Below are 57,671 nucleotides of genomic sequence, written 5' to 3'. Positions count from 1 at the left end.
AACAATATGGGGTCCTGACACAGTAATTCGTACAGCATCTCTCGCATTTAGATATGGAGGTATAATTGTTGCGGCAGGCGGACTAGCTACAGTCCTTTCTTCTATAAATTCTACCATGTACTCTGCATCTAGAGTTCTTTTAGCGATGTCTAGAGCAGGAGAGTTCCCAATAGTTTTTTCGGAAATACACAAGAAGTATAGAACTCCTAGCAATTCAATTCTTTTTACAATGGCAGTAATGATAATAATGAGTTTGATTTTGGATCTAACTCTATCGGCATTTATCGCAGGAGTTCTTTTTAATGTTTTATTTATCATCGTTAATTACACTGGCATAAAGTTAAGAGAATTTTATGGAGAAAAGTTGAAATACAAATTTCTCACTCCGTATTATCCTTTAATTCCTCTTACAGGATTGATTATAAAAGTTTTCCTCTTTTTTGCTGCCTTAATTATATATCCATCTGCAACACTATTTGCTCTCTTATTAATAGTTATTGGATATTTGATATATAGGTCTTACCTATTCAAATATGAAGTCGAACATGAATTTGTAACCTTAGAATCACAAGGAAGTTTGGTTAGAAGTGATTTTAGAATAATGGTATTACTACCTCCGGAAATAAGAACAAATTTGATTCAATTAGCTTCAGACATAGCCAAAGCTAAAAATGGAGAAATAAACCTCTTAAAAATAATTAAAACTCCATATCAGCTTTCTGTTAAAGATTATAGAAATGAAGCCGTAAAGAAAGATGTTAGATCGCTGAAGGATATCATAGATCACCTAAACGAAACTGGAATACATGCGAGATATTCGATAAAAGCAGCGCGCTCAAAAACCGAGGCTATTATCGCAAGTATAGATGAAGAAAGAATAGATTTGCTAATAATGAGCGCAGAAGATGCAATGAAGCTAAATAGTGTTATGAGGTTATCTACTTGTGATATTTTAATAGTAAATACCGAGTATCCATATATATCATACATGAAATCCAAAAAAATAATTGCGATACTGAGCGAAGACGAAAAGTATATAGTAGATGAAGTGAAGGAAATTTTTCCAGATAGAGAAATAGAAGAAATAATAATTGAAGAAGAGCCTAATACTAATAACATCTCAAAAACTTTAAATGAAGTACTTAGTAAAGAAAGCGACACTGCAATAATATTAATGAGCTTCAACATATGGGAAAAATTGACTAAATATAAATGGACGATGAAAAAGCTGATCTTTCCATATTTTGTTTTTAAGAGGGGAAGCTTTTCAATCGATGTTCTTAGACAAATATTCTTTGAAAGACGCAAAGAGGAGTAAAAAAGATGATAGCAGATAAAAAACTTTGATTTCATATCATAATAGAATAATTAGAAAATTTTTATTCATAACAGCTTAGTGCCTATGCGGACTTTTCTTGTTTCATAAAGGTTTATAAATATTGATGTCAATAAACTTAATGTATTGCTAGGATATTTTATTCTAAAAAAATTTAAAGGGATTAATTGTTGGTAAGTTGGTAAGGGTCACACAAGGAGGAATGAGCTCAATGATATTGAATATGGACTTCGTAGAAATGGAGCTCGAGAGCGCGCTATTATTCCATATGGCAAGAGACTGATATATAAGCGATATCAAGTCCTATGAAGCTCGAAACTTTCCGAATAGATGAAATGATATATTCACAAAAAGACACAGAGAACAATAAAACTGTTAAACAACCAGAGAGGAAAATCTGATAATATTTTTACAAAGTATAAACAAACATTTAATATGTGATGTGAGATGTCTTCAAGCAGTTGTAAAGAGAAGGAAATTGTAATAGAAGATGTTAGCAAATGTACAGAGCATCCGTTTACATTACTAATAGAAAAAATGGAGTGTGCAAATGAAAACGGTGAGATATTTGCAGTTACAGTTCCTTCAGGGACTGTTCCTTTTAATCTCCTACTCGATTATGCTAACAAATATAATGTTTTAATAGACGTAAAGCCTGAAAATGATAAGATAAAATATATAATAATACCAAAAAAAACGCTCTAATAAGTTTTAATACTAAAAATTTTGCAAATAAGATAATGCCAAAATTGCTTTATTAAGTAAATTCTTTAAGTTTATTGTTTTAATGAAAAGAAAATTATGCTAATATCTCTATACTAATAAAAAAGATCATTTAAACAATAGTTTTTAACTTATTCTATTGTTCATTTTCACAAGAATCTTTGAAGAAGTATACCTTTTCCTTTGTTTCTTCATCTAGTAATGATGAAATTTTCTCTTGCATAATACTCATTTCATCGCATATACCTATTGAAACTTTCAAATACTTATCTGAGAATTTTTCTATATATTTAACCACGTCGTTAGCAATCGACTGCATTGTTTCATAAGAGATCTTTGATGGAATAATATTTTGCCCCCAAGGATATGTTCCACTAAGCTCCTGTGGAATTAAACCAATTCCAGGCGCATAATATATATAGTGCTTGCCTTCCTCAAATTTTCTCTGGTTCTTGTATGTAGCATATAAGAAAACGACCTCTTTAAACTCGCTGGGTGGCATGTAATTTTGCATTATATATTTTCTAGCTCTCAATATTTTTGGATTAAACATAGAATCGTTGTCAAATAGATATATGGCTTTTTGCTCCCCTTTCACTCTTGGAGTATACTTTTCCATCCATTCTACATGCTTATTTTTAATATTATTGAAGGCAGAATATAAACTCGGATGCTTTCTCGAATAAGATTGCAAAAGCTCCCACAACCTTCCTTCATTTATTGCTTGCTTTACTTCATTTAAAATTTTTTTGATCATATATAGATTGTGCTCCGCCAGAAGTCTTGTTCTCTCATCTTTGTTCATGTTTTTTAGTTCTTTAGGAGTATATCTTGAACAAATTGGACAGCTACAGGGAAAATATTCTATATCTTCAAGTCTTAAAGTTCCACCTTCAATCATATATCTTCCGTCTCTTGCAAATAAAATATATGATGCTGAATCAAAGAGATCAACTCCCATTGCTACTGCAAAGGGTATTATCATAGGATGACCTGCGCCAAATAAATGCAGAGGAACATCAGCCCTTATGTTTTCCCTCACAATTCTTATCATATCTAGTACAACATCATAACGATATCTTTCCATAAACTTAGTAGGACTGCCTATCGCATAAATATCATATTCAAGCTGGGACGATTTCTTAGAGCTTTCTTCGAGAATACTTAAATGAATCCCTCCTTGAATCGGTAAAACCCACATTCTGTTATCTCTGTCTATAATTTTTTGTGCCTCAGAAGCCCTTCTTAGAGTTTCTTCTGCAGTCCATTTCGCATAATTTTGATCTAAAGAATCCCCCGTAGGAACGTCCAATATAACTGCTATGTCAGAATTAAGTCCTTTCTGTATTTTGATGATTTCTTCGTTGCTTACTTCAATATTGTTATATTGCATTAGTTGATATGCCCCTGAGTCTGTCATCACAACGAGCTCTCCATCTCCAATAAGTTCATGAATATCTCTGTTCCATCCTCTTTTATATGCTAAATACGCATTGGTAATAACTCCGTTAAAGCCCATAGATTTTATAGAAGATATTGGCACCTCCTGCCTAGTAGGATCTATAACTGGAAACAAATATGGAGTTTCAATAGTTTTTCCTTTAATTTTTATCCTTCCAATCCTGCCGGCAAGATCTTTATCCATTATGTCCATGTTAATCACACTTATATATGATAGTTTTTGGCACTAAGCTATAGATTGCTATTATTTTGTAACTAATAATAAACCTTGAAATTAGATGTTTTTCTTTTAATATTTAGGACGCTTTAAGCTTTTTAACATAATCCCGGATAAGTTATCGGCTCATCGCCATTACTTACCAAGAAGCATCGAGATTAAAAACAAATTAGAATTTTTATTTTATTAATAAGGATAATCAACAATTGTTTTTTCAAAGTTTATATGCTGGATTCGTATCTCATAACTTATAAAACAATTTTTTGTTAAATATGCTTCAAAAATGTTAGTCTCGTAGATACGAACAAAACTAATATTAGCGAAATAAGATGTTATATTAAATAATGAATAAGGTGTCAATTCATGGAAGAATTTAAAAAAACTGTAGAATACGAGGGAAAAGCAAAGGTTGGGGAGATGCTTGGCGGATTAGCAAATATACAACTCAAGCCAGAGGATTTTTCAAGCCCTATAGCTTTGCAAATGGCAATTTCAAGAATGTATGAGGGTATACTTAAAGCTTTCGAAGAAGGACCTAAGAAGAAATATATAGCAGAGGTTAGGTTTACTGATTCTTTAGGCAATCAGGTTTCGATTGGGATCGATTTAGGGGAGAATCCTCCACCATTTAGCAAACAAGAAGTTAAAGCTAGAATAATAATAGAGCTCTTTGAAGAAAATGAAGAGTAAAATATGAAACATACCTATTTTAAAATTTAAACTATCTACAAGCATTATTTCAAAACGAGGATGCCTAAATTGAGGTTTCCTAAGGGATATTTCGCCTATGATCCTTCTGTAAATGAATATAAAGATATAATTGAATGTCTAAAAAAGAAAAATATCAGCTATGATGAGGTTCTAATAACGTGTGAACCAATATATGGCTTATTTAATTTATATAAAAACGACAAAATTGTAGAAAGTGAAAAACTGATGGTTATTTCACAAGGCTCGATAATTGCTAGAAGCGATTATTGCGGATTAGGAGGATACGAATTGCTCAAAGATGCATGGGGAGAAGGAGTAGTTATAAATGCAGAAAAATTAAAGAGTGTAAATGCAGATAGCTTTTTAGATGCTTTCATAAAATCTTGCGTTGAAAAGGATGGTTAAAGTTGAGATGGCCTAAGAAAAGAGAATTTTTGACTTTTTATGCGCTTTATAAAAATTTTGGAAAAAAAGAGGTCTCTTTTCATGAAATGATATCATACGTTCATGATAACTTGGGCTATAATATTAAAACTTCAAAGCACATAATTAAAAGGCTTATTAATTTTGGCATGATAAGTATTGTGGGTAAAACATATGTTGTCAAAGATTTAGATGAGTATTTGGGTGAATTATACAGAAAGTACTACGAGAAGAGAAGGTCAACTAAAAAATTATAACGATAAAAATACTATATGAACACTGGGATTAGAAATGATTTATGACGTTAATTCTATCAGAGAAGATTTTCCTATATTAAAAAGAAAAATACATGGTAGGGAACTAGTTTACTTTGATAATGCGGCAACTACACAAAGACCTAAACAGGTTGTAGAAGCTATAGCTAAATTTTACTTATATTATAATGCAAATGTGCATAGAGGTTTTCATACCCTTTCACAAGAAGCTAGTCAGTTATTCGAAGAGTCTTATGAAGAAATAGCTAAATTCATAAATGGCAACATGGAAGAGACTATTTTAACCATTAACACTACTGATGCTATAAATATTGTAGCATATGGGTGGGGACTTAGAAATCTGAAAAAAGGCGACGAAATCGTTACGACGGTAATGGAGCACCACAGTAATATGTTGCCATGGCGTGAATTAGCTGAGCTTACTGGCGCTAAAATTAAATATGTAGATATAACTGAAGATGGAGAGCTTAATTACAAGGATCTGGAGAGCAAAATTACCGAAAGAACAAAAATTGTAGCTTTTACTTTAGCAAGCAATGTTGTTGGAACAATTAATGACTATAAAAAGATAGTTAATTTAGCACATTCGGTTGAAGCAATTGTTATTGCGGATGGAGCTCAATACGTACCTCATGTGGAAACGGATGTGAAAAAAATGGATGTTGATTTTCTCGCTTTTAGCGGTCATAAAATGCTTGGCCCTACTGGGATAGGTATACTTTGGGGAAAAAAGGAAATACTTGAAGAGATGAAGCCATTTAGAGTTGGAGGGGATACTATAAAAGACGTAACACTTGATAATGTAGTATGGCACGATCTTCCGTGGAGGTTCGATGCGGGAACGCCACATATTGCGGGTGTCATAGGCCTCGCTGAGGCAGTAAGATATTTAAAGAAAATCGGAATGGATGGAGTGAGAGCACATGATATCGAATTAGTAAAGCATACTATCAAGTTGATGAAAGAAATCGATGATATTGAAATACTAGGTCCATTAGACCCGGAGAAAAGAACTGGATTAGTTGCCTTCAATATAAAAGGATTGCACCATCATATTGTTGCAAAAGCTCTAGACATGTATGGAATTGCCGTAAGAAGTGGAGGACATTGCGCTCATCCTCTTCATTACAGGTTAAACTATCAAGGATCTGTGAGAGCTAGCTATTACATTTATAATACAAAGGAAGAGGTTGATTATTTCGTAGAAAAACTTCAAAAAATAATTTCTGTAAAAGAAAGACTTGCGACGGAACCAGTTGAAAATGTTTGTACAGGGACATAATTCATTATTTTTCCTATATATATATTAATGTTAAATTCTTTAGGTTAAGGATTTAGGTCTATTGGTTATATATTTAATGAAAAATTTATTTTTTTGTAGAATAAAAAGATCATAAATATTTTTACAAAATGGCACGGTAAAAATTTATGTATTTAGACCCATCATTAATCACAAATTACGTCGATATTCAGGATTTGATACAAATAAATATGATTATCTTACTGATTAAGTACACTTTTTATACTATATGGATTGTTCCTGCTTACAGGCTCGCTATGACTTTCAAGTCATGGAGGAAGAATTTTTCATTTTATAGCGTACAAGAATTAGCGGAAGAAATAAAAACAATTGAGGGAAAAATTTCTGTTTTGATACCCGCAAGAAATTCGGAAAATTACATAACATCATCAATACTCTCAGCTTTTAATCAATCTGTACCTCCAAAGAGCATTTATATTCTAAATGACAATTCCACAGATAATACGATTAAAAAAGTTATGAATTTTATATCTCAAAAAAATGGAAAGCTCAAACGTGTAATCTACAAAGACAAATATATTTTAATATCATATGATGTAAAAAGAAGCGATGGAATTCAAGTTGAAATTAACGTAGTTGACTTTAAAGAACATATGGGAAAGCCTTCGATGATAAATGAAGTATTGCCTTCCCTCAATGATAAAGTGGACTATGTATTAATTCTCGATTCTGACACTATAATTGAAAGAAGGTATATAGAAAAAATGCTAGTTTTTCTGAATAGGGATAGTAAACTAGCAGGAGTCAATGGTACAATACTTCTTTGGAAGCCTGAAAAAGAAGGAAGGTTTTCCTGGTTCTTCGCTAAAGCCTTTAGAAATTTAGCATCGTTGTACTATCTTTTAACCCTGCGATTTTCCGAGACTGTATTTAATAGCGTAAATAGCTTAAATGGTAGTTGTTCTATTTACAAATTAAAACCCCTTTTAGAAATCGGCGGAATTCCTACAGATACATATGTAGAGGATTCTTCTACTAGCTGGCATCTCCAACTTTTAGGATATTCCGTAGCTTATATCCCTACAGCTTATTCTTTTACAGTCGATCCATCATCACCGAAAAGATTCTTTTCAAAAGTTCTCAGAATTACTGTGGGTATACAAAAACTTTTCCTTACAAGGCTTCCAAAGCTTATTAAAAAGAAAAAATACAACTTACTTTTGACCTCTATTTATACTAGCTTTGGAAGCCTTCCCTTTATTTTAATGATAGCTAATACTATTAACTCAATTATATTAGCTAGCTTAGGAATATATAGTTCAAGCATATTAGAAAAAATGTATGAAATATTTCAGTTTACACCAATTTCTATTATATTGCTAGCTTTTCTAAAATATCCGATAATCTATTTAATACTAAGTTATGTTACTGGGGTTTTAGAAGTAGTTGCCGCTTATTACTTTCTAAGGATCATTTATAAGGACGAAAAAATTATTAGAAACGCTCTTGACAGATCAAAAAGCGGTCTGATACTTGTGCCTCTTATATTATGGGTTCAATCATTTATAGCTCTTATAGCCTTTCCTATAACAGTATTTCAGATATTAGCAAAAAAGAAATTAAGCAAGTGGTAAGAATGCTTCGAAAAGCTATTATTATAGCTGTGTTGATTGTTGCTATTTTGACTATCGTATATTTTTCATTTGAGAAAGCTGAAGCTGAATCTCAGAGCTCATACATAACATTTAAAGGAGTGCCAAAACTTTACGGCAACTATGACACTGCGGTGATTATAAGATTAGATGACTTTGTTGCAGATCCTTATTATATTTCTCATGGATTTCCCGTCATTCCTGGAAAATCAACAAAAGCTTACCAGGAGTACGAACTAGATCTTATAAATTATTTAATAAATAATCATCCCGAAGCAAGACTGGTTTTTGGTATAGTAACTTCGGATAATTCGGGAGAAAACAATACATATATATGGAATTTGTACAGAGAGGTAGTTGAAGAGTATGGATGGGAAGCAGCATCGCATACCAGGTATCATCAACCGCCACCTAGAAATATAACTGACATATTAGGTAGTTTGAAAGATATAGAGGGTAATATAAGCGGATATACTGTACATACATACATTCCTCCTTACGGCAAAGTAACTAAAAATGAACTGTCTATATTGAGAGAGAATGGCATAAAAATCGTGATGAGTGATAAACCATATGAAATTACTTTGCCTAAAAATTGGTACGATGTTCATATAAGCCTAAAAATGAGTGACAGATTGCCTTGGATTGATATACTTAGGCTAGAGCTGAGTCTCGCAAAATATACAAAGAACGGTTGCATTATTATTTATACACATCCTACTTCGTTTGACTGGAAAGACCCCGAACAAATGATAAAAGCTTTTAATGAAATGCTAAATATAGTTGAAAAAGGTAATAATTGGATAACGACTCCATACGAACTTTATAGATATAGCGAAGAGCAGAGCTCAGTTTCTATAAAGGCCATAAACTCTACCTCTTTCTACGTGTACTTTGATAGAAAATTGAACTTTTCTAGCCAAGATATCTTGCCCGTTACTTTAGTTTTCCAAGTTTCAGGAAAAGTTACTGATGTTACTGCAAATGGAATACAGCTGCAAAAGTTAAATAGCTTTGGATACGTTCCGAAAGAAGGATATTTGATTCGTGGTAATTTACTTTACATTAATATTGTACCGCCTAAATCAATTAATATCGTGATCGATAAGTAAAATTTAAAATTAGGTAGCCTGAATTGCATGAACACGAATATTGCATAATTGGTGCAGGAAATATAGGTATTCTTCTGTCATATTTTCTGAGAAATGAGGATGTAGCAATTATTAAGAAAAATAATTCAGAAATAACTTATGTTAGATTATTAAATGGTGAAAAAAGCTGGGAGCAAAGGTTTGTTTCGTTTGAAATAGAAAACAAATTTTTTTGCAGAAAAGCTTTAATAGCAACAAAAGCTTACAATGTAGAAGAAGTTGTAAGTAAAATAAAAGGAAAAGCGGAAAATGTTTTTTCGTTCCAAAATGGGTTGGGCATAATAGAAATTCTTGTTAATAATTTTGGTGTGAAAAATTCGTTTGGTTCCTCAATAACGTATGGAGTCTCGTCTTGTGGCAAATACTGTACCGAGATTAAAGGTCTGGGTGAAATAATTGTAGGCCAGCTAGGTAAAAAATATGATGAAAATGTTCTATCTGAGTTTTCATATGCTATAAAAAAAGGTGGTGGAAACATAGAAGTTGTTGATGACATTATGCCTTATTTGTGGCTAAAAGCAATAATTAATTCTGCGATAAATCCAATAACTGCACTGCTTGGTAGTAAAAACAAAGCTGTTATAGAAAATGATTTTGCTCAGAGTCTGGCTTTAAAAACAATAAAAGAAGGTGAAAAGGTTGCAAGTGCTTTAGGCATTAAGCTTCCTTCAGATCCTGAAAAAATGCTATTTGAAATTGCAACAAAAACAGGAGAAAATTATAGCAGTATGCTACAAGACATAAAAAACAAAAAAAGAACAGAAATAGATTATATAAACGGCTATATAGCTCTCCAAGGAGAAAAACTTTCGTTGAACGTGGAAACAAACAAAACTCTCTATCTAATGGTAAAAGCTCTAGAAAAAGAGCTCTTTATTACTTAAACTTATTTCTATATATCTCTCTAAAAAAGATATCTCTTGCCGTTTTATTGCAAAAATTAATGAATTTGTTGATTGTTTTAGAAAATTTTTAAGTTATAAATAAGGTAAGTAAAAATATTTTATTATCTCTCCATATAAATAAATATTCTTATTTATTTTAAAACTGAGATAATTTAGCAAATTAGTTCCAATTTTAGAGCGGGGTGCTCTTTTTGGACGAAAAAATAACCATGAGAAAGTTCATAAAGAAGAAAGAGCTTAAGGAAAAAATCGTTATGATAACAGCGTATGACACACCATTTGCTAGAATTGCTGACAAAGCGGGTGTGGACTCTATTTTAGTCGGAGATTCATTAGCTATGGTAGTTTTAGGGATGGAAAATACCATTAACGTCTCTCTAAGAACAATGATAGATCACGTAAAAGCGGTAGCTAGAGCGAAGCCAAGAGCACTTATTGTGGGAGACATGCCATTTATGAGCTACGAAGTGAGCTCAAAACAAGCTCTTAAAAATGCATCCCTAATGATAAAAGGAGGAGCAGAGGCAGTTAAGCTTGAAGGAGGAGAAGAAATAATTGAACAGGTAAAAAGTCTTGTAAGAGCGGGGATCCCTGTCATGGGACATATTGGTTTGACACCGCAAAGATTTCTGAGGCTCGGAGGTTATAGGATGATCGGGAAAAAGCCGTTTGAAGAAGAACAACTACTAAGAGACGCCGAAGCACTTCAGGAAGCCGGTGTTTTTTCAATAGTAGTAGAATACACACTATCTGAAGTTGCAAGAAAAATTACAGAAAAGCTCTCAATACCGACAATTTGTATAGGTTCTGGTCCATATTGCGATGGACAAGTTTTAGTTCTTCACGACTTATTAGGTCTAACCGAAAAACCGCCTTCTTTTGCAAAAAAGTACGCAGATTTATCAAAAATCGCAGAAGAAGCAATAAGTAAATATGCAAGTGAAGTTAGAAATGGCATTTTTCCGGGAAAAGAACATTATACTTAAAAATTTTTAAGGGTATATTTTTCTTGACTCTATGATAGTTCCTGGTTTAAGTACACTGCCACCATTGATTAAAGACCCTTTTCCTAAAATTACACCTCTTTTAATATAGAATTCCCCAAGCCTTTTTGCTTCATGTGGGTCATAATTCAAAGTAACTACAAATGGCTTGAATGTCGCATTTTCCCCTAATATACTGTCAGTAACTAGACAGTTTGATCCTATAGTTACTCTAGGGCCTATATAGCTTCTTTTAACCTCTACTCCTGAACCCAGTACAGAGCTTTCTTCCAATGAAACATAGTTTCTAACTAAGCTATGCGCACCGATAAATGACCTCTTACCTATGTATACAGGTCCTTTGATAACTGTATAATGATCTATTACGGCACCATCTTCAATTAATACAGGACCTTCTAATACAGCAGTTGGGCTAACTTTTGCTTCTTTACTGATAAACTGACCAGAAATTTTTTGAAGGAGCATTTTCATGGCATTGAGAATAGACCAGGGGCTTGCGAATGAGACGTATTCCCCTGTGTAAATATAGAAGGGCGGATTAGTTTCATTTATAAGCTTTAATAATGCCTGATTATAATCTTTAATGCTTAAATCTATTTTTCTAAGTAAGAACTCTTTTTCTGAAACAATTATTCCTGAGAATATGTAGAAGGAGGATGCGTTATTTTTGATAAGATATGCCTTCTTCACATTACCCTCGACAAACTCAACATCTACGCCGATCTTCCATACAAGATCTTCTAACTTCTGACTTCCAGGTACAAGTGCAATCAGCATAGAGCTTCCTTTTTCGTTCCATTTATAAAGTAACTCTCTTATAAAGCCTTCATTTAATAAAAAGCTACCTAAAACTAGTATTATCTCCTGAGAATTTGAATTCTCGACTGCATTTTTTAATGAATTCAAGAAATCCAGTTTGCCTGTTTCTTCCAATTTCACCCTCTTTCCTATGAGTTCATATACTTCACTAGATATATTTGAATAATAGACAGACATGTCATTTATTCCTTCATTTTCAAATGACTCTATCACTCTAACTCCAATCGGTTTTCCCAATAATTTTAAATTAGGAAGAGGTTCTCCGCTTTCAGTTATTGGATAAACAGACTCTATCTCATTATGTGACAAATATATTAAAGAGACCATATTTCATCACTCCACTGTTACAGTTTTTGCTAAATTCCTAGGTTTGTCAGGGTCTAAACCCCTCACAACTGCAGTATAGTAAGAAAGAAGCTGGATCGGAGGAATAAGAGAATACGGTTCTAGAAGCAAATCAACTTTTGGAACAGTAATTGTCAATCTTGGTTGCAAATTTTCAAGCTTTTCCTCTGATGCTAAAGCAATAGTGTAAGCATCTCTAGCATTCATTTCTGCAATGTTGCTAGCTATTTCTTCATATGTATCTTTAGTAACTACAAAGAAAACAGGAAAGTCCTTCTCGATTAATGCTATTGGACCATGTTTAGACTCGCCGGCAGGATAAGCTTCAGCATGTATGTAGGTTATTTCTTTCATTTTAAGAGCAGCTTCATAAGCTAAAGGAACGCCTAAACCCCTACCTAAAAAGTAAATGCTATTTTTACTTGAAAACCTCTCTGGCAACTTTTTCATTATACCTTCAGTCATACTAATTGAGCTCCCTACAATATTGGGTGAATAGCTAAGTGTATTTATCATTTGATTATATTCTGTTTCATTTATCTTTCCAATCGATTTTCCAAGGTTTACTGCTAGCATACTTCCAACTAAAACCTGTGTAAGAAAAGTCTTGGTAGCTGCCACTCCGATCTCTGGCCCAGCTCGCATAGGTACTACGTAATCAGCTTCTCTTCCTATCGTGCTTCCTATGACGTTTGTGATCGCAAAAATCACTCCGCCTCTATTTTTTGAAGATCTCATTGCCTTAATTGTATCTATAGTTTCACCACTTTGACTTATGACTATAATTGCAGTGTCGTTATCTACTAAGTATTCAATATTTTTATATTCGGAGGATATAAACGTATAGACTGCTCTTCCTGTTATTTTTTCAATAAAATATTTAGTAACAAGACCAGCATGATAACTCGTCCCTGCCGCAGCTATAAATATCTTATCTTTTTTGGAAATAAGATCTGCTGCTTCAATTATCGTTTCATCGCTAATAAGTCCTTCAAATGTGCTTTTTAGCGCCAAGGGTTGCTCATATATTTCCTTTATCATATAATGAGGATAGCCTCCTTTTTTCGCCATTTCGGGCTTCCAATCAACAAGGATTTTTCTTTTCCTTATTTCGACGATGCCAGCCTTCAAGTTTTCAATAAATACTTCTCTGGGGGATAACCAACCAATATCACCATCATTTAATGGCACGAATTCATTTGTGTATTCCAGCATTGCAGGTATATCGCTTGCTAAAAAATTAGAAGATTTTGAAAGGCCTATTATAAGCGGACTCTCTTTTTTAGCAAAGAATATTTTTTCTGGTTCATAAGTAGTGACGACCGCCAATGCAAAGCTACCCTCAAGCATAGAAATTGATTTTTTGAATCCTTCGTAAAAATTGCTAGATGTACTTGCTAATTCTTCTATAAGATGTGCTACAACTTCAGTATCTGTATCGCTTTTGAAAGTATGACCTGAGTTTAATAGCATCTTTTTTAGGCTTAGAAAATTCTTTATTATTCCGTTGTGGACTAACGCTATGTCACCCTTGCAATCAGTGTGGGGATGGGCATTTATATTTGTAGGAGCTCCATGTGTAGCCCATCTTGTATGACCTATACCTATGCATCCAGGAGTAAGCAAAAATGAGTATTCTTTAGAAACATCATCTAGCTTTCCTTTACCTTTTTTTACTATAATTTTTCTAGTATTTTTATCTATTAGTGCAATTCCAACGCTATCGTAACCTCTATATTCGAGGGACTTAAGTCCTTTTGTAATTATTTCAGCGGCCTTAAACTCTGAGCAGTTATTATTAACATCAATCGCTACTCCAATTATTCCGCACAATATGAACACCGCTAAAATTTCTAATGTTCTTAACAAGTTTTTAATAATATATTTCTATTTAATTTAAAAAGTTACCCTAAAAATTTTTTATCTCTAGCTATAGTTTTAAACTAATATTGTGCTTGAATTTAGTAATTGGCAAAATATTTATAAAAATTTATTTAAACTATTATAGTCATCTATAAAGAATTTTCACAAATTTAGGTGTTAAGAAATGGGAGAAGTTTTTGAAAACAGCGTAATAAAAGAAATTATTAATAGATATAAATTTATTTGGAGCATTGACTATGCAATGGGTCTTTTGGAATGGGACATGGAAACTTATATGCCAAAAGAGGGCATTATAGAAAGAAGTATTGCGAATAGACATCTCTCCGTCTTAGAGCATAGGCTTCTTCTAGATCCAGAGCTTGTATCATTAGTAGAAAAGGCAAAAAGCATCGAAACGCTAAACGATTATGAAAAAGGCGTAGTAAGAGTTCTCGACAGAGAAATTACAAAAGCCAAAAAGATACCAGAGTCTCTAATTGCGGAATTAAGAGAGGTAACTATAAGAGCACATGAAGCATGGGTTACTTCTAGAGAAAAGAATGATTTTAGTATATTTAAACCATATCTAGAGAAGATTGTTGAGCTTGAGAAAAGGATGGCAGATTATCTGGGATATGTTGAGCATCCATACGATGCCTTAATAGACTACTATGAAGAAGGCTGGACTACAAAAGATGTAGAAAGAATGTATGATTCCATTATTCCTGAACTGAAATCTATTCTAGAAAAAGTAATGAGCGATAGCAGATATCCAAAATGTCATTATCTAGAAAGCTACAAATATGATATTACAAAAGCTGTAGAAATCAATAACAGGTTACTCGATATACTAGGATTTCCAAGAACTAGAGCTAGAATTGATGTTTCTGAACATCCATTTACTATAAACTTTGGAATAAGAGATGCCAGAATAACTACTCGTTATGAAGGCTACGATATTAAGAGGACCATATATTCTGCAGTACATGAATTCGGACATGCAACTTATGAATTACAGATCGATGAATCTCTTTCCGGAACTCCACTTGCCAGAGGAGTAAGCATGGGAATTCATGAAAGTCAATCTAGATTTTGGGAAAATGTTGTAGGAAGAAATTTTGCATTCACAAAAATTGTTGGAAGTCTGATTAGAGAATACTTCCCAGAACTGAAAAACTTTAGCGATGAAGATATTTATTATTACATAAATACTGTTAAACCTAGCTTAATTAGAGTAGATGCTGACGAACTTACTTACAACTTCCACGTAGCTTTAAGATTTAGGATAGAAAAAATGCTAATAGGAAATGAGATAAAAGTTTCTGATGTTCCAGACATATGGAATAATACTATGGAAGAGTACCTTGGAATTAGACCTAAGGATTACAAAAGCGGTGTACTTCAGGATATACATTGGAGTCAGGGAAGCATAGGATATTTCCCGACGTACAGTTTAGGTACTATAATATCTGCTCAGGTCGGATACGCGATTGAGAAAGATCTAGGCAAAAAGCTTGGAGATATAATTGACAGCAGAAATTTTGCAGAAATTAAAGAATGGCTTAAAAGAAAAATCCATAGATTTGGCGCAACATATGCTCCTAAAGAGCTGATAAGACGCAATCTAAATGAAGATGTAAATCCTGAATACTATATAAGCTATCTCAAAAATAAATATCTTTAAAAAATTTATCTTTTTTTCTTTTTCTGATTTTTCTCGTAATGCAGTTCAATTGTTTTTATCATCTTTTTTGTGTATTGAAGTATTGATATAAAAAGAGGAAAAAGTATTAGTATAGAAACTACTAAACCTATAGGAAAGCCAAACCTATACAAAAATAACGAATATAGAGCTAAAGAAGAAAGCAACCATGCGATGTAAGCAACGAGGTTGAAAAATCTTAGCTGGGCTATTTTTTTGGGATGAGATTCAAGTTCATTTTGATAATAAGCAACTAGCAACAGTATTAAGCTAAAGAAACCAAACAGTGATTGATAAATCTTTATAGAATTTCCAAATATGTTTACAAATTCGCTATATAACGGAGAATTAGAAGACATAATAAAGAACATTGCTAAAAATAAAATACTCAGCCCCCACATTATATTGCTAATTCTCATATCAGATAACCCGTTAGAAATCTCTTACCCTTTTGTATATATAAGCTAGTTTATAAACATATTAAGTTAATTGGTGTTATTAAAAGTACACAAATTTTACATTTCTTTCTTTTGCCTTTTTTTCAATTTCTTCTCTAAATTCTCTTGTACCTATTTTCTTTTCTGCATATACAGAATTTATTCCTTCATAATTCTTATCATAAATCTGATCTAGTACAAAAGAATCAATTCCTTCTTTAATGGCATACTTAGGAACAAGATGCCCAAAGCATACATTATTTTCTATACTAATTTTTGTATGCCGTTCGCTGTAATGACCTCCTCCAAATCCTATAGCTTTTTCGCAATCAGGCAACCTGTCTTCTTTTAAAAGCATATAAGCATCATATACTGCCTCAGCCATTAATTTCTGCAGTTCTTTATCCTTCCACTCTTTTTCTGAGCTTCCTATTTCAACATAAACCAATGGACGAGTTATATTTGTTGGTCCATGGTGAGTAGCTTCATAAGATACTTTCATCTTTTCAGCTAGCCCGTAATAGCTTACGAGAGAATGTATTTTCTTTATAAGAAATCCAGACAGCCTTGGAAAAGAAACGCTTATTTCTCGAGGCCTTCCACCAAGCAGTGCTTTAGAGGTGAGATTTCCCGTATGATGAACAGTTAAACAGGGGATCCCTGCCTCACTCATGTGCATAGAAAGAACGATGAAAGCATTATATTCTTTAAAATCTTCTAAAAAGGAAAACTCAACGTCATTTACATCAAATCCTTTTATTTCAATTTCACTGCCGCTTATTTTTTTCAATTCTTCAGCCATTCCAACTCCTGCAGGATCTTGGTAACTGAATGTTACGAGGGCTCTCATTTTTTATCAGCTTTTATTTAAGTTTAATTTTAGTTATGAATAAAAATAATCACTAACAAAAAATAAATTTGATGTATAAAATGATTGAAGGTTTTATTGTTGAATATAAAAATACTTATTGGATAATCAGATCTTACTATGATTTTGGGGATTATTTATTTGCAATTCCACGTTATGTTTTTGACATGAACAGAACAATCAAGGAAGTTAAAGAAGCAATAGAATTCGTAAGCACTTATTATCCTGAGAAGTTGCAAGAATGCAAGTGTTTTGGAAGAAAGGTTCCATTCCTTAAGAAAAGTGAAGTTGGCAGAGTTTTAGATCCTAGATCAGTAGCCTTGGAGGTTTCAAATCCGCTGCACAAAAAAGCTATGAAATTACTTTCAGAGCTGAGAGAACACACAAATAGCGTTGATATAGGTATAACGGGCGGGATTCTTGTAGGGAAGAGAACCAGTGATATTGATGTAATCGTTTATGGCAGAAAGACGTGCGAGGAAGTTTACAAATTTCTTATGGAAAGTAAAACTCTAGAAAAATATGGTAGAAATGAAGTATTGAACCTACTAGAAAATAGAAGAGAAAAATACTATAATGAATTAATTGTCAAAAGAGAGATGGAAAAAATTTTGCAAGGTAAATTTGAAGGGGTGGATGTATATATAAGATTAGTTCCTTATACACCTGAATGCCCACAAAAGTGCACTAGAAGCATCGAAAAATTAGGCACTATAACAACAAATGTTACAATTACTGATTCCTCCTTATCCTATTTATATCCATGTTCATATAGGGCATTTGATAATAAAAGCAGAAAAGAAATAACAATTACATCTGATAGAGGAAGATTTTGCGAGATTTTAAAACCTGGAGATTTTGCATTTGTAAGGGGAGAACTGGAAAGAGTCAATGACGAAGGAAAAACTTTCTTGCAACTGTATTTGTGGGATAATGAGCATTTTTTGCTTCCGATTGAAAAGCAATAGGGTGATCCAGCTTTGGCTTGGAAAAAAATTGCAATTGATAGGCTGATAAAAAATTTAGATAATATAGATAAAACATATACAGAGTCTATAGCAGTATTAAACAAGCTAACAAATCACCCTTTTTTTCTAGGAGTATATTTAGATACTGAGCATCTCAAGGGTACTGCCAGGCTTTTCCCTGGTAGTTATATTTATTCTTTAATTGAAAAGAAAAAAGTTAAAGCTGGCGATATAATTACTTTGAATTATTCTAATTCATTTGATGAGATCTTTCAGCTTTTCTATTTAAAAAAGTTAAAAATCGTTAAGGGAAAAAAGGTCCCCCCTCATACAAATCGTAGCTATTTTCTTATCCCTACGACTATCGAGGAAATAACTTTGAAAGATGGGTTGATTTACTTAAAGCTTTCAATAGAAGAAAATGTATGGATAAAAATTGAAAATCTGCTTCCTCCATATAGACCTGTAAATTTACTGATTGAGACTATAATAAGTCATAGCAGGCTGTATTTAGGAATTTCCGATAGTGAGGAAATAAATTACATCAAAAGATTACTCTCTAATATAAGGAGGACAACTGAGAATGAGAGACTTCTTTCATATATCAAATTTATAGAGGAGATGATAGAGGGGTATGAAAAAAATTGAAAGAAAAATGATCGATGATGTGAAATTTTCTATCTCTTTATCTATGATGCTTGAGCCAACTGGATGGGGAATAGGAGGAAATGTATCTAGGATGAAAGATCATCTTGATAAGACGCTACAGGATTACATATATATAGGATTTCTATCAGGTGATATTTTAATAGACAATATATTGAGATTTAATTCTGATTTAGGAGAGGGTTTTCTAAAATCAATGAAAAGCATAATAGAAAAGACGGGAACCAATACAAGTTTTGGAACGGTGTTTTTAATCTTTTTTAATGCTGCGTCAATAATCTTAAAAAACAAAAGAGACTTAAATGAAATTGGGGAAGGTGCTTTTTCATATCTTATTTCAATCAAGCCGAGTATTTACTTCAAATCTTTGATGCTTACTAACTCGAGTTTTCTGCATAGATTCTCATCCTCTCTTTATCCATCACTCACAGATGTTTTCACCAATTATGAAAAGTGGGATGATAAAAAACTCATAGACTTTCTTAGACTGAACATATTTGATCCTGTTAGCCAAGAAGCATCAACATGCTTTACAAACTCCATAAGAGAAGCTGAAAAGCTTATAAAAGAAGAGCACTGTTCTATCCCTACATCGGAAGAAATTGATAAGCTTTTTCGCAGTTTTTGTTGTAAATATAACGATTATATAGTCTATAGGAAGTACGGATTAGAACGCTCGGAAAGTTGTGCAAGAAGTTGTTGCGAAGAAAAAAGTCCTGATGAACTATGCTCTATGGGATCTTTATCGGATCTCGTCGCCTTAACATTATTTTTTTATTTTTATAAATGCAAATCAAATAATATAATGAGAAAATCTAACTTTCCCCAATTCTGATCTTCAAATAGAAACTTTTCAAATTACCTATAGCTAAACTTGGAATGAGAAAAAATGAAAGCAAAAAAGACGCTCAAAGATTTTTTGAAGGGCGAAAAGGAAGAAGAAACACATAATGATGAGATAGAGGAAATCATCAAAAGAATGGATATTTTAGAAATGAAGGTTTCTGAACTGGAAAAAAAGATCGAAGAACTGAGGGAAAAAATTAATGAAATTGAAAACGTATTTGGAAGAAGCAAGGAAGCATCTGGAAAAATAGAACAGATAAACATGCTTTTAGATAAACTAAGAAACAAAGGTTATTTAAAAGAATCAGAAGATCTTGCTAGAGTAAAAGATAAAGATTTCGTAGCAGATAGAATAAAGAAGTTAGGTGCTATAGAAGTTATCGGGACCAAGGATAGATATTTAATCTACCCCAGAAAATGGAAAGAATTTTTAGAAAAACTTTCAAGCATTAGCGATAGTGATCCTTCAAGCGCGGCTGAAAAGATTGGGGATCTTAAGGAGCTCTTTTTTGAGCTTTTAAAAGAAGGTTTGATTTACTTTGATGCAAAGAATAGAAAGTGGAAGAGCATAAGCTGATCCTTATATGGATTCTACTTTATTTCCTTTATGCAAAAAGAATTTTGTTCCTTTAATTTTATATTTCAACATATAAATGACTTCTTCGGAGTCTTCATGAACTTCACATATATTACAACCTGAGTCTCTCAGCTCAAGGATTTTCTTTACTTTCCACTCTTCTATTTTATCTATGTTATTAGGTCTGAAAATGATCTTTATCTCTTTCAACTCAACGCCAAAACTAGAAAGCTCCTGTGTCGTTTTCTTTCTAACTCTCTCCGGTCTTCCAGTTACTATAACAATTTTTCCTACTTTCTTTTTCTCCTCAAGCAATTTTATTCCGAGTTCCCTTGGTTTATCAAAAGCCATTAATCTATCAGAATAGAAATCTTCTTTATTTTCATTTAATCCGTATTTTTCAATTCTTTCGGTATTATCAATAATTACTCCATCGATGTCAAATATAATGCAACAATCCAATTGAGACATCATATTATTTTTGAATTAAGAGCTTGAAATATTTTTTGGAAAAATCATCGTGAAGTGTGAATAGTCGTCTTCTATAGCAATTCCTCCAATTTTAAAAAAGATGATACCACTTATGCAACAAGCAAAAGCATCCGAAAGTCCTTTATTCAGTGAAGTGCCTAATAGCTTTTCTGAAAGTTGTTTTGTGTTACTATAGCCAAGAATTTTTGAAGCGGTATATGGATGAGTTTCAAAAATAACCAGTTCTTTATACTTTGATAAAAGCTGATGAGACAACAATTCGCCTCTTTGGCCAAGTTCTTTTATTGACTTAAAAGAAAGAGGAAGAAGCTTTCCGCCCAATTTAAGAGCTATTAAATCCATGGATCTAAATTTTACTCCACTTTCTGAAAAGAGGGGGGAATCAAATAGAACGTATATCTTCGTTCTTTTTTTCAATCCGTATAAGCTATCAATAATGTTAATTATCTCTTCATTCTTGTGAATGGTGAAGAAATTAAAAGTACGGCTTAAAGAGAAAAATATACAGATTGGAGAAGGTTTGTTCTCTTTAGCAGATAAATCTATACCAATAAATATTTTATCTTTTTCTTGGCTTAAGGACATCAGTCGGTGCGCCTGGAATATTTTCTAAATATTTCTTCAGTACAGAAGGTATTGCGACATTTCCCTCTTCATCTTGAAAGTTTTCTACTATTGCAGAAATAGCCCTAGTTGTTGGAATTCCAGTGCCATTTAATGTATGAAGGTACTCTCTTCTTCCATCGCTTGCTTTGATATACGTTAAGTTAGCCCTAAAAGCCTGCCAATCCAAAACCTGGCTAATGCTAGCAATTTCTCTATATTTTCCTTGTGCGGGCATCCAAACTTCAATATCGTATTTCTTTGCAGCAGGCAATCCAAGCTCGCCACTCACCACATTAACTACTCTATATGGTAGACCTAAGCCTTGAAGTATTTCTTCAGTATTTGCTACCATTTCATCTAAGAATTTCCAGCTATTATCGGGATGGGCAAACACAAATTGCTCAACTTTATGAAACTGATGGACTCTGAAAATTCCTTTTAAATCTCTATTGCCTGCGCCTGCTTCTCTTCTAAAGCAAGGACTCCAACCAACAAGTTTAAGGGGAAGATCTTGCTCCCTTATCGGATTATCATATGCAAGTCCCATTAATGGGTGCTCAGCAGTTCCTATAAGATTGAGATCTTCGTTTTCAATTTTGTATATCATGTCTTTAAAAGAAGAATAGTCCAAAGCTCCTTCTAAAACTTCTGTTCTAAGCATATAAGGAGGTATTATCGGAATGAATCCTTTTCTAGTTATAACATCTAACGCATAAAGGCTAATAGCAAAATCTAACCATACTATATCTCCAATAAGATAGAAAAACCTGGATCCAGCTACCTTAGCTGCCTGATTTGTATCTGCCATATTTAAAACTTTTTCCAACATATCAGCGTGTCCTATAAAACTCTTGTTTTCTACAAGATCAAAATCTACTTTAAATCCCCACTTTTCGGTTTGTTTTTTGAATTCCTCAAGCTTGTCAGTAGTGACTTTTGGCCTGCCCCAAAATTTAACTGGCAAGTTATCTTCATCTGAAGTGCCATAAGGTACGTCTGGTGCTAAAATGTTCGGAAGTTTTTTCAACGAATCATACCAATTTCTCTCAGCTTCGCTTACTTCTTTTTCTTTTTCCTCTAAAAGTTGAAGAATTTCCTTAGCCTTTCTCAGCAGTTCATTCTTTTTTTCTTGATTATTCTCTTTAGATAGTTCCTTTGTTAGGGAGTTGTGTTCTCTTCTTAAATTTTCTACTTCCCTAAGCTTACTTCTATATGCCTTATCTATTTCAATAGCCTCTCTCACAATGCTTTCGTCTAGACCCCTTCTCTTTACCATTTGCATGTATTCATCAGGGTTATTTCTAAGATATTCTAGCACAGTCCATTTAGGCATTTATTTACACCTCGTTCTCTTCCCATAGAACAAAGAAATGCCCAATGTATTAAATTTTGTTCATTTAATATCCCGGGAAGAGATAAGTTTTATCCTTATTAAATTAATATTTATAAAAACAACTCTTTTTAAGTTAAACTTTTGTTTTTTTCTTAAAGAATAAGAATTTTAGATGTTGATTTCTAATATCATTTTTTACTTATATTGACTTGCTAAAGTATTATATTGTTTTTTATTAACTGATATATCTCAAGACAAAATTATCAGATTCTTTTATTATTCCTTTATTTAAATTGCAACAAATTTTATAAAAATTTCTTATATCGCAAAAAATACATTGATAAATTTTATTGCTTGGCTTCTTCTTTAGGTTTCTCTTCACTTGGTTTTTCTTTTTCCTCAGCAGTTTCTTCCTTCGGCTTTTCAGGTGCGATTATTTCTTCAATAAATTCAACTTTTTTAATTCCTTCAATATAGTTAAATATTTCTCTAGCTAATGCCCTTTTTGCTAGTTGAATATCTGGATTAATCATCTCAGTTTCAGGTATTTTTATTTGAACAAAGCCTTCCTCTTTGGATATTTTTATGTTATAATCATCGATATTTTTAGGTCTTAGCCTCCTCTTCAATAATGCCTTTACTTTTTCATCGTCATTCTGTAAATATTTTATCACTTTAACTTCGTAAACAATAGTTTTTCCTGCCAAAGGATGGTTAAAATCTACTAATACTCTTCCTCCAGTTACATCTCTTATTAATGCAGGTACGCCATTTATTTCTACAACTTTTCCAGGAACAGGCTCTACGTCGCCTTTTTTAAACTCTCTTATTGGTATTCTTCTAAGCCTATTCGGATCTCTCTCTCCATAAGCTTTTGAAGGAGGTAATTCTATTACTTTCTGCTCTCCTTCATTCATTTCTTGTAGCGCTTCTTCCAGACCTTTGACTACTCTCCCTTCTCCTATTATAACTAACGTTGGCTCATATGTTTTATTTTCATCATAGATGTTACTTTCTTTCGCTTTCTCAGAATTTGTTGTATCAACCACTGTATTAGTTTCCTTAACAGTAGCTGTATAATCGATCAATATAAAATCTTTTTCCTTGAAAGGCATTGCATACACCTCTATATGAATATTATATTGTTTTCTTTTGTTTAAATGCTTTCTAAAATACACAAGCTTTTATTATTTCCTAATAGGTTATAATGCTTTATTTAATATGGAATTTTAATTTAATAGAGTTTATATCTTTTTAAGAAATTCGTTGTTTTTTATTTATTAACTTCATAAAATACCTTGTCCTTATTACAACTGAAGGTCTTGTCATTTACAACTGAAACCCTCGCCCTTTAGGGCAGGGAGGAGGTCAGAGTGACAAGGAAGTCAATATATGCTCTAAGATAAAAGAAGTTCTAAGAAAATTCAAATCCTCTGAGGTAAAGACCGATGTCTGCAAGAGGAACCAATATTTTTCTCTTTAAAATACCCCACCCTAAGAAAGTTTCGTCCTGAAGTAAAACCAGATATATGCCGCTTTCGTTTCTTTTTATCAATGCTATCTCATTCAAACTTATAGTTTTTCCAAAACTGATTTTTGCATTTTTAACATATATAATGCCTTTTTCGAGTTTTTTCGCTTTTAAGCTAATTTCTGAACCTAATTGAAGTGATGGTTTATATCGGTTGTTCATAATAGAACCTAAAAAAAGACCAATACTGTAGGGTAAAATACCGTTTTCTTTCAGTCTTGCATATAAATTTTCAAGCTCTTTGGACATGCAGAAGATATCTTTTCTTTTTTTCCTCTCATTGCAATAAAAAATGAAACAGTCGTTCAAGATTTTATCTACTCCATAGCCAAATACTTTTTTTAAAAAAACATCTACTTTTTTCTTTCCAACTTCACAAGGAAATATCTCTTTTAACTTTATTTTTTCCTCATCAGACATAGGAAAAACCCTTCCGTTTTATCGGTATTAGGATAAAGTCTCAAGCAGTTTTTTAGTTCGTCCCCAAAAAATATGTCATTATATTCTGGCAATCCTTCATTTCCTTTAACTCCATTGTATCTTGTAGGAAGTATTTCTATATCTTTAAGTTCGTTCAATACTTGAGATATTACGTATTCATTTTCTTCCGGAGCTATACTACATGTAGAATAAAGAATTTTGCCGCCTCTTTTCAAGAGTTTAAATGCTTTCTTAAGCATGCTTATTTGAAGAGGTATCATTTTCTTATAATCTTCAATGCCTTTTGAGAATTTTCTCTCTTTTTTATATACAATCAATCCTTCGCCTGTGCATGGTGCATCTAGCATTACTTTATCAAAATATTCATCTAGCCCATTTATTTTTAAAGCATCTGTCCTTAATACATAGACATTTTTTGCATTCAATCTCTCAATATTTACTCTTAGTTTCCATATTCTTTCTCTATTGATATCAATGCTTAAAATAATGCCTTTGTTCTTCATCAGTTGAGCCATATGAGTAGTTTTACCTCCTGGTGCAGCTGCCATATCTACAACTTTATCGTCTTCTACAGGAGAAAGAACTTCTGATGCTAACATGCTGCCGACTCCTTGAACGTATATCTTACCGGACAAATGCTCAACTGTAGAACCTATGGAAAAAGGCTCTCTTTTTATGTAATAAGCGTAATTCAAATATGGCGTTTTTTCTAAAATAAATCCTTTTTCTGTTAAACTTCTCTCGACCACATTACAGTCTTTAACTAATATAGAGTTACATCTAAAGCTTTTTTCTATTCCCTTTTCCGCAGAAATTAAATACTCTATTGCCTCTTTATCCCCCATAAACATTATGTATCTTTGAGCCATAAAGGGAGAGATGCCAAATTTTTCGGCAATTTCTACTGCTTCCTTAGTTATTTGAATGTCAAATAATTTTTTATTAATATACAAAATTTATCAACCATTTAAAGTTAAATTTAAAACTTTAAAAATATGTATATATTATTAATAAATAAAAAATTTAAATTTGATTAGAGTTGAGAAATGTGAATTTTGATTATAGATATTTTTTTGAGCCTAAATCGATAGCAGTAATAGGAGCAAGTAACAACGAAACTAAGCTTGGGCATCAAGTTTTTAAAAATTTGCTTTCTTACAAAGGAAAAGTTTTTCCAGTAAATGTTAAAGAAGAAAGCATAATGGGAGTGAAGGCATACAAAACAATTAAAGATATACAAGATGAAATTGATCTCTCAGTGATCGTAGTACCGAAACCTGCAGTAAAGCAAGCAGTAATTGAAAGTGGGGAGAAGGGAGCAAAAGGAATAATAATCATTACTGCAGGATTTGGTGAAACTGGAGAGAGAGGGAAAGAAGAGGAAAGAGAACTAGTGAGAGTTGCCCATGACTATGGAATGAGAGTTATTGGACCTAACTGTGTAGGAGTAATGAACACTAAAATAGACTTAAATGCAACTTTTATAGAAAAAGCTAAGAAAGGAAGCGTTACCTTTATATCTCAAAGTGGTGCGCTAGGAGGAGGTATTGTGTATAAGACCATAAAAGAAAACATAGGCTTTGCAAAATTTGTTAGTGTAGGAAATATGAGCGATGTGGACTTTTCTGATCTTATAGAATATTTTTCAAGAGATCCTGATACAGCCTCAATACTTTTATATTTGGAAGGAGTGAAATCTGGGAAAAGATTCTTAGAAGTTTTGAAAGAGCACTCAAAAGAAAAACCTATAATTGCTTTAAAAGGAGGAATATACGGTACAGGGGCTAGGGCCGTATCTTCTCACACAGGTAGCATTGCCGGAAATGCCGAAATTTTTATGACAGCCTTAAAGCAAGGAGGGGCTATAAAAGCTAAAACCATTGATGAAGCTTTGTCGATGGCTAGATCCTTCACGCAACCACTTCCTAAAGGGAAAAGAGTAGGGGTCATAACAAATGCTGGAGGTGCAGGAGTTTTAATTTCCGATTTGATAGAGGAAAATGGTTTAGAAATGTCTAAGCTTAAAGATGAAACAATAAGCTATCTCTCATCCTTTCTCCCTCCTATGGCATCTCTTAAGAATCCTATTGATATGATAGCTAGTGCTACTGGTAATGATTACTATAGAGCAACTAAAGCTTTTTTGAAAGATGATGATGTAGACATAATTATAGAGTCTTGCGTCGTTCCCACATTCGGAGGCATGACCAGAACTGAGCATGCAGAGGGCATAGTAAAAGCGATTAATGAAAGCGAAGTCAAGAAACCTATCCTAGCGATGTTTATGGCAGGAGATGTAAGCGAAGATGCTAGAAGGTTTCTTGAAAGCAACGGAATACCTACATATGAGAGACCTGAAGATGTAGTTTCAGCTGCAAGAGCTCTTTACTCTTTTAGCTTAATTTCCTCAAAAAATAGGTGAAAAAAATGAACATTAAAGAAATAATTCTAAATAAAGAGGCTGGAAAAAGAGCTTTTTTGCTTGGAAATGAAGCAATAGTAAGAGGTGCTTTAGAAGGGAATATATCATTTTTTGCTGCATACCCTGGAACACCTAGTAGCGAAATTCTAGACACTTTTTCTGCTATAGCAAAAGATGCAGGAGTATATGTAGAAGTTTCAAGTAATGAAAAAATTGCCTATGAAGCTGCTTTGGGTGCTTCATGGAGCGGACTCAGATCTATGACCTCAATGAAGCATGTTGGTCTGAATGTTGCAGCAGATGCATTTATGAGCACTGCAATGAATGGAGTTAAAGGCGGTTTTGTCATAGTTGTTGCAGACGATCCAAGTATGTGGAGTAGCCAAAATGAGCAAGATACGAGACTTTTTGCTAAGCTAGCTAATCTTCCAATCGTTGAGCCAAGTTCTCCCGATGAAGCGAGACTATTTGCGAAAGAGCTTTTTGACTTGAGTGAAAAGTTCGATACTGTAGTTGTTTTGAGGTCAACTACAAGGCTTTCGCATATGAGAGGAGAAGTAGTTTTTGGACCTCTGCCTGAAAGAACACAGGCTGGAAAAAGAGCCTCAGGTGATTTTTCAAAGAATCCGGAGAAATTTGTTAACCTCCCATTAAACGCCAGGATTCTTAGACTGGAATCATTAAAGAGAATAGAAAAAATTAGAGAAGAATTTAATCATAAATTTAATTACATTGAAGGAGATAAAAGCTCAAAAGTAGGAGTTATAGCTAGCGGATTAGCATATGCATATGTAAAAGAAGCGCTTAGCTGGCTAGATATCAATGATGTAAAAATACTAAAGCTCGGGACACCTTTCCCAGTACCATTTGGACTCTTAAACGAATTTTTCAATGGTTTGGAAAGAGCTATAATAGTTGAAGAGCTTGAACCTGTAGTAGAAGAGCAGGTGAAAACTTGGGCTTTTGACAAAAATATTAAAGCAGAGATAAGGGGAAAAGACCTCGTTCCGAGATATTATGAGCTTTCTACTGATAGAGTTGTTACTTCGTTGGCCAAGTTCTTTGGAATTAAATCGCCAGTTGATATTGAAAGGGCAGAATTTATAGAAAAAAACATTGAGGCTAAAATCCCAAGAAGACCACTCGTGTTCTGCCCTGCGTGTCCTCATAGGAACGTTTTTTATGTAATCAAAAAAGTCACAGGGTATAATGGAATATATCCAAGCGACATTGGGTGCTATACTCTCGGATACTATCCTCCAATGAAGCTTGTTGATACAAGCACACATATGGGTTCATCGATAGGTCTAGCTCATGGGATAAGCAAGGCATTAGAGGGCAGTGCTTCAAAAAAACCGATTATAGCAACAATAGGCGATTCTACATTCTTTCATGCAGGTCTACCTGCTCTCGCAAATGCTATCTATAATAGGTCCAATTTCATATTGTTTGTACTTGACAACAGAACAACCGCAATGACTGGACATCAGCCTCACCCCGGAACGGGCTATTCTATTTCTAACAACGGAAAAGAGATAAAAATAGAAGACATAGCTAAAGCAATGGGTGCAGACTATGTTGAGGTTGTTGATCCATATGATATGAAGGCAACTGAACAAGCTTTAAGAAAGGCTCTATCTGTTAACGGAGTAAGCGTTATAGTAGCTAGGAGGGAGTGCGCTTTGCTTTACGCTTCAAGAGTGAGAAGATCTGGCCAGAAATTTAAGAGATATGTCATAGATGAAGAAAAGTGCACAGGATGCAAAACATGCATTCTTACATTTGGCTGTCCCGCAATTTCCTGGAACTCTGATAAGAAAAAGGCATTCATTCAAGAAGACCTTTGCTATGGCTGTGGCAGTTGTGTAAGTGTTTGTCCGTTTAACGCTATACACGAAGGTGAGTAAAAATGAAAGAATATAACATCATAATTTCAGGTGTTGGAGGTCAGGGTGTAATAACAATAGCTAACTTGATAGGGCTTGCTGCGTTCAAACAAGGTATTAAGGCGAGAGTAGGAGAAATACACGGATTAAGTCAGAGATTTGGAAGCGTATTTACGCATGTAAGAATAGGCGAAGATGTATATAGCTCTATTGTACCGCTTGGGAGGGGCGATCTATTAATCTCGCTTGAAGCAATTGAAACGCTTAGATACTTAAAATATATGAAAAAAGATGGTCTCATATTAATGAATACTTTGATGACAGAACCTTTTAAGACCATATCAGTTGATCCGAAAATCGCTGATATTAATGAAATAAAGAAAATGATGAAGAGCGCCTTTGATGGAAAAATACTGATAATTAATGGAAATGAGCTTACAGAAAAACTAAAAAATAGTTTGCTCTTAAATACAGCAATTATTGGAATTGCGCTGACCATTCCTGGTTTTCCATTAAAGGAAGAAAGCATAAAAGCATCTATTGAGGAAATGTTCGACAGGAAGTATGTTGAATTAAATATTAGAGCGCTCGAAGTTGGAATGAATTATGGTAAAGAAATTCTCTCAACTCAATAACAACTGAAGCTACGTTTAAAAACACATAGAAAAAAATAAAAATCTTTTTTCATCATTTGATAAAATAAGACATAGAATATAATGGGCCCGTGGCTCAGCCAGGTAGAGCAGCGGGCTTTTAACCCGTTGGTCCCGGGTTCAAATCCCGGCGGGCCCGCCACATTAAATGAAGATGGGCTCCTAAACATTTTATATCTATAAGGAAAGATTGAAGATTTATAAGTTCAATGTTATATTTCTTTTTTGGAAGGAAGATTTGAAATAACTCGTCATGAGCGAAATTTAGACCATATTGCTCCCTTATGCCTTAATAAATACAAAATAAATAATAAATATTCTAAAATATTCTAAGGAGTGCCAATAATAATGACCAACAATGAAATTACAAATGGAAAGTGCTTAGGAGAATTGAGCTTTGTTGGATTGGGGCTATCGCTTTCTCACATCTCAATAGAAGGGATAAAAAAACTTAAGTCCTCTGATTTTATATTTTTAGAGGGCTATACTAGTTTTTATTTTCCAGAAATTAATGCGGCAATGAAGGTCATAGGTATAAAAAGTGACCGTTTCAAGATTATTAGTAGAAGAGATATCGAAGAGAAGTCTGGACAAGAAATTATTGATTTATTGTTAAAAGGAAAAAACATTTCAATGGCAGTGATAGGCGATCCTTTTATTGCGACAACACATCTCTCTTTAAAAAACTACGCGAAAGAAAAAGGTTGCAAGGTTAATTATATTCCAGGAATAAACATTTTTTCCTATGCTATGTCAGCTACTGGTCTCTTTAACTATAAATTCGGTCCGTCTGCAACAATCGTTTACAAAAGAGAAGGCATACTTTCAGTTTATCCTTATTTAGTTTTATCAGGAAACTTAAGCAGAGGACTTCATACTTTTTTCTTTTTGGACATAGACGCGGAGAGAGGTCCATTGAATGCTAGTGAAGCAATTAAGTTACTAATAGAAATGGAAAAAGAAGAGAGATTAGGGATAATTACGCCTGAAACAAAAATTGTTGTTCTAGAAAGACTTGGCTGGCCTGATGAGAAGATATATTACGGTAAAATAAGTCTCCTTTATAACATGAGATTTAATCCGCCTAATTCTATTATTATTCCTGGAAAGCTCCACTTTATGGAAGAACAGTCTTTAGAGGCGTTTTCAATTGAACGAAATGAAAGATAGAATTGCTACATATATAAAAATGGTGGAAAACGCTTTAGAACAGACTGAATGCCAAAAATCTTCTTTGAACAAAGAGGAGTCAGATTTAATAAATCTGGCAAAATTATATCTCGAAGATTCCAAATATTATCTTGAAAAAGAAGATCTTGTTACTTCGCTTGCAACTATTTCATATGCAGAGGGACTTTTAGATGCTTTAGCGAGGTTAGGGAAACTAAAAATTGAATGGAAAAGAGAGAAACGGAAAAAAGTCCTCATTACAGGTACGTTTGATATTTTGCATGAAGGACATATAAGATTGATAGAGGAAGCCTCTAAGCTTGGAGATGTATACGTGATAGTTTCAAGAGATGTTAATGCAAAGAAAAATAAGGGAAGAGAAGTAATCTTTCCTGAGAATTCCAGGTTAAAAATTGTAAGCTCTATCAAAAATGTAAAAATGGCAATGCTTGGAGATGAAAATGATTATCTTAAAAAAGTTATAGAAGTTTCTCCAGATATAATCGTTTTAGGACCAGACCAAAAGTTCGGTGAGGAACAATTAAAAGAAGAACTTAAAAAAAGAGGTTTAAATAATGTAGAAGTAATAAGATTAAAGAATAGGTTCAATGATTTTTATCCAAATAGTAGCACGCAGGTTATATTGGAAGTTATGAAAAAATTCTGCATTTAAAAATTTTAATGAACAGAACACGAGATGCAGGGGTCAAAGAGCCTAATTATTTTCTGAACTTCTTGATGAGCTTTTTCTAACTGTTCAGCTTTGTTTATCAATCCAATCTTCTCCAAATGGTACATTGAAAATGCCTCCATTGAGATCAAGTTTTGGGATGTTGGGGGAATTATATTTGCATCTTCAATGAGTCCGCGCTTATTTACGGTATATCTATGATAAAGGATCCCTCTTGGAGCCTCAACTGCTCCGTAGTAAGTACCTTCTTTTATCTCAAAACTTTTTTCGTTTACTTGAACATATCTATAATTATCGATAAAATCTGTTATTCTTAGGATAAATTCATAAAGTTCTGCTATTCTAGCAACTATGCTATAGCTCATATTTTTCAGCGGCGGCATGCATCCATAAGACTTCAGCATTCTCCTGACTTCTCCTCTAAGATTGTAAAAAGAAGTATTGAACCTTGAGATCGGTCCAACGACATAGTTTTCTCCGCTTCTAAGCCTATATCTAAGAGAATTCGAGTATGGAACCTGCTCTGGTACTACTTCCTCTTCGAATTTACTTATTTCAAACCTCATTTCATCGCTACATATATTCCTTGAAATGAATGGATATTCTATAGCGTCACACAATACTAAAGGCTTTATTTTTTGCTCATAACTTGGGAATTTGTCTTGGTTGTCAAGTACGAATTCGGAAAGTTTTCTTGCATATGTAATAGCTCTTTCTGATTGCGAAGATAAAGCTTCTACTTCCTTCTTTTCTGGCATGCTGTAGACTCCACCAACTCTAATGTTAACAATATTATGGAACCTACCACCTAAAACCTTCATAAGTTTCCGAGACCACATAAACAGATCTGTTGCCATCTTATATATTTCAGGGTTCTTATTAAATACCTCTAAAGATGATGATGCATTCAAGAGATCTGGAAGTTGCAGATATAGTACGTGCAGAACATTGCTTTTGATATGTTCATTTATAAAAATCGCAGGAGGAGGTTTCTCCTTCTCTAACAATTCTGTAAATTTTTCTACATTTCTTTTTTCTCCTTCTATAAATATCTCTACTTCTGCTCCTCCCTTATTTACAACATATCCGAACAAGTTTAAGTTAGTTGCTAATCTGTAAACAAATGGTCTAAACCCTACTCCCTGAACGACACCTACAATTTTTATCCTATGGGCTATTTTCATTAATCCTCCTCTTTTTCAGTTCAATTTAAAAATTTATTCTATAATTCTAGGCAACAATTTAATAGCAATAAACATCGATACAAGAACAAATATTGTTATTATCAACATGTCGCTTCCTATATATAAGCTACTCTGAACCAAAAGTGTTCTAAGTGCTGAAACTGTATATGTAAGTGGATTAACAAAAGAAATTACCTGGATAGGTCTAGGCATTACCTGAATTGGGTAGAGCGCATTGCTCGCAAAGAACAGTGGCATTGTTATTGCGCCAACTATTCCCATAAATCTCTCTCTAGTTTTTAGCGTTGATGCGATAACAATTGAAATGGCTGTAAAGCCCATTGATGCAAATGTCAGTATGAAATATCCTAATATAAGATCTAAAGGATCGGTTGTAAGCTTTGCACCAACTAACGCGGCCGCAACAAGGACTATTATATATTGTGTTGATGAACGCAATGCTCCTGCAAGAGATCTTCCAATAACAATATAACTTCTGGGCATTGGAGACGACAATAGCCTTTTTAGAACACCAGACTCTCTTTCAAATACAAGCATGATTCCGTAGGAGAGAGAAATAAATGTTGAAGACTGAAGAATAACTCCAGGAGATATAAATGTGACGTAATCTCCAGTAGAGGGAAATGCTCTTACCTTTGCCATTACGCTACCAAATACAGCAACCCAAAGTATAGGCTGAATTGCTCTGGTAAATATTTCTACAGGATCGTGCCTTATTCTTCTTAGCTCCATTTCAGCCATCGCAAAAATAGAGATAAGATTTTCCTGCTTCATTTTATCCACCCATTCTTATCATTTTCCTTTCACTTATGAGTTCTTTCATTCTTCCTTCCTCCTCTTCTTCAATCCTCTTTCCCATTAGCTTAATGAAAACATCATTCAGAGAAGCTTCTCTTATTCTAAGCTCTTTGACTTCTATTTTTTCTGCTTCTAAAGCACTTAATATTCTTGGTAAAACAAGTTGAGATTTTTCTACTAGAAATGTTAAGACATCAGAATTCTCCTCTATGATATCTATCCCAAAATTTTCAGCAATTATAGCTTTTACCTTTTCTTTATTGTCTACTTTTAGAGTGACTCTATCTCCTCCAATTATCATTTTAAGATCTTCTGGTTTACCGCTTATTACCTGCTTGCCTTTATTTATTATCGTGATCATATCTGCATATTTGTCTGCTTCATCCATGTAATGCGTAGCAAAAAGCACCGTTGTTCCGAATTCTTTTTTATATGAGATAACTCTTTCCCATACGTTGTTTCTAGCGATAGGATCAAGCCCAATAGTTGGCTCATCTAAAATGAGTATTTTTGGGCGGACCATTAAAGCTGCTGCTATCTCCAACCTCCTAAACATTCCGCCTGAATATGTTTTTACCAGCCTTCTTGAAGCATCTTTTAAATCCATAAAATCTAGAGCTTCTTCTATTCTTTTAACTCTTTCGCTTTTTGGAATCTCGTAAATCTTCGAATAAATAAGTAAATTCTCATATCCAGTCAAATCTGTCCATAATGAAACTTCCTGAGGCACGTAACCCAACATGCCCCTTACCTGCTGAGGGTTCTTTCTAACATCTAAACCAAAAATATATGCTGTTCCTTTAGTAGGGGTAAGCTGAGTTGTAAGTATTCGTATAAGAGTTGTTTTTCCTGCACCGTTAGGTCCTAAAAGTGCATGAATTGATTCTTCTTCTACATCAAAGCTCAAATCATCTAAAGCCTTTACCGATTTATCGTAAATTTTTACAAGTCCTTTTATCTCAATTGCTTTCGTAAAAAAAACACCTTTAAAGCTGTTATAAGAAACTCGTTAACTAACAGTTGTTTTTAATAAAATTATTCGTTAATATAGTTAAATGAAAAATTTGCTTATAAAACTTTTATGAAAAAATATTTATTAAATTAAATCAAATTTGTCATTACGTATATTCTTAAAATTAAAAATATATAGATATTAAATATACTCGTTGTTTTCAAAAAATAATATTTTTAAGTAATGTATTATTAGAATTTATTAGAGTTATTTTAAAATTGTCTGATACTTTATTAAAAGGTTTTTTAAAAGAAGATATATTTATTAATAAAAGAAATTAAAAAATAATTAGATGACTAAATAAAGGGGTATTTTATATGAATTATAATTCGTTCTTAAATAAGGAAATTTCAGACTTTCTATCACTAGAAGTACCAGGATTTCCAGAACCACCACAGGGAAGAAAGGTAATAATGTTCAGCGAAGGAAGACCTAACTTTTCGAGGTTTCCATTAGACAAAGCCCTTCCATACGTACAAGAGGTCTTTAAGACAGAATATCAAACAATGCTACAATATCCACCAATAAAGGGAAACCCTGAACTAATGAAAGAATTGAGAAAGCTTATGGAAAAGTACGTGTCTCTTAAGGGAACTGAAGATGATGACATGATTATCATGTCAGGAAGTCAACAAGCTTTATATATGGTTTCTAGAATACTTGTAGACCCTGGAGACTATATAGTAGTTGAAAGACCAACTTATCTTGAGGCTATATTCGCTTTTACGTACAATAAAGCTAAAATGCTTGGCGTTAATCAAGATGAAAACGGAATGAAAACAGATGAGTTGGAAACTCTTCTAAGAAAGCTAAAAAGCGAAGGGAAAAGAATAAAATTTGTGTATACCGTTCCAAATTACCAAAATCCAAGTGGAGCAACCTTACCAATGGAAAGAAGGAAGCATCTATATGAGCTCGCGTCTCAGTATGACTTTCTAATATTTGAAGATGACGCTTACTGCTATTTGAGCTATGAGGGAAAAGCACTACCTGCGATTAAATCATTAGATACCGAAGGAAGAGTAATATTTACTAGCACCTTAAGCAAAATCCTTTCGCCAGGGCTTAGAATAGGGTGGGTATTTGCAAACAAGGAAATTGTTAAAGCCCTTCTTGCTGCGAAGGAAGTCATAGACCTAGGTGTCTCTGGTATATCTCAATATTTAGCGACAATCTGGCTCAGAAATGGAATTCATGAAGAATTCTTAAAAATAGCTATTCCATGGTATAAACAGAAAAGAGACATTATGCTGGAAATGCTAGATGAACTGTTCCGCAATGATGCTCACTGGACAAAGCCCAAGGGAGGATTGTTTATATATGTGCAATTCAACAACAAGAAAGTTAACACACAAAAACTATTAGAATATGCGAAGAAAAAGGGAGTACTATTCGTCTCTGGACAACCATTCTATCATGACTTCAGCGTGTTAAATACTATAAGGTTAAACTTTAGCATGCCAACTGAAGATGAAATAAAAGAAGGAATCAGGCTACTGAGAGAAGCTTATGATGAATATCTATCAAGCGGACTTTAAAATTAACTTTTTTATTGAATTTAAATTGTTTGGCGAATAATTTTTAAACTCCTAAAATAATCCCTTTTTTAATGCGTGAAATTTTTGGTGTTAGCATATGTCCGGAAATAAGCAATCTTTTATTATAATAAACGCTCATTCAGGAAAAGTAAAGGATAAGAAGATAGTAGAAGGAGAGTTTGAAGAAGTTGTAAAAAATGCTGGAAAGGAGTTTTTATTGAATGAGTGGTTACCTTCCTTCAGTGATTTCATGATACTTAGGGATATTTTCGAGGTGGAATTAAAATCTAGCCTGCCAAAAGAGGTAATTTCAAAGTACAAAGAATATAACTTAAAGAGAAAAGATAAAGATACTCTTGTTGCAACCTTGCCTGTGTACTTGATAGTCTATGAAAGTCTGAAAATAAGTGAAGACAGCTATCATGATAGAGGAGTTTCTGTTGTTGCACCTTATATAAGAGAAGAAGATGCGCAACTTCTTTCTGAATTGCTGATCGAGACAACTAAAAAGCCTACATTAGAAGAAATAGAAAAAGAAGAAAATATTGCAGAAGAATTAGAAGAAGAGGACGAAGACGTAGAAAAGGAATAAAAATTTTTATTAAACGAATTATATTAAATATATGATAAGAAGCCGGGTAGTCTAGCGGCCAAGGATGCGGGGCTTTGGACCTTCTCCTCTCCTCCCATATCTTAGGCAATACTTTGTTTCTTAACGTGAACTAAAATGGTAAGAGAGAAAGTGTCGAAAAATTATGATGAATTCTACTTTGAATACGGTGAAAAAGAACTAAAAATTCTAAACGAGAAAAGAAAAAAAGCTAGAAATATTATGGGTATACTTGAATCTAAGAACATAAGATCATTTTTGCACGGTAGCGTGGCAAGAGGAGATGTGCACAGTAAAAGTGATGTAGATATTGTAATCCTGCAAGACATTCCCTCATATGTAATTGAGCTAACCCTTGAATCTTTTGGGATTTTGCCTGTTCTCAAGAGAATAGTTCAGGCAACACCATCGAACTCCCCAAAGGCATATCTAATTTTGGACCCCGAGGAAGAGGTAGTAGTGAGCTTTCCCTTGACAAAGCTAATGAAGAGGGAAGTAGAATTCTATTCTTTTGGGGGAATTATAGACTATGGGCAACTTATGAAGAATGTGAGAGTACCCGGAGTAAACAAAAAGCTTGAGCTCATAAAACCTATTGAAGAAGGTTATACGAAGAGCTCTATAATAGGTAGAGAAGAAGAAATTGCCAGTCTTTTAAAAATAAGCATTGATACAATATTGGAAAGAGAGAGAGTGTTGATAAGGAGAGATGAAAAAGGGAGAACTGGGGTTTATTTGAACATAGAGCTATATCCAGAGGACCCAATAGAAGATGCCGTATTAAAAGCTTCAGAAAAAAATCCTGCTCTAAAGAAGGTGCTTAGAGAGAGAGGTAAGTATTGATGAGCATTAAAAAGTCAGAAATAGCTGCTATATATGGAAATAAGCTTCCAGTTGGTTGCAACTTATGTTTTTCTGGGATCAAAGCGGTCATATTTTTAACAGGTTTATGCAATGAAAAATGCTTCTATTGCCCAGTAAGCTATTTGAGAAGAAATAAGGATTTGATATATGTAAATGAAAGAAAGATTGAAAATTTTGAAGAAATTTTTGAAGAAATAGAAAGATCTGGAGCAAAATCGGCGAGTATAACTGGCGGAGAACCTTTAATAGTTTTTGATAGAACAACGAAGATAATCGAATTGCTTAAACAAAATTTTGGAAGCAATTTTCATATCCATTTGTACACAAATGGCATTTTAATTAATGAAGATGTGTTAAAAAAGCTAGAAAAAGCTGGATTGGATGAGCTTAGAATTCATCCTACGATAGATGGAATAGAAAAGAAAGTAGTAATTGCAAAAAAAGTTACTTCTCTTTCAGTAGGAGTCGAAATTCCTTCTTTACCTGGGAAAGAAGAGTGGATGATAAAATTAGCGGAATTTCTTGATAAAGCTGGAGCCGATTTTTTAAATATAAATGAACTGGAAGCCAATGAGACAAATATAAAGAATCTAAGAATAAACGGATTTGTTATCAGTGATAACGGTATAGTTGTTAATGGAAGCAGAGAATCCGCCATGAAAGTTATTGAATACGCAAAAAAGCATAGCTTAAAAATACCTATACATTTCTGTCCTGCTATATTTAAGGATGCCGTCCAAACCAGAAATCGATTTATTATTACCGCTCAAAATGATATCAAAATTTATGAAAAGGCTGATGGAGGATTAATCAAATTCGGAATTTTAGAGCCAGAAAGTACTGATATTGAGATAGAAAAATTTATTGATGAAGGTTTGATACAAAGATGCAGAGATTCTCTTTGCTTTCATTTAGATGATTTAAAAAAATTAAAAGATCTTATCAATAAGAAAGGAAAAGCATATGTAGTTGAAGCGCATCCTACGAGAGAGAGATTTATTGTTAATAAGTCGAGATTATTTTAATTATTTTCCTCCTATGGGTCAGGTCTCAAGAGTTTAGTCCAAGTATCTTTAACTCTTTTATCTACTTATTTAGGATGCAAATAGCTTTAAATCTTAAAGAATGATATATCAATAACATTGATCGCGCTAGGCCGAATTTTCGTAATTAAATAACTGAAATTTATGCGAGCACTATTCTCTGCTTGAAGAGAGATCCTCGTTCTTAGTACTGGAAGAAAAATCGGCTTTATTAGTACTAATCGGAAATCTGAGTAAACAGACAATGCTACCTAGTCCATAAAGCTTTTCAGAAGCCTCTGAGCAGGAAGGTAGTATCACAACTCTTCCCCCAAAACTTTCAACATTATTTAATACTTCTTCGATTTCTTTTCTTCTTTCTAAATCTTGATTACTCAAAAGTTCGTCCAATATCAATATGTCGCTTACTGCACCAATTTCAGATGCATTTTTACATTCTTCCAAACCAATAGCGACCTGTTCAGGTTTTACTGATAGCTTCATAAGAATATTTTCCAAAAGTTGCAAAGATTTTTTTAGTTCTTCATCTTTTAGAATTTCTGTTGGCTTACCTTTAGCAATTGTCTCTTTTATTCCATAAACTCCGCCCATACTCGTATTCTCCAACACAATTGTCAATTTATTAATGCTATTTTTTATAGCTTCGCTTACTACCTCCTTGAAAAAACCAGGACCAGAAATTACTATTCCAAAAATATCTTTCTCCCTATTAATTATAGATAAAACTAAAGATGCGATTTCATTTATAGCTTCGGTTATCGCTTTTTCTCTACTCTCATCTCCTTTACCCGGTATATGAAGATCGTTGCTCACCAATATCTTATAACCTTGCCTTCGAAATAATGCTATTGAATATTCATCATAGTCTACAGCCACAATCAAAACTGAGCCAAAAGATTTTTTATATTTCTCCATACGTTTTATAGTTGATTGATCCCACCCTTCTTCTCTAAATACTATTAATTCGTCCCCTTCGCCTACACTTAAGGTATGGTGGCTACCTAAAATCCCGAACTTATCAGGACCTTCTTTTACTATTCCTCTTATTCTTAATTTATTAGTAAATGGTTGAAATTCCATATGTGATAAACTGATAGTTAAGGTCATAGGCAACCTTCTGCTTTTTCCACCTTCACTTTGCTTTACGTCTCTTAATGTTTTCATAGTAATAAGATCTCCCTTCTGAAGTATCGTATAAAGAAGCCAAAGGTCGTCTATATTTTCAATTTTTATTTTCAACACGGTCTTTTTATTGTCAATAAATTCATATTTCATTTAAGTTTGCCTCCAAATCCTTAACAAGACGCTAAATGCCACACCTTCTTTTTTTGTCCTAAATAGTAGAATTGGAATTATATTTCTATGAATCTTCTTTTATTCTCAATAAGCATTTTTATGTTTATTATTTTTATTCGTTTGAATAAAATGTTTTAGTTCCTTTCCTTCGTAACACATTCACTGAATTTTCATATTTTGCAGATGTTACTAAATTTACAATAAACCGATAATTTTTTTATTTTCAAAATCTAATAACGAATATAGTGATTTCTATGAATAAATATTGGTATCTAACTATAGGTATAATTATAGGATTAGCTATAGGTGGAGTTTTAGTTTATACTATACAGAATCATGAAATTAAAGCTAATCCGGCAACCAACATAACTACATTTAATGTAGGAGCAGCCGGGACGCTTAAATTTAGTTTCTCTCAACTTCTTTCGATATATTCTAACTATTTTCCTTCAGTACAGCAGGGTTCTCCCTTTTTTGCAGGTAGCGGAGAAGTAGCTCAAAAAGAAGTTACTACGAAATCTTATAGCATTGTAGCTGCAGCAGATACATCTACTATTCCATCAGTACTTTTTCCAGCTAACCTTTCAGACTATGAAATAGCTTTCGGTTATACACAAATGACAATAATTGTAGACTTAAATACTCCATATGGAAGAGAGGTATACTCTCTTTGGAATCAATCTATTCAACAAATACCATATAGTGATACTTGGAACGATACTTGGAGAAATATTTTTAATATAATAGCACTGAATCCTAATACAGTCGTAGGAGTTTCAAATCCATTCACAGATCCCAGCGGTTATCAAGCACAGTGCATGCTTAAACTTGCTGGCCTAACTTTCTACGGAAATAGCAGTTACTTATGGAGCGCAATATATAGCAATCCGTCTAAATACATTATGAGAAATACTGAAACTGACCTTCTTTCTCTGATGACCGCAAATAATACTGTTCAATTCATCCTCTCTGCATACTTATCTAATGCAATTCCTCAAGTACAATATTATCAGCAAAATGGATATAACATCACATATATAACGCTTCCTTCAGCTATAAATCTTGGAGACTTGAGCTATGTTAACTATTATAAACAAGTAAATGTAACTTGGACTCAACTAGGAACTACAAAGACTTTTAGCTGTAAACCAGTGATATATACGATAACAATACCATCTAATGTTCAGAATAAGCAGGCGAGCATAGATTTTATATTGCTCATCTATAGCCCAATTGGACAGCAAGTTCTCAAATCTTTCGGAATTCGACCTATTAACCCTGGAATAATATATGGAAACTATACTGACGTACCGCAAGAAATAAAAATATTTACCATACCATTAGATAACGTAACCAATATGAAAGGTCTGTTTCCGGGATGAGCACAAAATTTTCCCTTTTTTTACTAACTTTTATAATATTAAGCGGGATTTTGCTTTTATTCTTTTCATACCCAATTGCAGTTATTTTTGCTGTTGGAATTAGCGGAGCTCTATCTTCGTTTAAAATAACACAGTTTGAATTAGGCTTATTGATAACAATCATCGCATCGTCTTTAGCTGCACTCGCTTCAATTGTATTTGGCATACCCCTAGCTTATATACTAGCAAGATATAATTTCAGATTCAAAGAAGTTATTGAAACTATTGTCGATATTCCTATTGCCGTTCCTCACATGATAGTAGGTATCATGATTGTTCTTTCTTTTGCACAGTACTATGGATTTGGTGCTTTATTGCAGACACTTGGAATAAAAGTTATAGATACTATTTTTGGAGCTGTGCTTGCCGTTCTTTACGTTTCATCGACATATGCTGTAAGAATAATAGAAAGTGCAATTAAAGGGTTAGACCCCGAAATTGAAAATGTAGCATTAAGCCTGGGAGCATCAAGAGCTATAACTTTTTTCTCTGTTGTTATTCCCAATATAAAAAAGGCTTTAGCAAATGCAATTTTAACCTCATGGGCAAGAGCATCCTCTGAGGCAGGTGCACTGCTAATAGTAGCCTACCAAGTAAACTTTGCAGGTAATTTTGTATACCCAGCTTCTGTAGCTATTTATGAGGCATACGTTGGTCTAGGTGTGTTAGAAGCCGCAAGATTTTCTGTAGCTATGCTTATATTAATTCTCGGAATATATCTAGCAACCAGGGCTGTTCTAAGATGGAAGGTGGAATAAGATTGAGCGACAATTCTCTTGATGTTATTGGCTTAGAAGCATACCTTGGCGGATTCCACCTTGGTCCTATAAATTTAAACCTAAAGAAAAATGGAGTTGGGCTAATCATTGGACCAAATGGTGCTGGAAAATCTACTCTTCTCAAAGTAATTCTTGGTCTAATAGATGCAAAAGGGGGGAACATAATACTAAATGGAAGAGAGATTACAAAGCTGCCCACTGAAAAGAGAAATATCGGCTATGTCCCTCAAAGTTATGCGCTTTTTGAAAACATGACCGTAAGAGAGAATATAGAGTTCGGACTGAAGGTGAGAAAAATACCGCTTAATGAAAGGAATGAACGTGTGTTGAATTTAGCTAGAGAGTTAAAAATTGAAGATCTTTTAAATAAAAAAGTTTCTATTTTAAGTGGAGGGCAGAAACAGAGAGTTGCTTTAGCAAGAGCTTTAGCAATACTGCCAGATTTGTTACTACTTGACGAGCCCTTTTCTAATTTGGATCCTCAAAGTTTCGTAAATGCAATTGACTTACTTGATAGAACGGTTGCAAGGATAGGGCTATCTACAATCATCGTCAGCCAAAATGCTTCAAACTTGTTAAAAATAGCTACAGATGTGTTTTTCATGAAAAATGGAAAGATGCTATATCTAGGAGATCCTGATAAAGCTCTTAGAGATCCTAAAGTTCTTGAAGCTGCAATTTATTTAGGATTTGACAATTTTATAAAGCTAAGCGACGTAAAAAAGCATGCGAATATTTTTAGCGATATACAAGAAAAAGACGGATATCTAGCTTTAAGGTCAAATGATATTTCAATAGTTGAATCAGAAGATAACTGCGAAGGTTTTTTGATAAAAGGAAAATTAATAAAAATTTATCCAGAAGTAAATGGCTCACTATATGGAGAATTGGAAATAGAGGAAGGTACCATAATCAAGGCAAGAATTCAAGGAAAAACCTCTATAAAAGATTCTCTAGATATTTGTATAAATAAAAATAAAGCATCGCTTATTCTAGAAAATTTTAATTCTTGATTTTTAGCTTGAGTTTAAAAAATATGCTTTAAAAATATTATAGAAAGATTTTTGCTTATCACAATTTCCATATTAATAATGAAATTAAAATTATGAAATAGATACTAAATGAAGAAAAAACGTGAATATTGTAAAAGAAAATCCCTTTTCTTCTAAGTATTGAAAAGAATTATTTTTATGAAATATCTATAACTTTGCTTTAATCAATCTTGGTGCCGCGGCGGGGATTCGAACCCCGGACCTCCGGATCTCTCAGGAACGACCTTTCTTTTTTAACCGTATGAGTCCGGCGCTCCACCAGGGCTGAGCTACCGCGGCACTCACATCTTTGCTAATGTATTCCTTCATTTTATTAAAAATCAAGAACGTTTTTAAGTTTTCGCTTAGCTATTAATGCTTTTTATCGTAAAAATAGATTTGTTTAAAAACAAATAAAAATTAATACATAATTAGATGAAAAATGTACACAATAAGTGCTTCTTTAAAGATCAAGTCGTGATATCATGGAAAAGTCTTCTAAGTTTTTAATTTTTAAAGGAAGGACAAATGTATTAATTGTAACAAACGATAATAAAGAGGCTATCATAGTTGATACCGGCATAGATGAGGATAGTGGAAGAAAAATTGCAAAATTTTTAAATCAAAATTCTTTAACTCCTGTAGCAATTATCAATTCTCATTCTCATGCTGATCACATTGGAGGAAATAGCTATTTAGAAAAAAAGTTTAAAATTCAATCATACTCAACGAAGAATGAATGTGCCTTTATCGAAAATCCTTTGCTTGAACCTTTATACTTATATGAAGCTTTTCCTCCGGAGTCTCTCACAATAAAAACTCTCGCTGCCGAACCGTCAAGCTGCAATTCAATTGAAGAATTTAATATTAATGAATTTGGAATAGAAATTATAAGATTGCCTGGACATAGTATTGACATGATCGGTTTGAAAATTGGAGGTGAGCTTTTATTTACCGCTGACGCCTTTTTTGGTATCGATACCCTAATAAAGCATAAAATACCATATCATGTAAATGTTAAGAACTCATATTTAACCCTTCTAATGCTAAAAGAAGAGGTAAAAAAGTTCAATGCAGTTTTACCTTCTCACGGAGATTTAATCCAAAGCCAATCAGAAGCTGAAGATGCGATTTTAAAAAACATTAATGCGATTTTAGAGGTTAGAGATCTCATTGTTAATAGCTTTGAGTCTAAAAAAGAAGTTGAAAGTGTAATTTCTCAAGTTCTTAATCATTACGGATTTTCGAATGTTCCATTGGCACAGTATTTCTTGCTGAAATCAGCGATAATGTCGTATTTTGCCTGGCTGTTGGATGAAAAAATTTTATCTTTAGAGACCGAAGACGGAAGGCTCGTAGCAAAAAAGATTTAGCTTTAAAAACCTCTAAAACCCGCTCAATTCAAATATCGTTTAAATCAAGTTTCGCAGGTAGGACAACCGCCGGCATAGTCTTCCTCAGCAGCAACAATTTCTTTTTTTCCTATCCTGATTTTTTTCACAGATTTTCTAGTTTCATGTAATTCTCCGACAGCCTCCTTAACGTGATTGTCAACTGTTTTATTTTCTTTCTTTATACCTTTTTCGAGCACTTGAATGCTTTTGCTCTTATCTCTATATACAGTAATGCCTTTGATCCCAAGCTTCCAAGCTAGCAAATATATGTTATAGACAGTTTCAGGAGGCTCATCTCTTCTCAGGTTTATCGTCTTGCTTGTTCCGGCATCTACCCAAACCTGCCAAGATGCTTGTTGTAACATATGCCATATAGGGTCAATATCATGAGCAGTTTTGAATACTCTCTTCAATTCTTCGCTTATTTCATCCATGCCTTGAATTGAGCCCGTTTCCGCGATTTTTGAGATCAAATTGGGAGTATCAAGCCCTAATTTCTCAAGCTCCTTTAGAAATACTTTATCAATTTCTATAAAAGTTCCAACAGAAACTATCCTCATGAATGCAAGAGCGAAAAGAGGCTCAATACTGCTACTTGTGCCTCCAATAATGCTTATTGTTCCTGTTGGAGCTATACTTGTCACGGTTGCATTTCTGAGGCCGTACTTTCTGTATTCTTCCTCTAGCTTATTCCAATCGATTTCCGGTGTATCGAACGCTTTTATTATGCTCTCTATATTGCCATGTTCTATATTGGCTATAGATAGCAAATCTTCTATTTTTCTAGCATCTCTCCATATTGGTCTATATAGATCTGGCTTAAATTCCGGGAAGGGGCCCTTTTCCTTTGCAAGCTCAATGCTCTCAAGGTATGCATTATAAGCTATCCATTCCGATAGCTTATATGCCAAAACAATGGCCTCAATGCTGTCATATGGTATTTTCATCATAGCTAAAAGATGTGCCCATCCCATAACGCCGAGTCCTATTTTTCTCGTCTTCAAGTTAGCTTTTGTTATTTGCGATAGAGGATGTCTATTAGCGTCGATGACATTATCTAAGAATCTAATGGCAATCTTTACATCATTGCCCAATGCAACCCAATTTATCTTATATTTGCCATTTTCTTCAACTAAATATTTGGTCAAGTTTATGCTTCCAAGATTACAGTTTTCCCACTCAAGCAAGGGCTCTTCTCCGCATGGATTAGTTGCATTTATTTTTCCAAGATACCATGTTGGATGTTTTCTATTTATCGTATCAATAAAAAGAACTCCTGGATCTCCACCCTCCCATGCACTATCCGTCATCTCTTTAAATAGATCTCTTGCTTTAACATAATTGACTATGGCTTTTTCGTTTTCTGCTATAGCTAAAGCCTCCTCCCAAGTAATGATCTTTGATTCATGAAGCGGGATGCTCCAGTCATTCTTTTCAAGTTCTTTTATTAGCTCTTCCTGAACCCATTCCTCCTCTATGCTGTATCTCATTAAATTCACTGCATAGAATTTGCTATCAATATCAAGAGTGTTTTTGAGCCATGTTTTTCTTGGATTTATTAGAGGAAAAATGCCATCGTTTTCCACTGCCCTCATAAATGAGTCATACACTCCAACGCTTATGTTAAAGTTCTGTAAAAATACGTCTTTGAGCTCACCGGTTTTCGCCTTTATAAATCTTTTTATATCCGGATGCCAAACATGAAGAACTCCCATATTAGCTCCTCTTCTTTTGCCTCCCTGCTTTATAACCTCTGTAGTAACGTCGAAAAGTCTCATGAAACTCAGCGGACCGCTGGCAACTCCCTGTGTTGACCCGACTATGTCTCCTTCTGGCCTCAATTCACTGAAATCAAAACCTGTCCCTCCCCCCTGCTGCTGTATTAGTGCTTGGGCTTTTACAGCATCCATTATTCCATCATTGTTTCTCGTAGTTAGAGAGTCTCTAACTGGTATAACGTAGCATGCGCTCAAAACACCGTTTCTAGTTCCAGCATTCATAAGTGTGGGAGAGTTTGGTATGAATTTTAGCTCTGACATAATTTTGTAAAATTCTCTCTCATACACTTCAGTATTATTATTGTATCTCCCTTCAACCGATGCGAGATGCCTTGCAACCCTTTTAAACATCATTGATGGCGTTTCGGTAAAGCGAAGCGATTCTGTATTCTTTAAAAGATATCTTGCTTCAAGGACCTTCAGTGCGTTAAAAGTAAAAGACGAATCCACCGGGTCAAAATCATTCCATTTCCCCTTTCCAAAAACATGATTATAAATTCTTGCAAGTACATATCTCTTTGCCACTTCTTCCCATATTGGGGAAATTAGTATCCTAGACACAAAATGCTTTTCTACAAGATCTGAAATTACAGAGGAAGGAACCTCCTTTCCTTTTAAGGTCAGATCCTTAATTACGCTTTCAACTACCTCTTTTATCTGCTCCTCATCAATTTCATTAAATCCATTGGCTGCTTTTTTCACAGATTGCATTAGCTTTTCCAAATTAAATTGCTCGGTGCTTCCATTTCTTTTCTTAACAACAATGCTGTTTACTGTTTCTGGGTCGATGATGCTAAATTCTATCAAACTAGCATCCCTCCAAACAAAATGATATTAAAAGATCATTTTCTTTAGTTTGAGCAATAATTGCATTTGCCCGGATAACTATGTAAATAAAAATATTCCCGTTTAAAGATTAAAAAGTTGTTTTGCGTAAAGGGATATCTTAATTCTGAACATGATAATACAAATTTCTGTAAGGATATAGAGGTTTTTTCTTTTTCTAAAGGAAAGACTTTACCTGAAGTATTATTGCATATTTTTCAGCATAAAAAATGTTTAAAAATCATCTTGGCTTCTTTTACCTGTAGATTGTATGTTTCTCATTTTCATATATTTGCTTATCAAGTAAGATATCAATACTTTTAGCTTATCTGCATCTCTTCTTCTTATTTTCTTCATTTTTTCTTCAAACTCTTCTCTAGTGGGCTCTTTGCCTTTAAAAAGTATAACAACAAGCTTTTCGTAAATATACCACATTAAGTGGTCATATTCTCTGTCCAAATCAATGTCATAGTACCCTTTCATAACTATTCTATCAACTAAGCCTCCTATGTAATAGTCAAGTATATCGATATTGGCTGTAAATTTAGCTCTCATTTCATCTACTCCCTCACTAGAAGTCAGCTACAATTAATGTTTTTTAAACCGAGGTTTTTTAAGTTTTCATTTTTATTCGGAAAATTTCAAATCCTGCTTATTACACCTATTACAAGTGAAAGCCTCGTCATTTATGGTGGAAAAAATCAGGTATCTTATCTAACTGAAGGTTGCGACAAAGTCTTTAATTTAAAAAAGCAAATAGCTAAAGATTTTATCCTTAAAATTGTATTAAAAATGGTAGGATATATGAATCATATAAAATACGATGTGAATATGGAAAAATTGATACAATAATTTGATATGAAATTAAGAAAGATTTTGCGCAGTATAAGAAATTCGCACATAAAGGCGAATTGCATGAAATGTACAAAATGCGGGAAGAAGGAGGCAATTTTTAAGGTACCATATACGAATTACTTCTTATGCGCAGACTGCTACAGCACATATTTTTACAAGAGACTGAAAAGAAACCTCTCAAGAAGTAATGTTTTGAGCTATGGAGGAAAGCTCTCTGTATTTGTACCGAGATCATTCACTGCAGAAGGGTTAGTACTAATTAAGATATTAAGACAAATAGAAAGTAAATATAATAATAAACTAACGGTCATATTTGAAAGTTCTCCGATTGTTAGAAAGAGTTTATCAGTTTTGGGCAAGCTACCAAGCGAAGTTTTCTACTCTCTAGAAATAGTTGATGATGAAGAGAAAGATATTTCTCATGAAGGCATGCTTGGAAGATTAAGAGTTGTTAGGGGAATGCTGAGTCTATTGGACAAGAATATAACTGGCAACGCTATTGTTCTTCCATTATGCCAAGACGTACTAATATTGCTTGAGTTGTCATCAATACTTGGAAGCATAGTAGAAGGAATAAACGAAGGAGTTCTAGTGATTTCTAGCAGCAATGGAACGAACTTCATTAATGCTTTTAGTGGTATTTCATGTTACGAAACAAGCTTCATGGCTTATTATAACTTTCCAGAAATTTATGAATTCCAAATACGAAATTTAAATTATGAAAAAAATATATATGAAAAATATACTGAAAGAATTTTAACTGATGCTTCAAGAATGCAGAGTGGCGAAGTCATTTTTTCAGTAAATAAATCCCTTTCTTGGCTGTATAAAGAAAGAGGAAGTATGCTAAAGAAGTGTAAATACTGTGGAGGGACTTCTTCTAGTGAAGTTTGTAGGTTCTGCAAAACTTATCTTGATATGTATATTTCGGAAAAAAATACTCCCCCGTTTAAGCTTATTAGTTTAGAATAAAAATTAAAAAACTTTGATAAAAATTATTAGTATCCTTATATGTTCATATTTATTTTAAATAATAAAGATTTTAAGAAAAAATTTAAATAGTTCAAATTTTTAATAAAATTATGAATAATAATAAATAATGTTAAATTGTGCAAAAAATTCTAGAGGATTGAACTCTATGGAAAAACTAAAAGAATTCAATGACATGATGAAGGTATTAGGAAAAATCAGTCCTGAAAAAGCAAACGCTTTTGTGGACTTTGTAAATAAAGTTGAAAAAAATGGAGCTCTTGATGCGAAAACGAAGGAGCTTATTGCATTGAGCATAGGAATAGTTAAAAACTGTGAGACATGCATTTATTATCATTTAAATGAAGCAATGAAATTGGGAGCTTCCAGAGAGGAAATACTCGAAGCTGCTTGGGTTGCTGTCCTGATGGATGGAGGTCCAAGCTTAGCTCATCTAGAATACGTAATAAAAGCTCTATATGCACCGCTTATTAAAGCCATAAATGAACCTTATAGCAAACAATAGAAGATAATGAATGATATTTTTTAATAAAAGTTTGATAAATAACTCTACGGAATAGCTAAAAAGAGATTAAAATATTTCTAACTAATTCTTACCTTTTTTAAATTTTCAGTAAACTATCTCTCTACTTTTAATCTATCTCATCAAAGACCTGTTGCAGGAGGGTGGATCATAAATATAAGTACTAATATGAGATTTAATACTCGGAGGATACTCCCTGAAGGCAGAACTAAAAGTCTCGTAGGTATGTTACAACTGAAAGCCTCGCCCTTTAGGGCCGGTCGGAGGGTACGTAAACACCCAAAAAGAACATGAAGGCATATTATGAATGTCGCTGAAAACTCAAAACCTCACCTATGATAGGTAAACTACCCCGCCCTTGCTAATTAATGTATTTAATTTTAGTTAAAAAGGAAAAAGCAGATTTGCTAATAACTTACTTATGAAATTTTTATTAAAGCTAAAAAAGAGCGAAAAGTTTTTATAGAAGTATTTATTTCATAATCTTTTGAACTCATTAACTTATAAATTGATTTAACATAAGCTAATTAATTAGCTTTAGTAAGGTGATTAACGAATGAGCTATGGAGTACCTGTTCTAATATTAAAAGAAGGAACTCAGAGGGCAACTGGTAGAGACGCTCTAAGAGCAAACATAATGGCAGCAAGAACTCTAGCAGAAATATTGAAAACGAGCCTAGGACCAAGAGGATTAGACAAAATGCTAGTTGATAGCTTTGGAGATGTCACAGTTACCAACGACGGAGTTACAATTGTAAAAGAGATGGAAGTAAATCATCCTGCTGCTAAACTACTAGTAGAAGTTGCAAAAGCTCAGGATGCAGAAGTGGGAGATGGTACAACTACTGCTGTTGTATTAGCTGGGGCACTTCTCGAAAAAGCAGAAGCTCTTCTCGACCAAAATATACATCCAACAGTAATTATGGACGGTTTCAGCTTAGCAATGCATAAGGCATTGGAAATTCTTGATTCTATCGCCGTAGAAGTAAAGCCTGAAGACACAGAATTGCTGAAAAAACTTGTTAAAACCTCTATTTCAAGCAAATACATAGGTAGCGGCGAAACGCTTGAAAAGCTTACAGATTTGATAGTTGAAGCGGCAAAATTAGTGGCCGAACCCAAGCCACAAGGAAAAGGATACGAACTAAGGCTTGACAACATAAAGATTGAGAAAAAGAAGGGAGAATCATTAAATGATTCAATGCTAATTAAAGGAATTGTCCTAGATAAAGAAGTAGTCCATCCAGGGATGCCTAAGAGAGTAGAAAATGCGAAAATTGCGCTTCTTGACGCCCCGCTAGAAATTAAGAAACCCGAAATAAGTGCAAAGATAAACATCACTAGTCCAGAACAAATGAAGTCCTTCTTAGATGAAGAAACAAAGTTATTGAAAGAAATGGTTGATAAAATAGCTGAAGTTGGAGCGAATGTAGTCATAGCACAAAAAGGCATCGATGATGTTGCGCAACACTTCCTCGCGAAAAGGGGAATACTTGCTGTTAGAAGAGTGAAGAGGAGCGATATGGAGAAGCTTGAGAGGGCGACAGGAGGAAGAATTGTTTCCAATATTGATGATCTCCAACCTTCTGATCTTGGAGAAGCAGCCTTAGTAGAGGAGAGAAAAATAGGAGAAGACAAGATGGTGTTTGTTGAGGGAGCGAAGAGCGCTAAGAGCGTTACTATCCTGATAAGGGCTGGATTTGAGAGATTAGTAGATGAGGGAGAGAGAGCGCTTAGGGATGCATTGAGTGCAGTCGCAGATGCTATTAAAATGGCCAAAATTGTCGCAGGAGGAGGAGCTACTGAAGTAGAAGTTGCAAAGAGGCTAAAAGAAATTGCACCAAAAATAGGAGGAAAACAGCAACTAGCTGTTGAGGCTTTTGCCAGAGCTCTTGAAACTCTTCCATCAACTATTGCAGAAAATGCAGGCTACGATGCGCTAGAAATAATGATGAAGTTAAGAGCTGCGCATGCTAACAGTAATGGAAAGTTTATGGGAATAGACGTATATACAGGTAACATCGTCAATATGAAAGATATCGGTATAATTGAGCCAGCAGCTATAAAGCTTAATGCTATAAAAGCAGCTACAGAAGCAGCTACAATGATATTAAGGATAGATGACTTCATTGCTGCAAGCAAATCAACAGGAGCAGGAGCTGGAGAGAAAGGAAAGAAAGAAGAAGGAGAGAAAGAAGAAGAGAAGGATTAAAAATATAACCTTGATGCAAATTAAAAATTATCTTTTTTAGAAAATTTTTATGTTTTGATTTAACATATATTTAGGAGAAATATATACATATAATTATTAATATAACATTCTATCATGATTCTATTATAATGATAAAAATTAATCTAGAAGGCCCTAAAAATGAGGGTTGCTCTTATAGCCTCTCACAGAAAAGCGGGAGCATATGAGCAAACTTTTGGCATAAGCATGCCTCCACTCTCTGCAGCATATCTTGCCTCAGTAGCTAAAGAAAGAGGCTACGATGCCAAGTTTTTCGATGCTTTTGCATTAAATGCCAACGAAGAAAAACTGGCAGAACTAATTTCTGCATATGATCCGGATATCGCTGCTTTTTTAATAAATGCTTCTACATATGCTAATCCTAGCATAAAAATTGCAAAAAAGCTAAAGGAAGCTGGTAATGTAAAATATGTTGTTGCCGGCGGTCATCATGCTACATTTACTTATTCGCTTCTCCTAAAAAACGGTTTCGATGTAATTTTTTTAAGAGAAGGTGAAGTTACTTTTTCGAACTTTCTCAATGAAATAAAACAAGGAGAAAATTTTGAAAACATAAATAGCATAGCATATATAAAAGATGGAAGGGAAATTAAGGTCAATCCTAAAGTAAATTATGTAATGAATTTAGATGAACTCCCCTTCCCGCTTTTTGAAATATATGATAAAGAAAAATATGACATGGGAGTGCTTGATCCGGGAAGTAAAGTCATAACTCTAGAAACATCGAGAGGTTGTCCATTTAACTGCGAATACTGCTCAGTCACGAAAATGTGGGGAGGAACATGGAGATTTAAATCAGTTGATAGGGTTATTAAAGAGCTCGAAAGAGTGAAGGAACTCGGATATAAATGGGTTTTCTTTATTGATGACAACTTCATAATACCCATAAAGAAAATTATTGACGAAAGATTAATCCTTTTAGACAAAATAGCGAAAAGCTCTCTCAAAAAATTTAAACTTATAGTCCAACTGAGAGCTGATTTTGTCGCAAAGAACCAGTGGATAGTAAATAAACTATATGAAGGGGGGATAAGACTCACTTTTCTTGGAATAGAGTCTGGAGATCCTGAAACGTTAAAAAATATGAGAAAGAACTTAGTTCCTAATGATTCAGCTTTAGCCGTTAGCCTTCTATCAAAAGCCGGTATTATTGTTCATGCTGGCTTTATTCTTGGCGCACCTTATGAAACAGAAAAGGCAATGAACAGGACTATAAGCTTTGCAAAATCGCTAATAGACTATGGCTTAGATTCTGCTCAGTTCTCTATTTATACACCGCTTCCTGGAACAGATGCCTTTCACAGGGCATTAAAGGAAAAAGCTTTACTGACGCTGGATTGGGATCTATATGACACTCTACATCCGGTTGAAAGAACGAAGATTTCGCCCATTAAGCTTTTTTTAAAAGATAGACTTGCTTATTACAGTTTCTTTTTAACAAAAGGAATTAAAGGAATTAGAAAAGGAACTTTGCTTTCTGCGCCAAAAAGAGAAAAAGATGTTTATTTAACAAATGGAACCAGATTTATAATTAGAAGGATTCCTAGATATTTTGCAGGTATATGTAAACTCCCGTTTACAGCGATTGCTTTGTGGTTTAAGCTAAGAAAGAAGCCCGAAGAAGAAGATTTAGTAGAATTGGAAAAAATAATGGAGATGTCAGAACAGAGTTTGAAAGAAATAAAAATTTTAGAACAGAAAGCAATACAAAAAAATTAACTATATTGTTAAATCTCTATTTCGCAATAAAGCTTATAACATTAAATGTTAAATCTATTAAAAATTTTATATAATTTGAAAATATTGCTTTTAAAAAGATAGCCTGATTTGAAACTTATCAATTTAAGTTATGTCAATGAAAATGGTGATGAACGGCAATGACGATTATTTTAAAAATTGATCCTTCTAAAATAGATGCTGAAAAGATAAAGATTGCATCTAGTATAATAAAAAATGGGGGACTTGTCGCTTTCCCTACCGAGACCGTATATGGATTGGGAGCGAATGCGCTTAATGAACATGCAACTAGAAAAATATATCAGGTAAAGGGAAGACCTTCAGATAATCCAATTATTGTACATATAAGCTCTATAGAAATGCTAGAAAAAATAGCAGTAAACGTTCCTGAAATAGCTTATAAACTTATTAAAAAGTTGTGGCCGGGACCATTAACTTTGATCTTGAAAAGAAGTAATGCTGTTCCAAAATTAGTTACGGGGGGACTAGATACAGTTGCAGTAAGAATGCCTGCTCACCCGATCGCCCAAAATTTAATTGAACAAGCAGAACTTCCAATAGCTGCACCAAGTGCGAATATTTCTGGAAAGCCGAGTCCTACTAGGGCTGAACATGTAATAAAGGATCTCTATGGTAAAATTGAAGCTATAATTGATGGCGGAGAAGTTTTATATGGAGTAGAATCAACAGTCATAAACGTTCTTTCTGAAGAGCCAATATTGCTAAGACCTGGAGCTTACTCTGTTGAAATTATCGAAAGCATAATAGATCGCAAGGTGAAAATTCCTCATTTTGCTAAAGGTATAGGAGAGGCTGAAAAGGCTATTGCGCCTGGCACAAGATACAGACACTACGCACCAGAAGCCAAACTAATCCTAATCGAACCTTCAACGTTCACTGAAGATGAGATTAAAAAAATGATATCAAAAATAAAGGATATTGCCAATCAATATAAAAATGAAGTTTGCATAATCACATCGAGCGAAAATTATTACGAATACAGTAGAATTCTAGATGAAAAAAGGTTGTTCGTATTAGGCAGTAGGAACAACCTTTTTGAGATAGCAAAAAACGTCTTTGATGTTCTTAGAAAGATCGATGAGTACGGATGTAAAGTTGCGATTTCTGAAAGTTTTGAAGAGAGGGGATTAGGGCTAGCCGTTATGAATAGGCTGAGAAAAGCATCTAGCGATATCATTAAAATATAAGAAGGTCCCTTTGATAGTATTAAAATTTTCATCGAGGATTTTTTCTAAAATTATTTTATTGATTCATCATAATTTAAATTAAATAATTCGTATATTTTCTTTGCCTTAACTTCACCTATACCTTCAATTTGCATTAACTCACCTACAGTAAGATTAGCAATGTTTCTAATGGTACCAAACTTTGTTAAAAGCTTTCTTGCTGTTTGAGTACCAGTTATTATTGAAAGAGAAAGCAACACTCTTTCTTTAGGAGTTTTTGCTTTCTTTTTATTATAAATAAAAACCGTTTTTTCTTTAGTGTTACCAAGCGATCTCGCTTTTGCGATAAGCCAGGAAATCGTCGAAGATTTCGAAAGCGTATAAATAACAGGTATATCCCTATTTAATACGAGCTCATCAATCGTTCTAAGAATCGCAGTTTCAGAAATCTTCCTTTTTTCTAGTGTATAAGATAGATTGCCTTCCAAAACAATGACTGGTAAAGCTTCCCCCCTCTCTTTGATTTTTTTTAGTGTTGCGGACTGCTTCCATATTCTTCCATCTATTATACTGTTAACAAAATCTTCTGCAGTTTTCCTTTCCACAAGTATGGGAAGTTCTCCTTTTTTAGACAAAAGAAGATAATCTCCGGCTTCCAGCTGTTTTACTGCAACTGAAAGCTTTCCTTTTATTAGTCCTTCAAAAATTTCTGGATTAGTAGCTTTTTCGTTCTCATCCATTATGACATCAGTAGGCATAAGCAACGTTATGTTTGTCATATACTCACCTTTATTCATTAATTCTTATATCATAGTAATTGGTGTAATACTCATAAATCGACGCAAAATCTTCTTTAATCTTAAATAAAACATCAATAAGTCTTTCTCTGCTTTTAATTTCTTTTCTTTCACTTAAATACTCATTAACGCCAAGTCTGCTTTTCTCATTTTTCAGAAAGGCTTCAACATCTCCGTAGATCTCTTTTTCTACCAGCTCTATGAAAATTGAATTTAATGGAAAATAGGTATAGCATGGATGCTCTTTCCATTGTTTCCTTGACTGCTCTCTGAGATATGTAAAATAACCACCCTTGTCGCTTTTCTTACCTCTCCTGACGAACCCACTCGCAAATGCCATTTTCATTAAAAATACTAAGTCTTCACTTTGGCTTTGAAGAAACTCTATTGCTAGCATCCTTTCAACAGCCTTTCCTTTTTCTAAAAGGTTTTTTGCAACTTCCTCCAAACTTTTTGAGCTTTGAGATATTAAAATCGCGCTTCTGAACGGAGTTGGCAAAATATAAGAGAAAAGCAGTGAGTAGCAACCAGCTTCCTCCTGAGGAAGCTCTCTAAGATACTTTGCTATTGGAAGATACTTGATCTTAACAGATTTAACACCATATCTGTAGGGATTTGAAACAAATGAAGAATCTAGAATTCCTAACCATTGAAATGATCTTATCCATATTAAGGATTCGATGAGGCTGTAGTTAAAAGACATAAAATCAATTAAACCATTTTCTTTTCCCAATGCTATCCCAAGTAAATTTGAATACTCTTTAAACATGTTTATGTAAAAACCCGGTGTCCTTGGAATTCTTAAGGACGTAAATCTCTGAGAGTAGAAAGGAAAAATCAAAGCTAATCTTCCTCTTTCAATTGGATTTTTTGACTTGGCAAAACAAAAGATTTTAAGTTTAGCTTTTTCTTAACAAAATTCGAAAAGAAATCAGCAGTAACTCTATCAGTTCTAGAACCATCCACAATAAGCATTTTTGGCTTTGATTCAGAAACATACGCAAATACATCTTGAAAGTCACCGTGATCGCTGAAGGCAACCAACCATTTTTCATATTTATTTTTTTCGATAATTTTTTTGATGGGAGATTCAAAAAACCAGCCTGAAAGAATTAAATCTGCAGTTTGTGATAAGGTTCCTTTTTTTGAGTTCATATGCTGAAAATAAACATACCAGTTATCTTTTTTGACTTCGCTTCCTTCTTTACTATCTTCTTCAAAAAAATCATTGATTTTCATTCCGTGTTTACATGCTACGTTTGTCAATTCATAAACCTTTTTAGGCATTACAAATGGTGCACTAACATTATTTTTTCTAAGGATTTCCATAACTTCCTGTAATTTTCCATAATAGCCTAAAATTCTAACCGGCTTATTCTTGCTTAAAATCTCATTAACAAGATCAGCAAGAAGCGTTTCAATCTCTTGCTTAAAAGGTCTGATCATATGTTCTTGCCCATATGTAGCATCGATAACCAATACGTCCAGATCGCTCATTATTTTTGTCCCTGGAAATTTGAAGTCACCTGTATAGCCTAACCTGAAGCCTTCTTTCGTTTCAACAATAACCTGTGCTGAGCCTATTACATGAGTCGATTTTACAAAAGTAATGGTTTCATCGACTATTCTTAATGGCTTATTATATCCTAAAGGGATCGTTTTATTCTCCGGTAATTTTTCTCCCAATACTGTTAAAGAATCCAAAGTAGGCTGAGTTGCCAATATATATGTAGAATGCCTCTTACTTTTTGAAAGATAAAGGGTATGATCACTATGCATATGAGTTACTACCCTTACAGGTCTTCCGGCGTAAGAATCTATTTCAAAAAATTCGCCAAGTAAAATTGCTCCGCTTTCCGTAATGCTCGCATTAATAATCGGCTTCAATTCTGTCAAAAGAAAAAGCACCTTCAATACCTGCTTATTTAAAATAAAAGGAAGAAATTCCTTAATTAAATTAAACTAGTCTCTTCTTGTAAAAATATCTTACTGCATAAAATATAGATTGCTTTTAAATTATTCATTACCATATAAAACGCGGTCTGTTCAGGTGTCCCCACACAAGGAGGATTATTAATGCGGACTTAAATAGGACAATAAACATCTTACATATCCCCAAGTCCCTAGAAGCTGGAAGCAGAGGGTTTTCAACAGTTTTGTGTATAAATGTTTATTGAGGTTTTTGTGGGTCTTTTTCTGTTGACCTAGGCCTCTGGAGTGGCTCTATGCTCTTTCCTATGACGGGTAATTCCCAGAGGAGAGGTTGGAGCCTAGATTTATGAGGTATTACAAGTGTGGTTTT

53 protein-coding genes, 2 tRNA genes and 1 pseudogene (1 of these 56 running past the window's edge) are annotated in these 57,671 nt (G+C 33.7%); 35 read left to right on the top strand and 21 right to left on the bottom strand.

The window, feature by feature from the left end; genetic code table 11:
- Positions 1–1,318, top strand: partial view of an amino acid permease gene (locus ACP5SL_RS01290; RefSeq protein WP_428228068.1) — the 3' portion only. Its footprint begins 818 nt before the window's first position; only the last 1,318 of its 2,136 coding nucleotides appear in the window; the start codon falls outside the window, past its left edge; it ends in the stop codon at positions 1,316–1,318.
- 465 nt (positions 1,319–1,783) lie between these two features.
- Positions 1,784–2,041 (top strand): hypothetical protein, encoded by a 258-nt coding sequence (locus ACP5SL_RS01285; RefSeq protein WP_428228067.1) that lies wholly within the window; start codon positions 1,784–1,786, stop codon positions 2,039–2,041.
- 154 nt (positions 2,042–2,195) lie between these two features.
- Here ACP5SL_RS01285 and tgtA read toward each other — a convergent pair whose 3' ends face one another.
- A complete protein-coding gene (gene tgtA, locus ACP5SL_RS01280; protein WP_272985299.1) occupies positions 2,196–3,713 on the bottom strand; it encodes a tRNA guanosine(15) transglycosylase TgtA in 1,518 nt (505 codons plus the stop codon).
- 387 nt (positions 3,714–4,100) lie between these two features.
- On the opposite strand from tgtA, the gene ACP5SL_RS01275 reads away from it, so the two are divergent.
- From ACP5SL_RS01275 to panB, 8 genes are all read left to right on the top strand, one after another.
- Positions 4,101–4,427 (top strand): hypothetical protein, encoded by a 327-nt coding sequence (locus ACP5SL_RS01275; protein ID WP_428228066.1) that lies wholly within the window; start codon positions 4,101–4,103, stop codon positions 4,425–4,427.
- A gap of 69 nt (positions 4,428–4,496) precedes the next feature.
- The gene (locus ACP5SL_RS01270; protein WP_428228065.1) at positions 4,497–4,853 is read left to right on the top strand and encodes a hypothetical protein; all 357 of its coding nucleotides are present in this window, start codon (positions 4,497–4,499) and stop codon (positions 4,851–4,853) included.
- Positions 4,854–4,855: 2 nt separating this feature from the next.
- Positions 4,856–5,128: a hypothetical protein gene (locus ACP5SL_RS01265; protein ID WP_014558182.1), complete on the top strand. Its 273-nt coding sequence runs from the start codon at positions 4,856–4,858 to the stop codon at positions 5,126–5,128.
- Positions 5,129–5,162: 34 nt separating this feature from the next.
- A complete protein-coding gene (locus ACP5SL_RS01260) occupies positions 5,163–6,428 on the top strand; it encodes an aminotransferase class V-fold PLP-dependent enzyme (RefSeq protein ID WP_014558181.1) in 1,266 nt (421 codons plus the stop codon).
- A 146-nt stretch (positions 6,429–6,574) separates the two neighbouring features.
- Positions 6,575–8,041: a glycosyltransferase gene (locus ACP5SL_RS01255; RefSeq protein WP_428228064.1), complete on the top strand. Its 1,467-nt coding sequence runs from the start codon at positions 6,575–6,577 to the stop codon at positions 8,039–8,041.
- 2 nt (positions 8,042–8,043) lie between these two features.
- Complete coding sequence (locus ACP5SL_RS01250) at positions 8,044–9,171, top strand: hypothetical protein (protein ID WP_428228063.1); 1,128 nt, start codon at positions 8,044–8,046, stop codon at positions 9,169–9,171.
- 23 nt (positions 9,172–9,194) lie between these two features.
- The gene (locus ACP5SL_RS01245) at positions 9,195–10,094 is read left to right on the top strand and encodes a ketopantoate reductase family protein (protein WP_193803822.1); all 900 of its coding nucleotides are present in this window, start codon (positions 9,195–9,197) and stop codon (positions 10,092–10,094) included.
- Positions 10,095–10,324: 230 nt separating this feature from the next.
- Entirely contained in the window at positions 10,325–11,101 is a 777-nt protein-coding gene (panB, locus tag ACP5SL_RS01240) for a 3-methyl-2-oxobutanoate hydroxymethyltransferase (RefSeq protein ID WP_148683855.1), read from the top strand.
- Positions 11,102–11,107: 6 nt separating this feature from the next.
- Here the strand turns inward: panB and ACP5SL_RS01235 are convergent, their stop codons facing one another.
- Positions 11,108–12,265 carry a DapH/DapD/GlmU-related protein gene (locus tag ACP5SL_RS01235; RefSeq protein WP_014558176.1) on the bottom strand — a complete coding sequence of 386 codons (1,158 nt, stop codon included), beginning with the start codon at positions 12,263–12,265 and terminating at the stop codon, positions 11,108–11,110.
- Between the two features lie 6 nt (positions 12,266–12,271).
- Positions 12,272–14,116 carry a glutamine--fructose-6-phosphate transaminase (isomerizing) gene (gene glmS / locus ACP5SL_RS01230; RefSeq protein ID WP_428228062.1) on the bottom strand — a complete coding sequence of 615 codons (1,845 nt, stop codon included), beginning with the start codon at positions 14,114–14,116 and terminating at the stop codon, positions 12,272–12,274.
- Between the two features lie 214 nt (positions 14,117–14,330).
- Between glmS and ACP5SL_RS01225 the strand changes: the two genes are divergently transcribed.
- The gene (locus ACP5SL_RS01225) at positions 14,331–15,830 is read left to right on the top strand and encodes a carboxypeptidase M32 (RefSeq protein WP_014558174.1); all 1,500 of its coding nucleotides are present in this window, start codon (positions 14,331–14,333) and stop codon (positions 15,828–15,830) included.
- A 5-nt stretch (positions 15,831–15,835) separates the two neighbouring features.
- On the opposite strand, the gene ACP5SL_RS01220 is transcribed toward ACP5SL_RS01225, so the two are convergent.
- Positions 15,836–16,267, bottom strand: a complete 432-nt coding sequence (locus ACP5SL_RS01220; protein WP_014558173.1) for a hypothetical protein — start codon at positions 16,265–16,267, stop codon at positions 15,836–15,838.
- A 79-nt stretch (positions 16,268–16,346) separates the two neighbouring features.
- A complete protein-coding gene (locus tag ACP5SL_RS01215; RefSeq protein WP_014558172.1) occupies positions 16,347–17,135 on the bottom strand; it encodes a D-aminoacyl-tRNA deacylase in 789 nt (262 codons plus the stop codon).
- An 80-nt stretch (positions 17,136–17,215) separates the two neighbouring features.
- Between ACP5SL_RS01215 and ACP5SL_RS01210 the strand changes: the two genes are divergently transcribed.
- The 4 genes from ACP5SL_RS01210 to ACP5SL_RS01195 are packed head-to-tail and all read left to right on the top strand — an operon-like array spanning position 17,216 to position 20,210.
- Positions 17,216–18,121 (top strand): hypothetical protein, encoded by a 906-nt coding sequence (locus ACP5SL_RS01210; RefSeq protein WP_272985309.1) that lies wholly within the window; start codon positions 17,216–17,218, stop codon positions 18,119–18,121.
- A 12-nt stretch (positions 18,122–18,133) separates the two neighbouring features.
- The gene (locus ACP5SL_RS01205; RefSeq protein ID WP_428228061.1) at positions 18,134–18,769 is read left to right on the top strand and encodes a hypothetical protein; all 636 of its coding nucleotides are present in this window, start codon (positions 18,134–18,136) and stop codon (positions 18,767–18,769) included.
- Complete coding sequence (locus ACP5SL_RS01200; RefSeq protein ID WP_428228060.1) at positions 18,756–19,622, top strand: hypothetical protein; 867 nt, start codon at positions 18,756–18,758, stop codon at positions 19,620–19,622. Before ACP5SL_RS01205 ends, ACP5SL_RS01200 begins: the two co-directional genes overlap by 14 nt.
- A gap of 54 nt (positions 19,623–19,676) precedes the next feature.
- Entirely contained in the window at positions 19,677–20,210 is a 534-nt protein-coding gene (locus tag ACP5SL_RS01195) for a hypothetical protein (protein ID WP_014558168.1), read from the top strand.
- A gap of 3 nt (positions 20,211–20,213) precedes the next feature.
- Here ACP5SL_RS01195 and ACP5SL_RS01190 read toward each other — a convergent pair whose 3' ends face one another.
- The 6 genes from ACP5SL_RS01190 to ACP5SL_RS01165 all read right to left on the bottom strand — a co-directional run bounded on the left by ACP5SL_RS01190 (position 20,214) and on the right by ACP5SL_RS01165 (position 25,566).
- Entirely contained in the window at positions 20,214–20,672 is a 459-nt protein-coding gene (locus ACP5SL_RS01190) for an HAD family acid phosphatase (protein ID WP_148683680.1), read from the bottom strand.
- A 24-nt stretch (positions 20,673–20,696) separates the two neighbouring features.
- Positions 20,697–21,287: a hypothetical protein gene (locus tag ACP5SL_RS01185; RefSeq protein WP_014558166.1), complete on the bottom strand. Its 591-nt coding sequence runs from the start codon at positions 21,285–21,287 to the stop codon at positions 20,697–20,699.
- Positions 21,262–22,641, bottom strand: coding sequence for a serine--tRNA ligase (gene serS, locus ACP5SL_RS01180; protein WP_014558165.1), 1,380 nt, complete (start codon positions 22,639–22,641; stop codon positions 21,262–21,264). Before serS ends, ACP5SL_RS01185 begins: the two co-directional genes overlap by 26 nt.
- Before the next feature lie 347 nt (positions 22,642–22,988).
- On the bottom strand, positions 22,989–23,756 hold the full coding sequence (locus ACP5SL_RS01175) for a peptidylprolyl isomerase (protein ID WP_148683679.1): 768 nt from the start codon (positions 23,754–23,756) through the stop codon (positions 22,989–22,991).
- A gap of 299 nt (positions 23,757–24,055) precedes the next feature.
- Entirely contained in the window at positions 24,056–24,592 is a 537-nt protein-coding gene (locus tag ACP5SL_RS01170) for a hypothetical protein (protein ID WP_014558163.1), read from the bottom strand.
- The gene (locus tag ACP5SL_RS01165; RefSeq protein WP_014558162.1) at positions 24,571–25,566 is read right to left on the bottom strand and encodes an RsmB/NOP family class I SAM-dependent RNA methyltransferase; all 996 of its coding nucleotides are present in this window, start codon (positions 25,564–25,566) and stop codon (positions 24,571–24,573) included. Before ACP5SL_RS01165 ends, ACP5SL_RS01170 begins: the two co-directional genes overlap by 22 nt.
- Before the next feature lie 95 nt (positions 25,567–25,661).
- On the opposite strand from ACP5SL_RS01165, the gene ACP5SL_RS01160 reads away from it, so the two are divergent.
- From ACP5SL_RS01160 to ACP5SL_RS01135, 6 genes are all read left to right on the top strand, one after another.
- Positions 25,662–27,035, top strand: a complete 1,374-nt coding sequence (locus tag ACP5SL_RS01160; protein WP_428228059.1) for an acetate--CoA ligase family protein — start codon at positions 25,662–25,664, stop codon at positions 27,033–27,035.
- A gap of 5 nt (positions 27,036–27,040) precedes the next feature.
- Positions 27,041–28,942, top strand: coding sequence for an indolepyruvate ferredoxin oxidoreductase subunit alpha (iorA, locus tag ACP5SL_RS01155; RefSeq protein ID WP_428228058.1), 1,902 nt, complete (start codon positions 27,041–27,043; stop codon positions 28,940–28,942).
- 2 nt (positions 28,943–28,944) lie between these two features.
- Positions 28,945–29,556: an indolepyruvate oxidoreductase subunit beta gene (locus ACP5SL_RS01150; protein ID WP_014558159.1), complete on the top strand. Its 612-nt coding sequence runs from the start codon at positions 28,945–28,947 to the stop codon at positions 29,554–29,556.
- An 83-nt stretch (positions 29,557–29,639) separates the two neighbouring features.
- Positions 29,640–29,716: transfer RNA gene (locus ACP5SL_RS01145), tRNA-Lys, on the top strand.
- A 206-nt stretch (positions 29,717–29,922) separates the two neighbouring features.
- A complete protein-coding gene (dph5, locus tag ACP5SL_RS01140) occupies positions 29,923–30,744 on the top strand; it encodes a diphthine synthase (protein ID WP_148683677.1) in 822 nt (273 codons plus the stop codon).
- Positions 30,734–31,417 (top strand): pantoate--beta-alanine ligase, encoded by a 684-nt coding sequence (locus ACP5SL_RS01135; protein ID WP_014558157.1) that lies wholly within the window; start codon positions 30,734–30,736, stop codon positions 31,415–31,417. Before dph5 ends, ACP5SL_RS01135 begins: the two co-directional genes overlap by 11 nt.
- 5 nt (positions 31,418–31,422) lie before the next feature.
- Here ACP5SL_RS01135 and ACP5SL_RS01130 read toward each other — a convergent pair whose 3' ends face one another.
- The 3 genes from ACP5SL_RS01130 to ACP5SL_RS01120 are packed head-to-tail and all read right to left on the bottom strand — an operon-like array spanning position 31,423 to position 34,378.
- The gene (locus ACP5SL_RS01130; RefSeq protein ID WP_428228057.1) at positions 31,423–32,619 is read right to left on the bottom strand and encodes an acylphosphatase; all 1,197 of its coding nucleotides are present in this window, start codon (positions 32,617–32,619) and stop codon (positions 31,423–31,425) included.
- Between the two features lie 33 nt (positions 32,620–32,652).
- A complete protein-coding gene (locus ACP5SL_RS01125) occupies positions 32,653–33,414 on the bottom strand; it encodes an ABC transporter permease (RefSeq protein WP_148683674.1) in 762 nt (253 codons plus the stop codon).
- Between the two features lies 1 nt (position 33,415).
- Positions 33,416–34,378 carry an ATP-binding cassette domain-containing protein gene (locus ACP5SL_RS01120; RefSeq protein WP_428228075.1) on the bottom strand — a complete coding sequence of 321 codons (963 nt, stop codon included), beginning with the start codon at positions 34,376–34,378 and terminating at the stop codon, positions 33,416–33,418.
- A 389-nt stretch (positions 34,379–34,767) separates the two neighbouring features.
- On the opposite strand from ACP5SL_RS01120, the gene ACP5SL_RS01115 reads away from it, so the two are divergent.
- From ACP5SL_RS01115 to ACP5SL_RS01100, 4 genes are all read left to right on the top strand, one after another.
- On the top strand, positions 34,768–35,988 hold the full coding sequence (locus tag ACP5SL_RS01115; protein ID WP_428228056.1) for a PLP-dependent aminotransferase family protein: 1,221 nt from the start codon (positions 34,768–34,770) through the stop codon (positions 35,986–35,988).
- Between the two features lie 97 nt (positions 35,989–36,085).
- The gene (locus tag ACP5SL_RS01110; RefSeq protein WP_014558145.1) at positions 36,086–36,580 is read left to right on the top strand and encodes a DUF2286 domain-containing protein; all 495 of its coding nucleotides are present in this window, start codon (positions 36,086–36,088) and stop codon (positions 36,578–36,580) included.
- A gap of 135 nt (positions 36,581–36,715) precedes the next feature.
- Complete coding sequence (locus ACP5SL_RS01105; RefSeq protein ID WP_014558144.1) at positions 36,716–37,441, top strand: nucleotidyltransferase domain-containing protein; 726 nt, start codon at positions 36,716–36,718, stop codon at positions 37,439–37,441.
- Complete coding sequence (locus ACP5SL_RS01100) at positions 37,441–38,487, top strand: radical SAM protein (protein WP_193803840.1); 1,047 nt, start codon at positions 37,441–37,443, stop codon at positions 38,485–38,487. The genes ACP5SL_RS01105 and ACP5SL_RS01100 overlap by 1 nt, the downstream gene beginning before the upstream one ends.
- Positions 38,488–38,658: 171 nt before the next feature.
- Here ACP5SL_RS01100 and ACP5SL_RS01095 read toward each other — a convergent pair whose 3' ends face one another.
- Entirely contained in the window at positions 38,659–39,780 is a 1,122-nt protein-coding gene (locus tag ACP5SL_RS01095; protein ID WP_428228055.1) for an mRNA surveillance protein pelota, read from the bottom strand.
- A 275-nt stretch (positions 39,781–40,055) separates the two neighbouring features.
- Here ACP5SL_RS01095 and ACP5SL_RS01090 point away from each other — a divergent pair, with 275 nt between their 5' ends.
- Genes ACP5SL_RS01090 through ACP5SL_RS01080 form a run of 3 tightly spaced genes read left to right on the top strand, consistent with a single transcriptional unit; the run spans position 40,056 to position 43,014 of the window.
- The gene (locus tag ACP5SL_RS01090; protein ID WP_428228054.1) at positions 40,056–41,183 is read left to right on the top strand and encodes a substrate-binding domain-containing protein; all 1,128 of its coding nucleotides are present in this window, start codon (positions 40,056–40,058) and stop codon (positions 41,181–41,183) included.
- Positions 41,180–41,980: an ABC transporter permease gene (locus ACP5SL_RS01085; RefSeq protein ID WP_272985053.1), complete on the top strand. Its 801-nt coding sequence runs from the start codon at positions 41,180–41,182 to the stop codon at positions 41,978–41,980. The genes ACP5SL_RS01090 and ACP5SL_RS01085 overlap by 4 nt, the downstream gene beginning before the upstream one ends.
- Positions 41,965–43,014 (top strand): ABC transporter ATP-binding protein, encoded by a 1,050-nt coding sequence (locus ACP5SL_RS01080; RefSeq protein ID WP_428228053.1) that lies wholly within the window; start codon positions 41,965–41,967, stop codon positions 43,012–43,014. Before ACP5SL_RS01085 ends, ACP5SL_RS01080 begins: the two co-directional genes overlap by 16 nt.
- Before the next feature lie 210 nt (positions 43,015–43,224).
- Here ACP5SL_RS01080 and ACP5SL_RS01075 read toward each other — a convergent pair.
- Positions 43,225–43,332, bottom strand: a tRNA-Met gene (locus ACP5SL_RS01075).
- 185 nt (positions 43,333–43,517) lie between these two features.
- On the opposite strand from ACP5SL_RS01075, the gene ACP5SL_RS01070 reads away from it, so the two are divergent.
- Complete coding sequence (locus ACP5SL_RS01070; protein WP_014558138.1) at positions 43,518–44,405, top strand: MBL fold metallo-hydrolase; 888 nt, start codon at positions 43,518–43,520, stop codon at positions 44,403–44,405.
- A 44-nt stretch (positions 44,406–44,449) separates the two neighbouring features.
- Here the strand turns inward: ACP5SL_RS01070 and ACP5SL_RS01065 are convergent, their stop codons facing one another.
- Both ACP5SL_RS01065 and ACP5SL_RS01060 read right to left on the bottom strand, forming a co-directional pair.
- Positions 44,450–47,011 carry an adenosylcobalamin-dependent ribonucleoside-diphosphate reductase gene (locus ACP5SL_RS01065; RefSeq protein WP_428228052.1) on the bottom strand — a complete coding sequence of 854 codons (2,562 nt, stop codon included), beginning with the start codon at positions 47,009–47,011 and terminating at the stop codon, positions 44,450–44,452.
- A 252-nt stretch (positions 47,012–47,263) separates the two neighbouring features.
- A complete protein-coding gene (locus ACP5SL_RS01060) occupies positions 47,264–47,584 on the bottom strand; it encodes a hypothetical protein (RefSeq protein WP_014558136.1) in 321 nt (106 codons plus the stop codon).
- 360 nt (positions 47,585–47,944) lie between these two features.
- On the opposite strand from ACP5SL_RS01060, the gene ACP5SL_RS01055 reads away from it, so the two are divergent.
- The 5 genes from ACP5SL_RS01055 to ACP5SL_RS01035 all read left to right on the top strand — a co-directional run bounded on the left by ACP5SL_RS01055 (position 47,945) and on the right by ACP5SL_RS01035 (position 54,593).
- Entirely contained in the window at positions 47,945–48,856 is a 912-nt protein-coding gene (locus ACP5SL_RS01055) for a hypothetical protein (protein ID WP_428228051.1), read from the top strand.
- A 166-nt stretch (positions 48,857–49,022) separates the two neighbouring features.
- On the top strand, positions 49,023–49,379 hold the full coding sequence (locus ACP5SL_RS01050; RefSeq protein ID WP_193803852.1) for a carboxymuconolactone decarboxylase family protein: 357 nt from the start codon (positions 49,023–49,025) through the stop codon (positions 49,377–49,379).
- A gap of 574 nt (positions 49,380–49,953) precedes the next feature.
- Entirely contained in the window at positions 49,954–51,609 is a 1,656-nt protein-coding gene (gene thsB, locus ACP5SL_RS01045; protein WP_428228050.1) for a thermosome subunit beta, read from the top strand.
- 159 nt (positions 51,610–51,768) lie between these two features.
- The gene (locus tag ACP5SL_RS01040) at positions 51,769–53,367 is read left to right on the top strand and encodes a B12-binding domain-containing radical SAM protein (RefSeq protein ID WP_428228049.1); all 1,599 of its coding nucleotides are present in this window, start codon (positions 51,769–51,771) and stop codon (positions 53,365–53,367) included.
- Between the two features lie 158 nt (positions 53,368–53,525).
- Positions 53,526–54,593, top strand: a complete 1,068-nt coding sequence (locus ACP5SL_RS01035) for an L-threonylcarbamoyladenylate synthase (RefSeq protein ID WP_014558197.1) — start codon at positions 53,526–53,528, stop codon at positions 54,591–54,593.
- 50 nt (positions 54,594–54,643) lie between these two features.
- Here the strand turns inward: ACP5SL_RS01035 and ACP5SL_RS01030 are convergent, their stop codons facing one another.
- From ACP5SL_RS01030 to ACP5SL_RS01020, 3 genes are read right to left on the bottom strand one after another with little or no spacing between them, the layout of a single operon-like run.
- A complete protein-coding gene (locus tag ACP5SL_RS01030; protein ID WP_014558196.1) occupies positions 54,644–55,351 on the bottom strand; it encodes an ERCC4 domain-containing protein in 708 nt (235 codons plus the stop codon).
- A gap of 10 nt (positions 55,352–55,361) precedes the next feature.
- Complete coding sequence (locus ACP5SL_RS01025) at positions 55,362–56,210, bottom strand: hypothetical protein (protein ID WP_428228048.1); 849 nt, start codon at positions 56,208–56,210, stop codon at positions 55,362–55,364.
- 2 nt (positions 56,211–56,212) lie between these two features.
- Positions 56,213–57,265, bottom strand: a complete 1,053-nt coding sequence (locus ACP5SL_RS01020) for an MBL fold metallo-hydrolase (protein ID WP_193803808.1) — start codon at positions 57,263–57,265, stop codon at positions 56,213–56,215.
- Positions 57,266–57,399: 134 nt separating this feature from the next.
- Here ACP5SL_RS01020 and ACP5SL_RS01015 point away from each other — a divergent pair.
- A pseudogene (locus ACP5SL_RS01015) lies at positions 57,400–57,513 on the top strand (RNA-guided endonuclease InsQ/TnpB family protein); the annotation flags it as partial.
- Positions 57,514–57,671: the final 158 nt, after the last annotated feature.

This window comes from Fervidicoccus sp. (assembly GCF_049967375.1).
Taxonomy (GTDB): Archaea; Thermoproteota; Thermoprotei_A; order Sulfolobales; family Fervidicoccaceae; genus Fervidicoccus; species Fervidicoccus fontis.
This window is presented reverse-complemented; position numbering and strand designations above follow the sequence as displayed.

Coding starts and splice junctions, on each gene's coding strand:
- ACP5SL_RS01050 (WP_193803852.1), top strand. CDS start 49,023: ATGGAAAAACTAAAAGAATTCAATGACATGATGAAGGTATTAGGAAAA.
- ACP5SL_RS01195 (WP_014558168.1), top strand. CDS start 19,677: ATGAAAGCAAAAAAGACGCTCAAAGATTTTTTGAAGGGCGAAAAGGAA.
- ACP5SL_RS01225 (WP_014558174.1), top strand. CDS start 14,331: ATGGGAGAAGTTTTTGAAAACAGCGTAATAAAAGAAATTATTAATAGA.
- ACP5SL_RS01175 (WP_148683679.1), bottom strand. CDS start 23,756: ATGCCTTTCAAGGAAAAAGATTTTATATTGATCGATTATACAGCTACT.
- ACP5SL_RS01030 (WP_014558196.1), bottom strand. CDS start 55,351: ATGACAAACATAACGTTGCTTATGCCTACTGATGTCATAATGGATGAG.
- ACP5SL_RS01095 (WP_428228055.1), bottom strand. CDS start 39,780: ATGAAATATGAATTTATTGACAATAAAAAGACCGTGTTGAAAATAAAA.
- tgtA (WP_272985299.1), bottom strand. CDS start 3,713: ATGGACATAATGGATAAAGATCTTGCCGGCAGGATTGGAAGGATAAAA.
- ACP5SL_RS01110 (WP_014558145.1), top strand. CDS start 36,086: ATGTCCGGAAATAAGCAATCTTTTATTATAATAAACGCTCATTCAGGA.
- ACP5SL_RS01125 (WP_148683674.1), bottom strand. CDS start 33,414: ATGAAGCAGGAAAATCTTATCTCTATTTTTGCGATGGCTGAAATGGAG.
- ACP5SL_RS01035 (WP_014558197.1), top strand. CDS start 53,526: ATGACGATTATTTTAAAAATTGATCCTTCTAAAATAGATGCTGAAAAG.
- ACP5SL_RS01070 (WP_014558138.1), top strand. CDS start 43,518: ATGGAAAAGTCTTCTAAGTTTTTAATTTTTAAAGGAAGGACAAATGTA.
- ACP5SL_RS01255 (WP_428228064.1), top strand. CDS start 6,575: ATGTATTTAGACCCATCATTAATCACAAATTACGTCGATATTCAGGAT.
- ACP5SL_RS01105 (WP_014558144.1), top strand. CDS start 36,716: ATGGTAAGAGAGAAAGTGTCGAAAAATTATGATGAATTCTACTTTGAA.
- ACP5SL_RS01090 (WP_428228054.1), top strand. CDS start 40,056: ATGAATAAATATTGGTATCTAACTATAGGTATAATTATAGGATTAGCT.
- ACP5SL_RS01130 (WP_428228057.1), bottom strand. CDS start 32,619: ATGAAAATAGCCCATAGGATAAAAATTGTAGGTGTCGTTCAGGGAGTA.
- dph5 (WP_148683677.1), top strand. CDS start 29,923: ATGACCAACAATGAAATTACAAATGGAAAGTGCTTAGGAGAATTGAGC.
- ACP5SL_RS01275 (WP_428228066.1), top strand. CDS start 4,101: ATGGAAGAATTTAAAAAAACTGTAGAATACGAGGGAAAAGCAAAGGTT.
- ACP5SL_RS01250 (WP_428228063.1), top strand. CDS start 8,044: ATGCTTCGAAAAGCTATTATTATAGCTGTGTTGATTGTTGCTATTTTG.
- ACP5SL_RS01085 (WP_272985053.1), top strand. CDS start 41,180: ATGAGCACAAAATTTTCCCTTTTTTTACTAACTTTTATAATATTAAGC.
- ACP5SL_RS01055 (WP_428228051.1), top strand. CDS start 47,945: ATGAAATGTACAAAATGCGGGAAGAAGGAGGCAATTTTTAAGGTACCA.
- iorA (WP_428228058.1), top strand. CDS start 27,041: ATGAACATTAAAGAAATAATTCTAAATAAAGAGGCTGGAAAAAGAGCT.
- serS (WP_014558165.1), bottom strand. CDS start 22,641: ATGCCTAAATGGACTGTGCTAGAATATCTTAGAAATAACCCTGATGAA.
- ACP5SL_RS01210 (WP_272985309.1), top strand. CDS start 17,216: ATGATTGAAGGTTTTATTGTTGAATATAAAAATACTTATTGGATAATC.
- ACP5SL_RS01135 (WP_014558157.1), top strand. CDS start 30,734: ATGAAAGATAGAATTGCTACATATATAAAAATGGTGGAAAACGCTTTA.
- ACP5SL_RS01080 (WP_428228053.1), top strand. CDS start 41,965: ATGGAAGGTGGAATAAGATTGAGCGACAATTCTCTTGATGTTATTGGC.
- thsB (WP_428228050.1), top strand. CDS start 49,954: ATGAGCTATGGAGTACCTGTTCTAATATTAAAAGAAGGAACTCAGAGG.
- ACP5SL_RS01060 (WP_014558136.1), bottom strand. CDS start 47,584: ATGAGAGCTAAATTTACAGCCAATATCGATATACTTGACTATTACATA.
- ACP5SL_RS01220 (WP_014558173.1), bottom strand. CDS start 16,267: ATGAGAATTAGCAATATAATGTGGGGGCTGAGTATTTTATTTTTAGCA.
- ACP5SL_RS01100 (WP_193803840.1), top strand. CDS start 37,441: ATGAGCATTAAAAAGTCAGAAATAGCTGCTATATATGGAAATAAGCTT.
- ACP5SL_RS01260 (WP_014558181.1), top strand. CDS start 5,163: ATGATTTATGACGTTAATTCTATCAGAGAAGATTTTCCTATATTAAAA.
- ACP5SL_RS01185 (WP_014558166.1), bottom strand. CDS start 21,287: ATGTCCTTAAGCCAAGAAAAAGATAAAATATTTATTGGTATAGATTTA.
- ACP5SL_RS01170 (WP_014558163.1), bottom strand. CDS start 24,592: ATGTCTGATGAGGAAAAAATAAAGTTAAAAGAGATATTTCCTTGTGAA.
- ACP5SL_RS01235 (WP_014558176.1), bottom strand. CDS start 12,265: ATGGTCTCTTTAATATATTTGTCACATAATGAGATAGAGTCTGTTTAT.
- ACP5SL_RS01215 (WP_014558172.1), bottom strand. CDS start 17,135: ATGAGAGCCCTCGTAACATTCAGTTACCAAGATCCTGCAGGAGTTGGA.
- ACP5SL_RS01040 (WP_428228049.1), top strand. CDS start 51,769: ATGAGGGTTGCTCTTATAGCCTCTCACAGAAAAGCGGGAGCATATGAG.
- ACP5SL_RS01285 (WP_428228067.1), top strand. CDS start 1,784: ATGTCTTCAAGCAGTTGTAAAGAGAAGGAAATTGTAATAGAAGATGTT.
- ACP5SL_RS01115 (WP_428228056.1), top strand. CDS start 34,768: ATGAATTATAATTCGTTCTTAAATAAGGAAATTTCAGACTTTCTATCA.
- ACP5SL_RS01200 (WP_428228060.1), top strand. CDS start 18,756: ATGAAAAAAATTGAAAGAAAAATGATCGATGATGTGAAATTTTCTATC.
- panB (WP_148683855.1), top strand. CDS start 10,325: ATGAGAAAGTTCATAAAGAAGAAAGAGCTTAAGGAAAAAATCGTTATG.
- ACP5SL_RS01150 (WP_014558159.1), top strand. CDS start 28,945: ATGAAAGAATATAACATCATAATTTCAGGTGTTGGAGGTCAGGGTGTA.